42 protein-coding genes (1 of these 42 running past the window's edge) are annotated in these 57,671 nt (G+C 31.7%); 25 read left to right on the plus strand and 17 right to left on the minus strand.

The window, feature by feature from the left end; genetic code table 11:
• Nucleotides 1–208 precede the first annotated feature (208 nt).
• Nucleotides 209–1,474, plus strand: coding sequence for a hypothetical protein (locus ACVC08_RS13350; RefSeq protein ID WP_452602388.1), 1,266 nt, complete (start codon nt 209–211; stop codon nt 1,472–1,474).
• 572 nt (nt 1,475–2,046) lie between these two features.
• On the plus strand, nt 2,047–2,238 hold the full coding sequence (locus ACVC08_RS13355; RefSeq protein WP_452602389.1) for a hypothetical protein: 192 nt from the start codon (nt 2,047–2,049) through the stop codon (nt 2,236–2,238).
• A 61-nt stretch (nt 2,239–2,299) separates the two neighbouring features.
• On the opposite strand, the gene ACVC08_RS13360 is transcribed toward ACVC08_RS13355, so the two are convergent.
• Entirely contained in the window at nt 2,300–6,106 is a 3,807-nt protein-coding gene (locus ACVC08_RS13360; protein WP_452602390.1) for a LamG-like jellyroll fold domain-containing protein, read from the minus strand.
• Between the two features lie 324 nt (nt 6,107–6,430).
• Here ACVC08_RS13360 and ACVC08_RS13365 point away from each other — a divergent pair, with 324 nt between their 5' ends.
• The 4 genes from ACVC08_RS13365 (at nt 6,431) to ACVC08_RS13380 (ending at nt 12,027) form a co-directional block, all read left to right on the plus strand.
• The gene (locus ACVC08_RS13365) at nt 6,431–8,107 is read left to right on the plus strand and encodes a M1 family metallopeptidase (RefSeq protein WP_452602391.1); all 1,677 of its coding nucleotides are present in this window, start codon (nt 6,431–6,433) and stop codon (nt 8,105–8,107) included.
• Nucleotides 8,108–8,112: 5 nt separating this feature from the next.
• Entirely contained in the window at nt 8,113–8,685 is a 573-nt protein-coding gene (locus ACVC08_RS13370; RefSeq protein WP_452597253.1) for a YdeI/OmpD-associated family protein, read from the plus strand.
• A gap of 83 nt (nt 8,686–8,768) precedes the next feature.
• On the plus strand, nt 8,769–10,790 hold the full coding sequence (locus ACVC08_RS13375; RefSeq protein ID WP_452602392.1) for a response regulator: 2,022 nt from the start codon (nt 8,769–8,771) through the stop codon (nt 10,788–10,790).
• A 22-nt stretch (nt 10,791–10,812) separates the two neighbouring features.
• A complete protein-coding gene (locus tag ACVC08_RS13380; RefSeq protein WP_452602393.1) occupies nt 10,813–12,027 on the plus strand; it encodes a bifunctional alpha/beta hydrolase/OsmC family protein in 1,215 nt (404 codons plus the stop codon).
• Nucleotides 12,028–12,185: 158 nt separating this feature from the next.
• Here the strand turns inward: ACVC08_RS13380 and ACVC08_RS13385 are convergent, their stop codons facing one another.
• From ACVC08_RS13385 to ACVC08_RS13395, 3 genes are all read right to left on the minus strand, one after another.
• Nucleotides 12,186–15,014 carry a leucine-rich repeat protein gene (locus ACVC08_RS13385; RefSeq protein ID WP_452602394.1) on the minus strand — a complete coding sequence of 943 codons (2,829 nt, stop codon included), beginning with the start codon at nt 15,012–15,014 and terminating at the stop codon, nt 12,186–12,188.
• Between the two features lie 415 nt (nt 15,015–15,429).
• Nucleotides 15,430–16,896 carry a magnesium chelatase gene (locus ACVC08_RS13390; protein WP_452602395.1) on the minus strand — a complete coding sequence of 489 codons (1,467 nt, stop codon included), beginning with the start codon at nt 16,894–16,896 and terminating at the stop codon, nt 15,430–15,432.
• 83 nt (nt 16,897–16,979) lie between these two features.
• Nucleotides 16,980–18,107 carry a vWA domain-containing protein gene (locus ACVC08_RS13395; protein WP_452599043.1) on the minus strand — a complete coding sequence of 376 codons (1,128 nt, stop codon included), beginning with the start codon at nt 18,105–18,107 and terminating at the stop codon, nt 16,980–16,982.
• Between the two features lie 113 nt (nt 18,108–18,220).
• On the opposite strand from ACVC08_RS13395, the gene ACVC08_RS13400 reads away from it, so the two are divergent.
• From ACVC08_RS13400 to ACVC08_RS13425, 6 genes are all read left to right on the plus strand, one after another.
• The gene (locus ACVC08_RS13400) at nt 18,221–21,433 is read left to right on the plus strand and encodes a WD40/YVTN/BNR-like repeat-containing protein (protein ID WP_452602396.1); all 3,213 of its coding nucleotides are present in this window, start codon (nt 18,221–18,223) and stop codon (nt 21,431–21,433) included.
• Nucleotides 21,434–21,445: 12 nt separating this feature from the next.
• Entirely contained in the window at nt 21,446–21,931 is a 486-nt protein-coding gene (locus ACVC08_RS13405) for a YdeI/OmpD-associated family protein (RefSeq protein WP_452602397.1), read from the plus strand.
• A 68-nt stretch (nt 21,932–21,999) separates the two neighbouring features.
• Nucleotides 22,000–22,617, plus strand: a complete 618-nt coding sequence (locus tag ACVC08_RS13410) for a YceI family protein (protein WP_452602398.1) — start codon at nt 22,000–22,002, stop codon at nt 22,615–22,617.
• A 1-nt stretch (nt 22,618) separates the two neighbouring features.
• Entirely contained in the window at nt 22,619–23,218 is a 600-nt protein-coding gene (locus tag ACVC08_RS13415; protein WP_452602399.1) for a superoxide dismutase family protein, read from the plus strand.
• A 61-nt stretch (nt 23,219–23,279) separates the two neighbouring features.
• Nucleotides 23,280–23,810 carry an RNA polymerase sigma factor gene (locus ACVC08_RS13420; RefSeq protein ID WP_452602543.1) on the plus strand — a complete coding sequence of 177 codons (531 nt, stop codon included), beginning with the start codon at nt 23,280–23,282 and terminating at the stop codon, nt 23,808–23,810.
• 4 nt (nt 23,811–23,814) lie between these two features.
• Nucleotides 23,815–24,627, plus strand: a complete 813-nt coding sequence (locus ACVC08_RS13425) for an anti-sigma factor (RefSeq protein ID WP_452602400.1) — start codon at nt 23,815–23,817, stop codon at nt 24,625–24,627.
• A gap of 113 nt (nt 24,628–24,740) precedes the next feature.
• Here ACVC08_RS13425 and ACVC08_RS13430 read toward each other — a convergent pair whose 3' ends face one another.
• Entirely contained in the window at nt 24,741–25,850 is a 1,110-nt protein-coding gene (locus ACVC08_RS13430) for a histidine decarboxylase (RefSeq protein WP_452602401.1), read from the minus strand.
• Nucleotides 25,851–25,999: 149 nt separating this feature from the next.
• Between ACVC08_RS13430 and ACVC08_RS13435 the strand changes: the two genes are divergently transcribed.
• Nucleotides 26,000–26,464 carry an Lrp/AsnC family transcriptional regulator gene (locus ACVC08_RS13435; RefSeq protein ID WP_452596805.1) on the plus strand — a complete coding sequence of 155 codons (465 nt, stop codon included), beginning with the start codon at nt 26,000–26,002 and terminating at the stop codon, nt 26,462–26,464.
• A gap of 259 nt (nt 26,465–26,723) precedes the next feature.
• Here the strand turns inward: ACVC08_RS13435 and ACVC08_RS13440 are convergent, their stop codons facing one another.
• From ACVC08_RS13440 to ACVC08_RS13455, 4 genes are all read right to left on the minus strand, one after another.
• Entirely contained in the window at nt 26,724–28,973 is a 2,250-nt protein-coding gene (locus tag ACVC08_RS13440; protein ID WP_452602402.1) for a TonB-dependent receptor, read from the minus strand.
• Nucleotides 28,974–28,976: 3 nt separating this feature from the next.
• Nucleotides 28,977–30,260 carry a tetratricopeptide repeat protein gene (locus ACVC08_RS13445; protein WP_452602403.1) on the minus strand — a complete coding sequence of 428 codons (1,284 nt, stop codon included), beginning with the start codon at nt 30,258–30,260 and terminating at the stop codon, nt 28,977–28,979.
• An 82-nt stretch (nt 30,261–30,342) separates the two neighbouring features.
• Entirely contained in the window at nt 30,343–30,909 is a 567-nt protein-coding gene (locus ACVC08_RS13450; protein ID WP_452596497.1) for a DUF4331 family protein, read from the minus strand.
• A 27-nt stretch (nt 30,910–30,936) separates the two neighbouring features.
• The gene (locus tag ACVC08_RS13455; protein ID WP_452602404.1) at nt 30,937–31,584 is read right to left on the minus strand and encodes a DUF4331 family protein; all 648 of its coding nucleotides are present in this window, start codon (nt 31,582–31,584) and stop codon (nt 30,937–30,939) included.
• Between the two features lie 149 nt (nt 31,585–31,733).
• Here ACVC08_RS13455 and ACVC08_RS13460 point away from each other — a divergent pair, with 149 nt between their 5' ends.
• A complete protein-coding gene (locus ACVC08_RS13460) occupies nt 31,734–32,900 on the plus strand; it encodes an LETM1-related biofilm-associated protein (RefSeq protein ID WP_452602405.1) in 1,167 nt (388 codons plus the stop codon).
• A gap of 458 nt (nt 32,901–33,358) precedes the next feature.
• Here the strand turns inward: ACVC08_RS13460 and ACVC08_RS13465 are convergent, their stop codons facing one another.
• Complete coding sequence (locus tag ACVC08_RS13465; protein ID WP_452602406.1) at nt 33,359–34,423, minus strand: hypothetical protein; 1,065 nt, start codon at nt 34,421–34,423, stop codon at nt 33,359–33,361.
• Between the two features lie 300 nt (nt 34,424–34,723).
• Between ACVC08_RS13465 and ACVC08_RS13470 the strand changes: the two genes are divergently transcribed.
• Nucleotides 34,724–35,860 (plus strand): virginiamycin B lyase family protein, encoded by a 1,137-nt coding sequence (locus ACVC08_RS13470; RefSeq protein WP_452598335.1) that lies wholly within the window; start codon nt 34,724–34,726, stop codon nt 35,858–35,860.
• Between the two features lie 53 nt (nt 35,861–35,913).
• Here ACVC08_RS13470 and ACVC08_RS13475 read toward each other — a convergent pair whose 3' ends face one another.
• The 6 genes from ACVC08_RS13475 to ACVC08_RS13500 form a co-directional block, all read right to left on the minus strand.
• On the minus strand, nt 35,914–36,669 hold the full coding sequence (locus ACVC08_RS13475; protein WP_452602407.1) for a LytR/AlgR family response regulator transcription factor: 756 nt from the start codon (nt 36,667–36,669) through the stop codon (nt 35,914–35,916).
• 97 nt (nt 36,670–36,766) lie between these two features.
• Nucleotides 36,767–37,111, minus strand: coding sequence for a 2TM domain-containing protein (locus ACVC08_RS13480; protein WP_452598337.1), 345 nt, complete (start codon nt 37,109–37,111; stop codon nt 36,767–36,769).
• Between the two features lie 12 nt (nt 37,112–37,123).
• A complete protein-coding gene (locus ACVC08_RS13485; protein WP_452602408.1) occupies nt 37,124–38,470 on the minus strand; it encodes a 2TM domain-containing protein in 1,347 nt (448 codons plus the stop codon).
• Complete coding sequence (locus tag ACVC08_RS13490; protein WP_452602409.1) at nt 38,471–39,100, minus strand: tetratricopeptide repeat protein; 630 nt, start codon at nt 39,098–39,100, stop codon at nt 38,471–38,473.
• Nucleotides 39,101–39,215: 115 nt separating this feature from the next.
• A complete protein-coding gene (locus ACVC08_RS13495; RefSeq protein ID WP_452602410.1) occupies nt 39,216–40,307 on the minus strand; it encodes a sensor histidine kinase in 1,092 nt (363 codons plus the stop codon).
• Complete coding sequence (locus tag ACVC08_RS13500) at nt 40,307–41,077, minus strand: LytR/AlgR family response regulator transcription factor (RefSeq protein WP_452602411.1); 771 nt, start codon at nt 41,075–41,077, stop codon at nt 40,307–40,309. Before ACVC08_RS13500 ends, ACVC08_RS13495 begins: the two co-directional genes overlap by 1 nt.
• Before the next feature lie 186 nt (nt 41,078–41,263).
• Between ACVC08_RS13500 and ACVC08_RS13505 the strand changes: the two genes are divergently transcribed.
• The 10 genes from ACVC08_RS13505 to ACVC08_RS13550 all read left to right on the plus strand — a co-directional run bounded on the left by ACVC08_RS13505 (nt 41,264) and on the right by ACVC08_RS13550 (nt 56,218).
• Nucleotides 41,264–43,021, plus strand: coding sequence for an FG-GAP-like repeat-containing protein (locus ACVC08_RS13505; protein WP_452602412.1), 1,758 nt, complete (start codon nt 41,264–41,266; stop codon nt 43,019–43,021).
• Between the two features lie 95 nt (nt 43,022–43,116).
• Complete coding sequence (locus ACVC08_RS13510) at nt 43,117–43,755, plus strand: gamma-glutamylcyclotransferase family protein (protein WP_452602413.1); 639 nt, start codon at nt 43,117–43,119, stop codon at nt 43,753–43,755.
• 206 nt (nt 43,756–43,961) lie between these two features.
• Nucleotides 43,962–45,419 (plus strand): DUF3375 family protein, encoded by a 1,458-nt coding sequence (locus ACVC08_RS13515; RefSeq protein WP_452602414.1) that lies wholly within the window; start codon nt 43,962–43,964, stop codon nt 45,417–45,419.
• Entirely contained in the window at nt 45,416–46,000 is a 585-nt protein-coding gene (locus ACVC08_RS13520) for a DUF4194 domain-containing protein (RefSeq protein WP_452602415.1), read from the plus strand. The genes ACVC08_RS13515 and ACVC08_RS13520 overlap by 4 nt, the downstream gene beginning before the upstream one ends.
• A gap of 37 nt (nt 46,001–46,037) precedes the next feature.
• Nucleotides 46,038–49,364 carry an ATP-binding protein gene (locus tag ACVC08_RS13525; RefSeq protein WP_452602416.1) on the plus strand — a complete coding sequence of 1,109 codons (3,327 nt, stop codon included), beginning with the start codon at nt 46,038–46,040 and terminating at the stop codon, nt 49,362–49,364.
• Nucleotides 49,361–50,521 (plus strand): Wadjet anti-phage system protein JetD domain-containing protein, encoded by a 1,161-nt coding sequence (locus ACVC08_RS13530; RefSeq protein WP_452602417.1) that lies wholly within the window; start codon nt 49,361–49,363, stop codon nt 50,519–50,521. The genes ACVC08_RS13525 and ACVC08_RS13530 overlap by 4 nt, the downstream gene beginning before the upstream one ends.
• A gap of 435 nt (nt 50,522–50,956) precedes the next feature.
• Nucleotides 50,957–51,412: a DUF4440 domain-containing protein gene (locus ACVC08_RS13535; protein ID WP_452602418.1), complete on the plus strand. Its 456-nt coding sequence runs from the start codon at nt 50,957–50,959 to the stop codon at nt 51,410–51,412.
• Between the two features lie 4 nt (nt 51,413–51,416).
• Nucleotides 51,417–51,818, plus strand: coding sequence for a hypothetical protein (locus ACVC08_RS13540; RefSeq protein WP_452602419.1), 402 nt, complete (start codon nt 51,417–51,419; stop codon nt 51,816–51,818).
• A gap of 102 nt (nt 51,819–51,920) precedes the next feature.
• Nucleotides 51,921–55,091, plus strand: coding sequence for a LodA/GoxA family CTQ-dependent oxidase (locus tag ACVC08_RS13545; protein WP_452602420.1), 3,171 nt, complete (start codon nt 51,921–51,923; stop codon nt 55,089–55,091).
• Nucleotides 55,091–56,218, plus strand: a complete 1,128-nt coding sequence (locus tag ACVC08_RS13550; protein ID WP_452602421.1) for an NAD(P)/FAD-dependent oxidoreductase — start codon at nt 55,091–55,093, stop codon at nt 56,216–56,218. The genes ACVC08_RS13545 and ACVC08_RS13550 overlap by 1 nt, the downstream gene beginning before the upstream one ends.
• Here ACVC08_RS13550 and ACVC08_RS13555 read toward each other — a convergent pair whose 3' ends face one another.
• Nucleotides 56,219–57,671 carry the 3' portion of a TonB-dependent receptor gene (locus ACVC08_RS13555; protein ID WP_452602422.1) on the minus strand. Its footprint extends 722 nt past the window's final position, so 1,453 of the gene's 2,175 nt are visible here — the last part of the coding sequence; its start codon lies off the right edge, out of view; the stop codon is at nt 56,219–56,221.

A 57,671-nucleotide genomic window follows, 5' to 3' on the forward strand; every position in this document is an offset into this window, starting at 1 on the left:
AATGACCTTGCTCTACTTCTTCAACTATTTGAAGTTTAAAAGAGAGCGAGTAATCTTTTTGGGTGCGCTTGGTGTACCCATTGTTTTCTGATGTTTTCATTACACTAAGATTTTAGTGTATCGCTATTTTAGGACGGGACATAGGTATAGTTTTTGTTACTATCGCAAAGAAACACCCTCATAATCAATCAAAAAACAATAAATCAGTATGAAAATTTTAAAATTACTTATAACGTTGTGTATATGCACAAGTTTATATGCACAAAATAGCTCTAAAACAGAGTATTATAGACATTTAAGATACAATCATGTCTCACCGTATGTAGAATTAGCAGGAATTTACCCTATAGATCAAGCAACTGCACAATTGACCTCTCACTATATCTTTAAGTATGATGACTCTAACAGAGTTATTGAAATATTAAACAAGCATTACCATACAGAAAAACAGCATCCTTTAGCATCATTAGGGGTTTATAAAGTAGTAATAACCTACTCAAAAAATAAAGAGATAAGAACATTTTATGATAAAAATGGAAAATACATCACTAATAATAGAGCAGTCTTTAAAGAGGTATATAGCTATAACAAAAATGGGTTAAAATCTAAACTCCAATTTTATAATCTAGACAATGAACCTATGCTGTCTAATTGGGGAATTTATGAATACCAATGGAAAAAACACAAGAAGTTAATTATTGAAAAACGTTTTAATTTAAAACAAGAAACGGTTGCACTTTCTCCGTATTTTCAATTTGGTACCACAGGTATATTATTAACAAAAAAAAGGCTCCCAAAAGCTCACTATAATTTAGATGAAAATTTAAATATTATTAATAACGATAAAGGAACAGCCTCGTATCAAGATGTATATGATGAGTTAGGGAATCATACCATCTATAGTTATCATGATGCAGAAAACAACCTTGTTTTAAACCAATGGGGGTTTGCCTATGGAGAGAAAAAATATGATGCTATTGGAAACCAAATTGGGTTAGAACAATTTGATACTACTAATAAAAAAATACGTGAAAGACCAATATACTCAAATACAAAAGCAGAGTTAGCATCTATAGCTACACAAAAAGATTCTATAGCTATTAAGAAAAAAGCTTTAGGTTATTTAATTGCTTTACAGGACTTAAAGCCCGAATTAATGAATAGCGTCATTAACGATAGTTTAAATAAAGTTACCATTGGCTACGACAGGCAATTAAAAAAAGAGTATGCTAGAGCAACTATAAAAGATCAAATGATTGATTTTGCTACATCATGGAACAAATCAAATACTAAATTTCCATTTACCCCTAATAATAAAATAGAAATATTAGATATTTATAATCGCATAGCTAACGTAAAGTTGGTTTCTGATAATTGGGTAGAATACCTACACTTAATAAAATTAGATGGTGAATGGACAGTTATCAATATTATCTGGCAACATAAAGACATAAACCGTTACCCCAAAGAGTAAGAGACACAAAAAGTCGTTTCATATTACTAAAAAACAATTATTTGGTAAACCAGAAACTTAGAACCCGATACCATATTACATTAGTAACGATAAAAATAGTAGAGGCAATAGTTAGAATATAGTAGTACGGTTTAACTACATATCTATTAAAAAAAGGAATAGTTTTACAAGACATCAAGTAATATTAAAGCAAAACAACTGAAGTTTATACTTCTACCGTTATAAAAAAGTTTAAAAACTTAAAAGATTTATTAGATTAGTTTCTCATATAAGAAATATATAGTTGTTATATATTTCTTTAGGTGTGTGCAAGTGTTAAAAACAAAAAACCGATTACAATATGCCTCTTAAACATTTAATACTGAAAGCTAAATTGAATCCAAAAAAACTCTTTTTAATTGATGGATTTGGAACAATTTTATCTGCCTTTTTATTAGGAGTAATACTTGTTAAATTTGAAATTATATTTGGAATTCCTATTTCGGTGTTATATATCCTTGCTATAATACCGATATTCTTCGCTGCCTATGATTTCTATTGTTATCGAAAAAGAAATCGCAATACTGAATTTAATGTACTGTTTTACATCATTAGGATTGATATTTTATCACTTTAATACAATTAAGGTTTTAGGTTGGACATATATTTTAGTAGAAATTGTAATAGTATTCTCTCTTGCAATAATTGAATTTAGAGTAGGAGAAAAAATAATGAAAGACAGTACACAACAAGAACTGGAGCAAAAAACAAATAAAAATTATTAATGCATTACTAGTACTCTCCTACTTAAAAATTTCTGCAGGTTTTTTTAATATTAAGTAATAGCTATTCAATCAAAACTTTCTTGGATAACTTTCCTTTTCCCGTTTTTAACTCTAAAACATAATTACCAGTTGCTATAGCTTTTGTTTTAAGTTCTATATAATGTTCTATTTTAATATTATTAAACGTTACCACAGACTGCCCTAGCGTGTTATATAATGTTACACATTCTATATCCTCCAATTTAGGATTTCCAATAACTATAGACGCATTAGTATTAGCAAAATAAAATTCAATATTACTACTATCTACTTCATCTACACTTAAAATATTGTCGGTTGAGAAGCGTAACTCAAAACGGTCTAAGTACTCCCCTGCTTCTAAATGTATAGAAAAGGGATTGGTTTTAATATCATGATAGAGTTCTGTTAAAGTATCATAAACATAAACTTCAAAGTTATTAGGGACATTGATAAGCTCGTCTATTTTAAAAGTATTTACACCACTGGAACTTGTATGTATGCCTAAAGGTAGTATTGTAGTAGAAGCTTCAATAGTATCAATACCTTGTATTACATACCTTTTATCGTTCATTATCCAATACATATCGTCTATTTGTACTTCAGTTTGCTCACCATCGTAACCATAATCAAACCCTAAACTAGCATTAGGAGCTACTGTTACTAGCAACTGTCTGTTTATTGCATTTACAGATTGAAATCCTAAACGAATTTTTAATCTTTCGTCTATAGCTTCAGTAATATTAGAGGTATTTGCTCCATTCTTTATAAATACAGAATTAGCGCCTTCTTTTTCAAATACACGTTGTCCGTTATTAAAAATTATATCTCCAGTAATTTCTCCACTAACAAAAAACCCTTGAGAAACAGGAATATAACGTCCTGGCAACTTTGTTGGCACACCTCCATTACCTAGTGTACTTGTTCCAAGAGTAGCAGTAGGCACTGCTCCAGATAAATTATACGTAGCATACCCACCTTGGTAGTTTGTAGTAATATGAGAACCGCCTCCCCAATGTTCCCAAAAATATAATGTTCCAGAAGTTGCTCCGGCACTTTCTATAATTGGTGCATTATCCAAAATAAACTGGTGTGCATCTATTGCAGATGCATAAGGATTACCAACTAAGTATACATTTCCTGCAGTAATAGGTAAAGTAATGGTACCGTTATTAGGCTTCCCTTGAAATGTATAGTTTTGTTCTAATGTAACATTTCCATTAGTATTATTAACCCCTTTCATAGAAAACCCTTCGCCTGCTAATAATGTTCCTGTGCTTTTTATATGTTGCCAATTATAATAATTTGTAGCATCATTACTATATTTCCAAATCCAATAATCTGCTATACTAATTGGGGTTCCTAATGCTCCATCGTAACCAGTAGTAAGAAAATTAATAGCTGTTGGATTTGCTGGATTGGTTCCATCTTTTAATACCTCTGGCACAGTATAACTATTATTATTAGTTGTTGTATTATTTGCTCCTACTGGAGATGCCCAATAATTATAAGTATATAAATCTTGGGTTCCCTGTTGGTCTCGTTCTAAAATCCCAATACTGTTTACATCTAGGTCACTATTTACAGTTTGAATAAATTGCGATTCGCCTTGTAAATCTATTTTACCATCTAACTTAACATAATTAGTATTCTTTAGTAATTGATCATTTTGTACTTCTATTTCTGCTCCAGAGTTTACTAATAAGCCTAGTAAAGTACGACTATTTACAGTTGTTAGTTTTGCATTATTAACAACTTGAACAATAGCCCAATCTTTATTTGTTGCATTTGCAATATCCCAAACTGTTCCGTTTTCCCACACACTAACATCAGACCAATTTCCTGATGTAGATGCTACATAAGGCATTGGCGCATTTTGTTCTTCTACAGTAGTTATATTGTTAAGTATTCCATCTCGACCAAAGGAAGATTGATCTATTACTCTACCCAATTCTATTGGATCCATTTTATAATACAACTTTAAACTTGATGAAGGCACGCCTATTATATCTTTAGGAATGACTAAACCACGTATTCCAGAACCATTAACTTCTATTTCTTGATAAACTTGTTCTTGTAATTGCGCATTAGACAGTGCCATATCATACACTCTAGTGTCGTCTATAAATGCATTAATATATTCTGTTCCTAAAATAGATCTACCTATTTCATAATCGCCTGAAGCAGCTATTAAACTTCCTGAGGCAGCTACATTTGCCTCCTCTTCCCCATTAATAAATAGTTTTAATTTTGTTCCATTATATATTATAGCAACATGAGTCCAAATATCTTTAGCAATAACCGTAGATGTTGTTGCTGTAAAAGTTCCGTTTACAGTAACCACCGATCCGCTAAACCTTCTATTGGCATCTAACCATAGCTTCACATTATTCTGCTCCATAATAGTAGAAACACTATTAAATGAAGGGTTTAATCTTAACCATGCCATTTGACTTGTTGAATTGGTCCCTCCTATAAAAGAGGATAAATTTATATAATCATCAACCCCATCAAAATCTATTGTTTCTGGGGTTTCACAACAGCCTCCTGTTCCTGTATAAGCATTTATTCTTAGGGCCGCATCTCCTTTTAGTGGTTCTTCAAAAATAGCCTCATTAGAGAAATGTTGCTTTACAGTTCGTAATAAAGACAACCAGTCGTATCTGTAACTTATAGTAGTAGGCGTTGAAGAAGGTGCTTGACCTTTTAAAATATTAAATGCAGCTTGTAATGTAGTCATTATCTCTTGTCTTACAACTAAATCACTCATTTCAAAATGCTTTAGTAACCCTCCTTTTCCTTGTGCATTTACAGTTCCTCCTTCTCCTAAGAAAAAACGCTCTATTGTTGGCCAATCAATTTGATAATCCCAAAGCGGAATAGATAAATCTGTATTAGCATCTTCAGCTCTTTGTACAATAGCCTCAGCAACTTCTGTAATATGTATTCTGTAGGAACTATTTCCTTCTGGTAAGAGGTCTCTTGCATTTGGATCGTCTCTAGTTGTCGCAAAATTATATTTATTCATTGTAACAGCAACGGGGTCTGTTGCAAACATTCCTAAGTTATAGGCTACAGCTAATGCCCCAAGCCCGTAGTAAGGATCCGCAGGTGCTTCTATTATTTTAGACCAACATAAATCTTCTGCATAACTATAAAAATTATAAATACTAAAAAAATTAATAAGGCTTAACATATAAGCATTTACAACAGGAGATTCATCTAACATCGTTGGGTCTATCCCTATATAATCATCCATTAAATTTAATGGATCAATACCAGACGTAGTGCCATCCAGAGCTGCTTCTAACTGAGTTTGATATTCAGGAAAAAAACTTGGATATGATATCGCTCTATCTAAACCTGTATATAACTCTACTTCAAATGGTCCATAAGCACCTTCCAAATTTGTATTGAATGGCGGGCCAGCAAAAGGAGTTCCTGAAAAGGTTTCTTTAGCTCCAAACCCCATCATAAACTGCATATCTACATTCATATATTCTTGCCCCATTGCCATGGTCATCCAATACATATAATTACTAGCATTACTTACAATTTCTGTATTTGTTAAATTAACAGTAATTGGTAAATTGTTATAAGGAAACATTATTTGTGTTTCTCCAAGCCAAGTATCTAAAAATCCACCTGAATGTAAACCTCCTCTTGTTCCTAAACCATCTTCGTATCTATGATTTACATCATAAAACTCTGGTGTAAGAATTAAATTAGAAAGTTCTGTTAGTGTAATTGAAGTTTCGTCTTCTGGTTTTTCAGAAATGTTACAATTAGATTGTGAGTAGGTAAATGATATAAAGAATATACCAATGATACAAAACGAAAGTTTAATCATTATTTTGAGGGAATTAAGGGGTTTAATTAAGTGACTAAAATAGTAAAAAAACAATTAGTTTTATAACCAGATTAGAATTCTTCGATAAACGGATCTCTATTTTATTTTACTAAAATTCAAAAGTTTAACAAGCTTAATTAGAAAAATAAGGGAATACAAGAGTTTATAAATACAATAAATAAGTTCAAAAAAACATGTTAAAAAATATTACTCTTCTATAAAATTAAATATTAGTAACTTATCTTCGGGGCAGTTATTTTATTTATATAGATAATAATACCTTTAAAAAAGACAACATAAGTTATAGAATAAAGCTTTAAAAACATGCAAGTACTTCAAAAAATGAAACCTATAAACAAAAAAGAAATTATATTATATCATCTATTATTTTTGGTCTCTTTTTCTTTATTTTCACAAGGGTTGCTTTCCGATAAAAATAACTTTACAAAGCAAGATACACTACGTGGATCTATAACTCCAGAACGAGAATGGTGGGACTTAGGATATTATCATTTAGATATTTCTGTAGACCCAGATAATAAATTTATTAAAGGAAAAAATACTATTAAATATACCGTATTAGAATCGAAATCAATTATGCAAATCGATCTACAAGAACCTTTAAAGATTACTAAAGCACTTCAAAATAATAAAGAATTAAATGTTCGTAAAGAAGGAAATGCCCATTTTATTACACTTATAGACCATCAAATTAAAGGCAATATTAATAGTATAGACGTATATTATGAAGGGCACCCAAAAGAAGCAGTTCGCGCACCGTGGGATGGAGGGATCTCATGGAAAAAAGACAAAAATGGTAATCATTTTATTGCATCGTCTTGTCAAGGTTTAGGCGCTAGTGTATGGTGGCCAAATAAAGACCATATGTATGATGAGGTTGACAGTATGGATATTAGTGTAAACGTACCTAGCAAACTAATGAATATATCCAACGGTAGACTTAAAAAAATTGAACCGAAAACGAATAACACAACAACATACCATTGGACTGTAAAAAACCCAATAAACAATTACGGTGTAAATATAAACATTGGAGACTACGTAAATTTTTCTGAAGTATACAAAGGAGAAAAAGGAGATTTAGATTTAAATTATTATGTACTTAAATATAATCTAGAAAAAGCTAAAAAACACTTTACAGATGCTCCAAAAATGATGAAAGCCTTTGAACATTGGTTTGGCCCTTATCCTTTTTATGAAGATAGCTTTAAATTAGTAGAAGTACCATATTTAGGAATGGAGCACCAAAGCTCTGTAACATACGGAAACAAATACCTTAAAGGTTACTTAGGTAGTGATTTATCTGGAACAGGATGGGGCTTAAAATTCGACTTTATAATTATACATGAAGCTGGGCACGAGTGGTTTGCTAATAACATTACTAATATAGATATTGCAGATATGTGGATTCATGAAAGCTTTACAGCTTATTCCGAAAACCTGTTTTTAGATTATTATTACGGTAAAAAAGCTTCAGCAGAATATGTTATTGGAACACGCAGAAGCATCCAAAACGATCGCCCAATAATTGGTACATACAATGTTAACTCTGAAGGTTCTGGAGACATGTACTATAAAGGTGCTAATATGTTACACACCATAAGACAACTAGTAAATAATGATAAAAAATGGAGAACTATACTAAGAGGGCTCAATAAAGAATTTTATCATAAAACTGTAACTACAGAACAAATAGAAAACTATATGTCAAATAAATCTGGAATAAAATTGAAACCTATTTTCGACCAGTACCTTAGAGATATTAGAATTCCGGTTTTAGAATACAGCATAAAAAAAAGAAAGTTAGAGTATAAATGGACCAATGTTGTAGATAAATTTAAAATGCCTATACAAATTACTATAGATGGAAAACAACGTTGGATAAAACCAACAAAAAAATATAAAACATTAAAATTACCTTCTAAAGATTCAAAAATTGAAGTAGATAAAGACTTTTATGTAAAAGTAAAAAAAGGATAAAAGTTATGGAAGTACCCGAACTTTATTTTAAAACCAATGTAGAATGGAGAGAATGGCTGCATAATAATCATGCTATATCTAATGGAGTATATCTTATTTTTTATAAAGTTGAAAACCCAGAACCCTCCATGCGTTGGGAAGACGCCGTAAAAGTTGCACTTTGTTACGGTTGGATAGACTCTACTGTTAAAAGTTTAGGCAACGGAAAACGCAGACAATATTTTTGTAAAAGAAACCCTAAAAGTGTTTGGAGTGCATTAAACAAACGCTATATAAAAGAGTTAACAAAAGCTAAACTAATGCAAAAAAGCGGTTTAGCAATAATAGAAATTGGCAAAACAAATGGTTCATGGACAGCCTTAGATGAGGTTGAGAAAGGAGTTATTCCACCAGAATTACAACATGCTTTTGATAAAAATCCAGTAGCATACACTAATTATAAAAACTTCGCTCCATCGTATCGTAAACATTATTTATACTGGTTAAATCAAGCAAAAAGAGAGGAAACCAGACAAAAAAGAATAGTAGAAATCATAGAATTTTGTGAAGCAAACATTAAATCCAGAAGTACTAGATAATTGATTTTCATACACATATAAATAAATAATTCTCATTTTTTTAGCAAAAAAGAAGTAAATTAGATATCTAATTTGCTAAAAACATGAAAAAAACGTTACGTTTATTATTTCTTATTCTTGTTTTTCTTCCCTTATTTACATGCCAAAAAGAATCCTGCTTAACAAAAAACCAAAAAGAATACTTATCGCAAAACCCCAATTTGGTTATAGCGCTTTTTATTTACTACCCGCCCTATCAATTTGTAAATGATGATGGCCATGTAGATGGCATTCTTGTTGATTACTTGCGAACACTTGAAGAAAAAATTGAATATAAATTTAAAAAGAAGGTCTTTACTAATTGGCAAACTCTAATGAGTGAAGCAGAACAAGGGAATATTGATTTAATACTAGAAATTCAAAATACGCCAGAGCGCCAAAATTATTTAACGTTTACGAAACCTATATTTTTTAATGACCATGTTATAGTCTCAAAAAAAGGGAGTGGTTTTAAAAATTTAAACGATTTAAAAGGAAAAAAAATAGCTGTAGGAGACGAACACTCTATAGAAGAATACTTAAGAAATAAATACCCAGAGCTAGTTTTAGTTCCTTTGGTTGATGAAAAAGCAAGTTTAAAAGCGCTATCTTCTGGAAATGTTGATGGATTTATTGGACTTAAATCTGTAGTGAATTATACTATTAAAAAAGAAAATCTAACAAATATTGAAATTAACTCCTCTATAAATTTCAAGTACAAATTAAGTATGGGCATCAATAAAAAGAAACCCACACTAGCAAAAATTATAAAGAAAGGAAGTAATGCTATAAGCATAAACGAAAAAAATGAAATATTAGATAAATGGCTTTTTAATATTGTAAAACCAATACATAAAAAACCTATTTTCTGGAAGATATTATTAAGCGCTTTACTCTCTATTTTATTAGCTCTTTTTCTTTTTAATCGATACTTAAAAAGTATAGTAAAGAAAAAAACAAGAGAATTAAGAGTCGCTAAGTTAAAAGCAGAAAAAAGAAGCAACTTAAAAACCTTGTTTTTACAAAATATTTCTCACGAAGTAAGAACACCGTTAAACAGTATAATTGGTTTTAGTAATCTTTTAAAAGAAGGTAAAGTTACTAAAACCGATTATATAGAGACTATAACCCAAGAGAGTAATAAACTTACTAACATATTAAATAATATAATTGAAATATCTGAATTAACAACAGATAAAAAAAAACCAATACTTCATGCCTTTTCACTACATAAAGCATTAAATATTATATCAGAAATATATGACTCTAAAGCAAAGCACAAAGGCTTAAATTTTCAATTTAATAACAACCTTGCTGTAGATGAAGACTATATTATATCTAACAAGTCTAGAGTTGTTAAAGCCATAAGTAACGTATTAGACAATGCCGTAAAATTTACTAACACTGGGCATATTACATTTACAGTTAGCGTTAAAAATAATACCATACATATCATTATCACAGATACTGGCATTGGAATAAAACCAGAATTATCTAAAATTGTTTTTCGTGAATTTTATCAAGAAGAAAAAGAGTTGTCTAAAAAATATGATGGATTAGGAATAGGACTTTCTATAGCTAATGAAAATATAAAATCTCTTGGAGGCAATATTAGTTTAGTTTCTACAGAAAAAAAAGGAGCTACATTTATAATTACATTACCATTTAAACCAACTATAATACCAGAAAGAGAAATAATAAAACCAATTAATAGTACTTTAAAAATTCTCATTGCTGAAGATATGAGACTAAATTATTTAGTTCTTGAAAAAACATTAGACCAAATTATCCCAGATAATAAAGAAATTATCTGGACTAAAAATGGAAAAGAAGCCGTAGAAAAAGTAAAAAAATCAAGGTTCGACATCGTTTTAATGGATATAAAAATGCCTATTTTAGATGGATACGAAGCAACAAAACAAATCAAGCAAATAAAACCTACCCTTCCAGTAATTGCACAAACCGCTTACGCTCATGAAGAAGATTATAATAAAGCTATTACTATTGGGTTTGATGGCTATTTAACAAAGCCCATAAGTTTAAAAGCCTTAAAAAGAGCACTTCAAGACTTTTTTGTAATTCCTTAATTTGTTTACGACCAATATAAACATGAACATAAAAAAAGTAACATTTTTAAATAGTGAAGGCTTACAACTTACTGGCAGATTAGAACTACCTGTAAACCAACACCCACACAATTTTGTAATATTTGCACATTGTTTTACGTGCAACAAAAACTTATCGGCAGTAAAAAATATTAGTCGAGCACTAACCGCTAATGGTTTTGGTGTATTGCGATTTGATTTTACTGGACTAGGAGAAAGCGACGGCCATTTTGAAGACACTAATTTCTCGGGTAATGTTGATGATTTACTACAAGCTTCAAATTTCTTAAAAGAAAATTATAAAGCACCTTCCCTACTTATTGGGCACTCTTTAGGAGGTGCCGCTGTTATTTTTGCAGGTTCTAAAATAGAATCCGTTAAGGCCATTGCTACTATTGGAGCGCCATCGAACCCAAAACATGTTCAACATTTATTACACAATAGTATTGAAGATATTAAAGCTACAGGTAAAGCTTCTGTAAATATTGGAGGTCGTAATTTTACCATTAAAAAACAGTTTCTAGACGATATTGAAGCACAATCACTTCCCAAAGTTGCTAAAAACTTACGCAAAGCTTTATTAGTAATGCATTCCCCGCAAGACACTACAGTAGGTATTAAAAATGCAGAGGAAATATATATCGCTGCACATCATCCAAAAAGTTTTGTATCTATAGATGGAGCCGATCATTTATTAATGAATGCTAATGATTCTGTCTATGTAGGTAATGTAATAGCCAATTGGGCACAACGCTATGTAAATAAGCCAAAAACAGAGTCATTAAAAACTCAACATCAAGTTATAGCTAGTTTAAATACCGAAGATGGGTTTACCACACAAATAAAAGTTGGGAACCATTACTTAACTGCGGACGAGCCTACAAGTTATGGTGGTAACGATTTTGGTCCTTCTCCATACGAGTTGGTTTCTGCCGGTTTATCTGCTTGTACAGCAATGACTATACAAATGTATGTAAAGCATAAAGGTTGGGATTTACAAAATGTAGAAGTCCACACGAGTTATGGAAAACATCACGCCGTAGATTGCGAAGATTGCGATAATACCTCAGCTAGAATAGACACTTTTAATCGTGAAATACAATTAACTGGTAATTTAGACGACAAACAAATAACACGTATTCTTCAAATAGCAGATAAATGTCCAGTACATAAAACATTACATAACGAGATACAGGTAGTTACTAAATTAGTTAAGTAAGCAATGTTTCTTAAACTATATTTATAAGGATTTAACTTTTAACGTCACTTCGAGTGATTTCGAGGTACGAGAAATTGTATCGAGAAGCTTTACAACTCGAATAATTCTAGATACAAAATTCCTAAAAAGAAATTTCACTCGAACTGACGATAGAACTATTAAATACTATTATCATCTACTGTACCATCAACAATACGCTCAAATATTTTTAAAACATCTTTCGGTAATTTTGCTGAAGCATAAAACTCATCGCCACGTGGCTCTAAATCTTTATCTATAACTATGCGAATACATTCTTGTATAATATACCACGCCATATCTTGATTTTTGAAATCTAAAACGGGTTTGGCTGTATAGGGTAAAGCTGTAAAGTCACCTAAATTATTTTCTTCTGTAGTCCATTTACAATAATTGAGAATAATAGGAATTATTTTAAAATTAGAATCTGTTTTCTTTCTCTCGAAAGCTTTTGCCACTTCGTAATCTAAAATATAGTCTGTTTTCATAAAATTAGGACTCACTATAAAACATACAATATCCGCGCTATCAAAATGCTCTTGTATTTCGGTGTCCCATTCTGTTCCAGCTTCTAAAGCACTACAATACCAATGCGATACTTTCCCATCTCGTTGTAAAGCCGATAAATGATTTATAAATGTATTGACGTGTTTTAAATCGTCTTTAGAATACGAGATAAAAATCTTTTTCATTTGTTTAATATTGGTATTGTTCGTAAAATTCTTGTACAATGTAACGTGTTGCGCTTTGGGTTTAGACTCGTCAATTTCGCCATCCACTAACGGATAAGTAATAACGCTTGTTTTAGAATCTTCTAAAGTTTCTAAGGTTTTATGGTGTACAAAGTAATTTTCGTCTACAGACAGATACATATCGTCTGGACTATTGTAGTCGTTATTTTCTAAAATTATTTTTTTAGAGGAAACCTTTTCTTTAAATACTTTTGCTCCCAATCCGTCATCGTGATAGTCTCGCTTCGACTCCATGTAATCATAATCCCCAGGTCTATCTATTGTAGCTTCTTCTTTAGGCGAATACTCTATTTCTATAACCTCATCTTCATTATTGTACAGTTTTAAAATAATACCAAACAATTCTTCTTCTAAAGCCGCGGGTTTGTTTTGTTGTATAAATACGGATATTTGTAAGGTGTTAAAATCTAACTTTATAAACACTTTTGCATCATTATAGGTGAATATTAGTTGGTCTCTCCAGAAAGCCTTGTGATAAGGATTGTCACCAAACTTGCAGGTTAATTGATTTATAATTCCAAAAGGAATAAAGTATTTAAACTTGAGCGTGAAATTGGGTTTTAAAAAACCGAATTTTAATAACTCATAACGTTTATCCTCTTTGGATAATGCTAAATAATTAGGAATAATATACTGCTTATCGTGCTTGTCGTAAAACACAACTTTTTCTTTTATTAACAGGCGTTCTATATTTTTTAAATCACAGATTGTTTCCCATTCTTCAATCGTTAGAATCCCTTTATTTTCTGTAATTAACTCATGTGATAATATAGTATTATGGATATGCTCCACTGTTTCAGAAGGGTTTAACCAAGCGACATCTTTTAATTCTTTATCTTCTTTGTAGTATAAAATCATACCCTTTAAGGCCAATTGCTGTAAATCTTCTCTTAAAAAAGAGAGTTTTTGGTCTTTACTTAGTTTTGTTCTTTTGTATTGATTTATAATAACATCAAGAGGTGTACTTGTATGGGGCTTGTTATCTAAGATATAAGTTAAAAAGGTTTTATACCAAACAGGTTTGTCTTCTGGTTTTTGTTTTTGTTCTATAGCATCTATAACACTTTCTTTTAAATAATTTAAACTCGCTGTGTTTACTTTTGTTTTTAAAGCAACATCTTTGTGTAGCGACACATAAAACTCATTGGTAACTTGTTGTATTTCTTTTTTATTTTCCCAAGTTATTTTATTGTCTTTGTCAGCGTGTGTTTGTATTAAAAAAGTAGGTTCTTCACTCGCTCCGGTATGGTACTTTCTCTCTTTTTTAAACGCATAGTGTAATTGTGCTAACCAATAGCCTTTTTTAAAATCGCGAGTATATATGTTATTACTGTCTTTTCGAATATCATTGTTATCTGTAGCTGCATTCCATAATAATAAGTTAACAGTATCTAAAGAAAAGAAAGCTTGGTAAAGCCCATGGTAATAATCTTGGCCTCCAAAATCATAAATGATAGCCTGTGGTAATTTGTCTTTTTCAGTTTCTCTAGGATAGTCTTCTATTTTTAAAATAGGTGTACTCTTACTTATATTTTTAATGTTTCCTGATTGTAGATACTCTAAAAAAGTAGATTTTCCTGCAGCATGGTTTCCTAGAAGCATCACTTTAGCAGGTAACGTAATCTTTGTTATATTTTCCTCTAGCTCTTTTAATTTGGATAGAATGAGTTGTAAATGATTTTCTACATTCTTAAGTTTTAAATCTGAACCTTCAACAAAAGGGTTATTATTAATACTTAAGTAGTCTATTTTTTCTAATTTAGTTATTACTTTTAGTTCTTCAATATGTTCAATTTTATTACCACTTAAATATAAACTTTGAAGACTTTTAAGCCCTTCTAATGATTCTAGATTTGATATTTGATTACCAATTAAATATAAACTTTGAAGACTTTTAAGCCCTTCTAATGATTCTAGATTTGATATTTGATTACCACTTAAATATAAACTTTGAAGACTTTTAAGCCCTTCTAATGATTCTAGATTTGATATTTGATTACCACTTAAATCTAAACTTTGAAGACTTTTAAGCCCTTCTAATGATTCTAGATTTGATCTTTGATTATAACTTAAATTTAAAGCTACAATGTTAGTCGCTTCATCTAAACTATAACTATTTCTTTTCTTCCAGAAATCTTCTTCATTGAACTCTACTTCTTCCAAAGTAATATCATAAATCTTTTCTAACTCTAAAATTTCTGTAGGTTTTTTAGTCATGAAGTCAATGGTTTTGTTAATAGCTATAGTAGTAATTTACTACGGGCTTAAATTAGTTAATTTATTACAGGTTTGCAATAAATAAAGGGATTAGAAATATGGTGTTAGGCTTTGTAAAGTCGCATCATTAAGCTTTAATCTCGAGCTTTTAAACAGGTTGCAAAGTCCCACACACCCTATCAATAGTGAAGCCGCCTGAGTAAGTACTTCAAAAATCAGAAATCAAAATTCGTTAATCGTTAATCTTAAAACAGATTGCTACAGCTACGTTCTTTCAAGGACGGTATATCTATTTTACGTAAAACTTACTCTTGTTTTCAACGACATTATAGATTCCTGTTTTCACAGGAATTTAAAAAGGCTAAAAACGAAACACGTTTTTAGCCTTTTTTAATGTAAAATTATATGCTATAGTTTATAAACCACTTATAAAACTTCCATAAGGATCTTTAAACTGTGTACCTTCAGTATAACGGTATTTACTTAGTAGTTTAAATTGTACTAAGCCCCACAATACAAACTCTTTAACAAAGTAGCTTTCTTCTTTTAATAGTTTGGGTTGGTATGCTCCTAATAAATCGTCTAGCGGTGTTATGGCATCTAAAAGTGCTTTGTATTCTTTGTCTCTTAAATCGTCTAACAACTCGAAACCTTCACTATTATTAAAAAACCAAGACACGATATCGTCATAAGGACTTTCATCACCTTGCTTTTGCAGTTTTTCAATTTTAGGAAAGAATTCTGGAAACAGACTTTGTACTGCCTCCCCTATTAAATTGTGTGCTACTTTGGCTGCGCCTTCTTGTTCGCCTTCGTAAACTAATTCTACTTTTCCTGTTATAGAAGGTATAATCCCTACAAAATCGCTAAGTCGTACCATCGTTTTATTGTCTCCTGCTTTTAAGGCACGGCGCTCGGCGGTACTTAATAGGTTTTGATAGGCCGTTATACTTAATCGTGCACTCACTCCACTTTTAGCGTCTATGTACTCGCTTTCTCTCGCTTCAAATACAATTTGTTCTAATAGGTCTTTAGCTAATTCTGGTATAACTACGGCTTCTTCTTGGCGTGTGTCTAATTTCGCTTCTTGTGCTGTAATTATTTTAGCGGTTTCTATGTCTTGCGGATAGTGCGTTAATATCTGTGAGCCAATTCTATCTTTTAATGGTGTTACAATGCTTCCACGATTGGTATAATCTTCTGGATTTGCTGTAAATACAAATTGCATATCTAAAGGTAAACGTAGTTTAAAGCCTCGTATTTGTATATCGCCTTCTTGTAAAATATTAAATAAGGCTACTTGTATTCTGGCTTGTAAATCTGGTAATTCGTTTATTACAAAAATACAACGGTTTGCACGCGGAATCATACCGTAATGTATTACACGGTCGTCTGCGTAGCTTAGTTTTAAATTGGCCGCTTTTATTGGGTCTACATCTCCTATAATATCGGCTACTGTTACATCTGGAGTTGCTAGTTTTTCGGCAAAACGCTCACTTCTATGTAACCATGTTATTGGGGTATCGTCTCCTTTTTCTTTGATGAGTTCTATAGCATAACGCGAAATAGGGTTTAAAGGGTCGTCATTAATTTCGGAGCCTTCTACCACGGGAATGTACTCGTCTAATAAATTTAACATTAAACGTGCTAATCGCGTTTTTGCTTGTCCGCGTAAGCCTAAAAGGTTTATATTATGTCTGGATAGTATGGCACGTTCTAATTCTGGTATTACAGTATTTTCATAACCATGTACGCCAGTAAATGTGGTTTCTTTTTGTTTTATTTTATCTATTAAATTATCTCTTAATTCATCTTTTATCGATTTACTTTGGTATCCTTGCTTTTTTAAATCGCCTAATGTTTTTAGTGTTTCTATATTCATTTTATAGCTTTTGGCTATTTGCTTTTGGCTATTAGCAGATCTTCCTAGACATGGCTAATAACTAAAGGCTAATAGCTAATTAATTATCCTCTAATTCGTTTTTTTCTATTGGTTTCGTAATCTTCAAAAATCATTTCTCCCAGCCCTTTTAAGCCTGTGTAAAAAGCTTTGCCTTGGTTTGCTCTTGTAAACTCTTGTACAAACTGCATTAAATAGCGGTCTTGTGCTATCATAAATGTTGTTATTGGTATGTGCAGTTTACGTGCTTGTTGTGCCATAGCGTAACACTTATTGGTTATATGCGGGTTTAATCCATTACTGTCTTTATAATACGTACCATCTGGTAAACGCAAACAACTTGGTTTTCCATCTGTAATCATAAAAATTTGTTTGTTGGTATTTCGTTTACGTCGTAGTAAGTCCATTGCTAATTGTAAACCTGCTACGGTATTGGTATGATAAGGCCCAACGTTTAAATACGGTAAGTCTTTAATTTTAATCGCCCAAGCATCGTTACCAAATACCAGAATATCTAAGGTATCTTTTGGGTAACGTGTGGTTATTAATTCGGCCAAAGCCATGGCTACTTTTTTAGCGGGTGTAATACGGTCTTCGCCATAGAGAATCATACTATGGCTAATATCTATCATTAAAACCGTACTCATTTGCGATTTATGCATGGTTTCTTCTACCACCAAATCGTCTTCGGTTAAGTTAAAATTATCAATACCATTATTTACCTGTGCATTGCGTAAACTCTCTGTTATAGACACTTTATCTAAAGCGTCACCAAACTGGTAGTTTCTAAAATCGCCTGTATGCTCATCGCCTATTCCTGGCGATTTACTTTTATGCTGTCCTGAACCATTTCGTTTTATGTTTCCGAATATTTGCTCTAATGCAGATTGCCTAATGGCACGTTCCGTTTTGGCAGTAATGCCCATCCCCCCTTTTCCATCTGGTTTTATTTCTTCTCTAATGTAGCCTTTGGCTTTTAAGTCTTCTATAAAGTCTTCAATAGTATATTCTGGTGTTGTTAATTGATATTCCTTATCCAATTCCCGAAGCCAATCTATAGCTTCATCGAAATCTCCAGATGTATGTGTAATTAATTCTTTAAAAATATCGAATAGTTTTTCAAAAGGGGATTGAGAAGGCGCTTCATACGGCTTAAAAACGAATCCTTTTCTTTTCTGTTTGTTGTTTTCCATACTAGTATAAAAATACAATATTTTATGCTAGCATAGCTTTTTTATTAACATCTCTTTAAGATTTATGTTTAATGGTTTTAGTACTTTTATTTTCTAACTAATTTTACCATTTAATGAAGCATTTTTTATCCTCCTTATGTTTACTTTTTGTTTTTACTATATCTGCACAGGATTTCTCTATGGATTTAGTAAAAAATATGAAACCTCGTAATATTGGTCCAGGCGGAATGTCTGGTCGTGTAACTGCTATAGATGCTGTACATAGTAATCCCGACATTATGTATGTAGGTACTGCTTCTGGCGGTTTATGGAAATCGACTTCTGGCGGCATAAAATGGGAGCCTATTTTTGAAAAAGAGGTAACTGCTTCGGTTGGTGCAGTTGCTATACAGCAATCTAACCCAAGTGTTATTTGGGTAGGCACAGGAGAAGGTAACCCACGTAATAGTTTAAATGGCGGTTATGGTATTTATAAATCTTTAGATGGCGGTAAAAACTGGATGGCTATGGGATTAGAAAAAACACGCCATATCCATCGTATTATTGTAGACCCTACAAATCCAGATATTGTTTATGTTGCTGCAATAGGTTCGCCATGGGGAGAACATCCAGAGCGCGGTGTGTTTAAAACTACAGATGGCGGAAAAACATGGAATAAAATTTTATATGCCAATATTAAAACGGGCGCTGCCGACTTGGTTATGGATCCTACCAATCCTAATAAATTAATTGCAACCTTATGGGAACACAAACGTGAACCTTGGTTTTTTAATTCTGGTGGAAAAGGCTCTGGACTACATATTACACACGATGGCGGTGCAACTTGGAAAAAGGTTACAGATAAAGAAGGTTTACCTAAAGGCGATTTAGGACGTATTGGTGTAGCAATTGCTAGAAATAAACCAAATATTGTTTATGCGCTTGTTGAAGCTAAAAAGAATGCGCTTTACAAAAGTGAAGATGGTGGTGTTAAATGGAAAAAAATTAACGCTAAAAGCGATATTGGTAACAGACCTTTTTACTATTCTGAAATTTATGTAGATCCGCAAAACGAAAACCGCGTGTATTCGGTTTTTACCTATGTAAATGTTAGTGAAGATGGCGGAAAGAATTTTAAACAACTCATGCCTGCTTATGGTGTAAGCAATGGCATACATCCAGATCATCATGCTTGGTGGATACACCCAGAAAATGGTAATTTTATGATAGATGGTAACGATGGTGGCTTAAACATTACAAAAGATGGTGGTAAAAACTGGCGTTTTGTTGGTAATTTACCTGTAGCACAATTTTATCATATAAATGTAGATAATGAGATCCCATATAACGTTTATGGTGGTATGCAAGACAATGGGTCTTGGAGAGGCCCAGCTTATGTTTGGCGTGCTCAAGGCATTAGAAACTCGTATTGGCAAGAAATTTCTTTTGGAGATGGGTTTGATGTTATTGCAGACAGAGACGATTCTAGATATGGTTGGACTATGAGCCAACAAGGCTACGTAAGTCGTTACGATTGGCAAACTGGAAACAACTATAATGTACAACCAACACATCCCGATCCAGACATTTTGTTACGTTTTAATTGGAATGCAGCCATTAACCTAGATCCTTTTAACAATAGTACCGTATATTTTGGGAGTCAGTTTGTACATAAATCGACAGACAAAGGTGATACTTGGGACATTATTTCGCCAGATTTAACAACTAATGACCCTGAAAAACAAAAACAACGCGATAGTGGCGGATTAACCATTGATGCTACTGGTGCAGAAAACCATTGTACTATTTTAGTTATTGAACCTTCGCCTGTAGAACAAAACATGCTTTGGGTAGGTACAGATGATGGTCGTGTGCATGTTACTCAAAATGGAGGAAGTACTTGGACAGATGTTTCTAAAAACATTAAGGAATTGCCTAAAGGTAGTTGGATAGTTCAAATAAAAGCTTCTAATAAAAATAAAGGTGAAGCGCTATTAGTCGCTAACGATTACCGCCGTTTTAATTTTACGCCCTATGCTTTTAGAACAACTAACTACGGAAAAACATGGCAACGTATCGTAGATGAAAACGATGTAAAAAGTTATGCTTTATGTATTATTGAAGATATTGAAGAACCAAACCTTTTATTTTTAGGAACAGATGATGGTTTATACATCTCTACAAACGCTGGTGAACAATGGACAAAATGGACTGAAGGTTTCCCAACTGTTTCTGTAAAGGATTTAGTAATTCAGCCAAGAGAACACGATTTAGTTATTGGTACGTTTGGTCGTGCTGCTTGGGTATTAGATGATATTCGTCCGTTACGAGCTATTGCCAAAAACAAGCAAATACTAAATAAAAACATAGAGTTATTTACTCCTCCTACAGCTTACAAAGCCGCTTATGCGCAACCTACAGGAAGTCGTTTTGGTGGTGATGCTATGTATCATGGAGATAATCGTGGTGGCGGTGCTAGATTAGCGTATTATTTAAAAGTAAAAAAATCAGGTAAAGCAGATGCTAACAAAGACAAAAAGAAAACCGAAGCTAAAAAAGATTCTACAGAAGCAGATAAAAACGTTATAAAATGGGATTCTATTACTATGATGGTTTACGATAACGATCGTTTAATTCGTACATTAAAACGTAAGGCTCCTAAAGAAACAGGTATACATAAATGGACTTGGTATATGCGTGAAAAAGGTGTACAACGTGCCTCTAAAAGTATTAGAAAAAGTACTAGAGAACCAGGAGGTGTTTCTGTAAAACCTGGAACGTATCGTGTGGTTATGCACTACGGAAATCAAACAACAGAGTCTAGAATTACTGTAAAAGATGACCCAAGACTAGACGTGTCTTCTGCCAACACTAGTGCTGTATACACCACATTAAAAGACATGGAAAACATGCAGGAAATTGCTGCAGATGCCATGAAGCAATTAGTAGAAAGCAAAACGACAGCTTCAACATTTCAGAAACGTTTAAAAACATTAGACTCTAAAAAATATAAAGCAGAAATTAAAGCATCTAAGGATATTGTAGCGAAAATAGACACTATAATGGCCTTGTATTTTGGTAAAGTAGATAAACGTCAAGGCATTACCAGAAGTCCATTACCAACCGTTAGCTCTAGAATAAGTAAAGCCAGAAGTTATGTAGGTTCAAGACAGCATGGTATTACTAAAACAGAAACGACGTTGATACAGCAAGCAAAAGAAAGTTTAAACGATTTTCTAGATGAAGTGAATACTTTTTTAAATGACGATTGGAAACCGTATCGTACCACTATTGAAGCATTAAAAACTTCAGAATTTAAAGAGACTAAAACTTTTAGTTTAGATTAAACACTATTCCTTATGCAAAGCGAATTGTTTAATATAACATTAACTGATAAATATAGTGTCGTTATACCTAACCGTATAGCGACATTATTTTTAGAAGCCAACCAAAAACGCGTTAAAGTAAAAGCCTCTCATAAAGACCATAACTTAAATTTCTATGCAGCTTTAAAAAAAGAAAAAACAGGACTTTGCCGCATTTATTTTAGTAATGCCAAACAGAAAGAATTACAATTGGAGATTGGCGACACCTTTTCTATGCAACTATTTGAAGACACTTCTAAGTATGGTGTAGACATGCCCGAAGCTTTAGAAGCTGTTTTATTAAGCGATTATGAAGCCTTTTCTATTTTTGAAGGCTTTACCGCAGGAAAACAACGTAGTATTATTTATGCTATTAAACGCTATAAAAATATACAAACTCAGGTAGATAAATCTCTTATAATGACCGAAAATTTAAAACGTGGCATTCATGATTTAAAACTAATTTTAAAGGCGAATTAGCAGTAGTTTCTTGCAAAAGGGTAAATATCTACTTAACTTCGAACTCAATAAACCAAAAACAAAAAATCATGAAAAAAATAACCTTATTTATATTAGTACTCTCCCTAGTTTTTACTGTGAGTTGTAAAGAAGAAACTAAAAAAGAACCAGAAACAGAAGTTAAAGCAGCAGAGAATTTTGTTGTAAAAGCAGAAGCTACTTCTGTAAAATGGACGGCTTATAAAACAACTGCAAAAAAAGGTGTTGGAGGAGAATTTAAGACTTTAAGATTCGATAATAAATCTGGAGAAACAGCTCAAGACGCTTTAAATAATCTAAGTTTTTCTATACCAATTAGTAGCTTATTTACTAAAGATGAAGGAAGAGATGCTAAGATTAAAGAATCTTTCTTTGGAGCCATGTTAGACACCGATTTAATTTCTGGAACTATTAAGTATAAAGACAATAAATGTGTAGCATCTTTAACAATGAATGGTGTTACAAACGATTTACCTTTAGAAGTTGAAATTACAGATGAAAGGCGTGTTAGCATGAAAGGAACCATGTTATTAAAAGATTGGAACGCTTTAGGAGCATTAGAAGCTTTAAACAAGGTTTGTTTCGATTTACACAAAGGAGAAGATGGTGTAAGCAAAACTTGGGATGATGTTGCTATAGAAGTTAATACTTATTTAAGGAAAAACTAAAATGAAAAAAATAACTTTATTATTTACCATTGCTTTAACTTTTGGGCTTATAAGTTGTAAACAAGAGCCCAAAACGTCTGTAATAGATACAGTAGAGTCTACCAAAGAAAACGTTAAAACAGAAACGGAAGTAAAAGCAGACCTTAAAATAGTTAGTATTAGCGTTCCAATGTTACCTAAAAGCGATAGTAAAGTTTCTGGAAAGGTTATTTTTTCTCAACATGACGATACCGTAAGTATGGTTGCAAATTTTACAGGTTTAACTACTGGCATGCATGCTATACATTTACATGAAAAAGCAGATTGTTCTTCGGCAGATGGTAAATCTACAGGAGGTCACTGGAACCCTACAGCAGAACAGCATGGTAAATGGGGAGATGCGACAGGATACCATAAAGGAGACATTGGTAATTTTACAGCTAAAGTAGATGGTACTGGTGCCGCAAAGTTTTCTACAAACGAGTGGTGTATTGGCTGTGGAGACCCCAAAAAAGACATTTTAGGCAAAGCCGTTATTGTACACCAAGGAACAGACGATTTTAAATCGCAACCAAGCGGTGCCGCTGGTAGCAGAGTTAGCTGTGGTGGAGTTATTAAATAATGACCGTATTATATAGTCGCTATCTATTTATAACCATTTATTTTAAACTATTACTATTTTGATTCCATTAGACACACTTATTACCAAATTTAAACAAAAGGACGAAAGTGCTTTTAAAACATTATACGATATGTATAGTGAGAGTATGCATGGCGTAATTTATAATATTGTTAGAGATCATGATATTGCCGAAGAGCTAATGCAAGATGTCTTCATTAAAGCTTGGCATAAATCGGATTCTTACGATTCTAAAAAAGGCCGTTTCTTTACATGGATACTTAATATTGCTAGAAATGCAGCCATTGATAAAACACGATCTAAAAGTTTTAAGAATGCTTCAAAAAACCTTGATGCACAATTTTTCGTAGATATCTTACCAACGCAAGATAGCTTAGATAATAAAACCGATGCTATAGGCATTTCAAAATACGTAAGTAAGCTTGCTGAAAAATGTATTAAGGTTATCGAGTTGCTTTACTTTAAAGGATATACACAAAAGGAAGCTTCCGAAACGTTGGAGATGCCAATTGGCACGATTAAAACACGAAATAGAAACTGTATTAACGACCTAAGACAAATGGTCTTACAATAAAACAATGGATAGTAAAACATACATAGAATCTGGAATCTTAGAGCTTTATGTTGCTGGATCACTTTCTGAAGAAGAAAATGAAGCCGTTTACAAAATGATGCAGCAATATCCTGAAGTTACAGAAGAAGTTATAGCTATTGAAGCGGCTATAATAAAACTAACTGCTGGTGTAGCACCTAACACTTCTAGCACTGTTATTTATAATTCTGTAAAAGATAAATTAGAACTTTTAAATAGCGATACAAAAGACACTAAAGTAATACCAATGACGTCTAAAAAGACCAATTGGTTTGCTTATACTGGTTGGGCTGCCTCAATTATTTTAGGAGGAAGCTTACTTTGGATGGTTAACCAAAATAACACCTTAGAATCTCAAATACAAACAGCCGAAATTGATAAAGACTTCTTAGAAATACAAATAGAAAACAGTAAATTGGATTTAGCGGATACTAAAAAGTTGCTAAATGTACTTAGAGATAAAGACGTTATCTCTGTACCTCTTGCAGGTCAAGCCGTATACCCTGAAGCCTATGCTAAAGCGTATTGGAATAAAAAAGACCAAACCGTTTATTTCGATTTACAGGGGTTACCAGAACCTCCTGAGGGTAAAGTATACCAAGTTTGGTCGTTAACTTTAAACCCTTTAACACCAACGAGTTTGGGTACTATAGATAATTTTAAAACGGATGATAATAAAATTTTCAATCTAGAAAACACTAACGAGTCGCAAGCCTTTGGTATTACCTTAGAGCCAGCTGGTGGTAGTGAAAGCCCTACTCTAGAGCAATTATATACTTTGGGTGCTATTGATTCTTAGAAACAATCTAATAGGTATAATATTAAAAAGACAGACTGTTTGGTCTGTCTTTTTTGTTATGCATTGGCGTGATTATAATTGTTATTAATCTTTGAGTATTATAGAATAGATAATTAAGCAAAGGCTTCTACTATTGAAATTTCTTGCTTGTAATCTGCCACAAAAGCATCTATTTGTTCTTTTTTAATGCCTGGCACACATATAATATGCGCTATATCCCCTTCACTTGCTAATTGATACTTTTTACAAAGCTTAGCAGATGGTTTTGGCAAAACTACAGTTAATGCATCGTTATTTCTCCAAGCCTTAACTCCTATTGCGTTTAGCTGTATCTCTGTATAGGCAGCAAGTCTTTGTGAGCTATGTACTCTTTTTTGTAGCCCTTCTATGCCATGTTTTTGTATAAACGACCATAAAAACAAGGGCGTGAGCCCATTTCTTGAACCTGTTATAGTTGTATCTAATGTGCCCACGTACGATACAGAATTTACAATACGGTTACGGTGTTTTCGTTGTGTAAGCACCACACCACATGGAATTGGTCCGCCAATAAACTTGTGCCCAGAAATAGAAATACTATCTATATCTTCGGCAAAATCAAATTTAGGTTTTGGGTTAGCAAAGGGTGCCACCGTGCCCAAAAATGCTGCATCGCAATGAATATAATAATCTTTAATAGCGTATTTATTAATAATGCTTTTAACCTCATCAATATTATCTACCGCTTCTGTCATTGTAGTACCAATATTTAAAAAGAAAATAGCGGGTTTATCACGGTGTAAAGTAATTAGTGAATTTAAATCGTTATAGTCCATTTCTCCATTGTCTTGGCTTCTTACAACTATACTTTTTAAGTTAAGTAAATGCAAGTTTTTCTTTACACTGTAATGTGTAGATTCGCTATAATAAACTATAGGGTTATTAAAACTCTCTCTTGCAAGATAAAGCCCATAAAGATTCCCCTCTGTTCCACCATTTGTTACATACCCCCAAACATCCTTTATAGATGATGAAAGCATTTCTGCAAAAAAAGAAATCACCTTTTGCTCTACATCCTTTGTATCTATTGCTAATGTTGAAGGAGATTCTGGATCTCCCACATTATTTATACATATATTTAAAAAGGGAGCAAAGGCTTTTAAATCAAAATCCTTGGCTAAAGGATAACCAAGAAAGTTATCTGCATTTTCGCTAATACGACTGTATATTTCTTCTATTTTCATTTTAAGTTATTTTATGCTACAAATTTACACTTACATAAAATAATAATCTATTTAAAATATTAATATGGTAAATTATACTACTATATCAACATAAATTAGTTTAATAAAACTTTATAAAGTAAATTTATGGTTTCAAAAAGAAAAAATATATGGTAGAGTTAGATAAAATAGATAAGGAAATTATTAATTTACTACAGGAAGATGGTAAAATGACTATTAAACAACTAGCTAGTAGCGTTAATTTATCCATAACACCAACTTACGAACGTTTAAAAAAAATTGAGAGTACAGGAATTATTAATAAGTATGTCGCTTTAGTAAATCCTAAAATGGTTGAAAAGAACCTCATTGTTTATTGTCAAGTTACCTTAATTAAGCATCAAGAAAAATATTTTGAGCGTTTTGAGGCTTATACTAAAACCATTGATGAAATTATTGAAGTTTCCTACATTGCTGGTAATTATGACATATTGCTAAAAGTTATACTTAAAGATATGAGCGAATATCAAGTTTTTGTTATGAATAAATTATCTAACTTAGATATTGTAAGTAACATACAAAGTTCTTTTATTATTAAGCAGTTTAAAAATGAAACAAAAATTACCTTAAAGTAATTTTAAGCTAGGGTATTACAAAAAAGAAAGCCCCTATTCAACTAAACCATTTAAGTTAAACAAGTGACTTTCGGGAGTTACCAACAAATAAACAAACTAAAAAACTCTATTTAAATCAATAAAGTAAAAACTAATAATGTTGGTTATCTTTTTTTTCTATTAAACTTTTTCCTCTTTATTTAGATTTTTGCATTTAGACTTTATTAAGTTTATTAACCTTGTTTGAGGCAGCAAAAAGGGCAAAGAGGATAACAGCAAATTAAAATGTATACGTGATATTTGCTTTTGCGTTAAATGGTGTTCCTGGTGTAAAGTGAATTTCTTCTACAGGAGCTGTTTCGTTTTGTAAACGTGATTCCGTTAAAAACTGCGTTTCATTCCACTCCGTATTAAATATATTTTCTATAGCTATACCAATACTTAAATTTTTATTTAATTTATAATTAAAATTAAAATCGGTAACAAAATAGCCTTCTGCCGTTACAGAGTAATCTTCGTTTGCTGCTCTATCGTCTAAAAAACGGTAACGTAAACCTCCTGAAAACCCTTTATAGCCTTGTAACGCTAATCCTCCAACTAGGGTAAAACTTGGCGCTAATGGTATATAATCTTCACCATCGTTATCTTCTACACTTCTGGCTTTAGTTAGTGTGGCGTCGGTATCAAAATACAAGTGCTTACTTAACTGGTAACGTAAGCCTAAATCTAATCCTAAACGTTCTGTTTTTCCGCTAGGTTCTACTATTCCGGCATCGCCTACATACACAAATTCTTGTTCTAAGAATAAATACCAAGCGGTTGCGTTTAGTGCTAGTTTTGGTAAGGGTTTCCAAACACTTCCTAAATCTACGCCATAAGCTTTTGGTAAAATGTCTTCGCCTTGTTGTGCTACCACTACTCTAGCATCGTTAGAGTGAAAGCCTATTCCTGTTTTAAAGAACCATTGTAAATTATCGTTTTGGTTATATTGTACTTGTAATTTTGGTAAAATGGCTGTTTTACGTTCTGATTGTGTTTGGTATATATCTGATAAGGCATCGTTATATAAAAACTTAAAATATTCTAAACGTACTCCTGGTGTTACAGTAAGTTTTCCAAAATCGAATTCAGCATCATAATACGCAAAGGCATTAGTTTGGTTAACGTCTCCTAATTGTATAAAGTCTAAAGTGGTATTGCGGTTTAATGTTTTAGATAATTCAACATCCTCAATATTATCATATCTTAATCCTGCTCCAGCTGTTGTTTCAACTTTTGTTTCTCCAAGAGTATATTGTGTACTTAGAGCTGTATTAAATCCGTAAGTGTTTCTAACTTCTTTTTGTTTGATTTGGTCTCCGTTAGTTGGGTCATCTAAAAAGAACGTAAAGTTAGAGTATAGTTCAAAATCGTAATACGTGTAAAAGGCATTTCCTTTAAATGTAGTATTGTCATTAACAGTAGTATTATATTCTGCATTTATTAGCGAACGGCTAGTGTTTCCACCTTCGGTATCGTCTATGGCTCCAAAACGGTCTATTAATCCACTTTCTACAGCTCTATTTGGTATTTGTCCTGAGGCGTCCCAACGACTTTTAAAATGAGAAGCTGTTAAGGACAAGCGATCTTTATCGCTAAAGTAGGTTGTGTATTTACCTATTAAATTTACTCTATTAAAATTTTGGGAGGTATTAAAAGGGCCATCTGTTTCTATGTATTCCATACCAAAATAGGCACTTTCACTTTTCTTTTGGTCTAATAAATTAAACAGTCCTAAGGTTCTAATGGTATTAAATTGCCCATAGGATAGTTTTATTGTGTTATTATCTAATCTGTTTTTAGTTTTAAAATCAATGTAACCTGCTGTTGTAAAATCTTTTGCATTAGCGTAATACGGTCCTTTTCCAAAATTAATATTATTAATGGTTTCTGGTATTACAAAGTGTAAATCGCTATAACCTTGCCCGTGCGCGTGCGATACGTTATTTACTGGTATACCATCTACGTTTATAGACACGTCTGTACCATGGTCTATATCGAAGCCTCGTAAAAAAATCTGCTCGGCTTTACCGCCTCCTGCATGTTGTCCAATAATTAACCCAGGTACTTTTCGTAATATTTCCTGAGATGAGTTTATAGGGTTGGTTTCTAAATCTAACTTTGCAAAAGTGTTTAGTACGTTTACTTCTTCTGCTATAACAATTTCATCTAGCTTAAAGATATTATTTTCTAATGCTATTTGTATTCCATTTTTTAAATCATCTGCTCTTAAAACTAGAGTTTGTTTTTTAAACCCCAATTGTCCTATAGTTATAGTATCTCCAACCGTATTATTATCTAATACAAAATAGCCATTCTCTGATGTATGTGCATGACTCTTACTATTTAGGTTATATAGATAGGCCGCCCCTAATGGTTGTGTGTATGTATCATAAACATACCCTTTTAATTGTTGTGCATTAGTAGTTTTAAAACTTAGAAGGCAACTAAAAAGCAGTACTATTCCTACTATTTTCTGTAATCTCTTCATGTTTTATAGTTGTTGTATTTTTGTTTCCATTACTGGTCCTAGTTCGTATGTAGCTTCTATTAATTCTGCTTTTAAGCTATTTACTGCTTCTGGTTTATTGTTGGCTTTGTATATTTCTGCTATATGATATAATACTTCTGGTTCGAAAGTTTTTCCTTTTACATGTTTTTCTACAATGCTTAAAGCCGCTTTGTTGTTTCCGTTATTGTAATACGCCCAAGCTAATAAATCGTAAGATTGTGCTGTTGGTCGGTTTTTAATTTCTTCTTTAGCTATGGCTATTGCCTCTGCTTTTTCTGTATTTGTTTCTACCATTAATTTAGCATTATATGCATTGTACATAACACCATAAGCTCTATTTTGTACTGCTTCTTTATATTGTTTTATGTACTTATTCTTTGCGTTTTCATCGTTTAAGTATTCTGATAATTCTGCTTTTAACAAGTAATAATCTGGTGCATTGTATGTTTCTGTTATGGTATTTAAAATGCGTAGTGCTTCTTCTGGATTACGCTCATAAGAGTATACAATCCACGCAATTCCTTTTTTAGCGTAAGCATCATTAGGGTTTAGTGTTAAAGCTTTAAGGTAGTAGTTATACGATTTTTCTATTTGCCCATCATGACCATAAAAATCGGCAATGTTTGTATAGCTCCATTGCATTAATTCTCTGTTTTTTGAAGATTCTGCTTTTGCTAAAGCCTTTTCCATGTATTTTATTGCTCCGTTTAGGTTTCCTACATGATCATTCCATTTTGCTGTTCGTATTAAAAAATCGAAGCTGTTATAATCGGTTACTTTTTCTAAATACTGTTTAGCTTTTGTATCGTTTCCTAATTCTAAATGCACGTCAAATAACATTTTTTGTGTACTCTTTAAATCTTCGGCTAGGATTTCGGCTTGTTCTAAAAGCGACAAGGCTTCTTTAAAACGGTGCTGAGAGATGTAATTTCTTGCTAAACGCCTTAAATGACTAGACTTTTTATAGTTAGTTTTTTCATTTAACGTTATTAAATATGTTTCGGCTTTAATTAAATGTTCTATGGTTCCTGTAGCGTTAAATAGTTGTGATTCTGCGGCAGCTAATTTAGATAAATAAGGGTATTGTTCTGGTGTCTTTTCTAATTTATTTGTCCAAAATTGATGCTCTGCTTTTGCTTTTTCAAAATTACTTTTTTCTGCCGATAAAAATTCAGCATAATCTAATGTATTTGTTATTGTTTTAGTGTTTTCTGTTTTGCAACTAAAAAGTAATATAAGGGCTAAAAGTGAATATATGGTTTTCATGGTTTGTTGTTTGTTTGTTTTATTATTTACTTTTAATTAAAAAGCTAGAGTGTCTTTGGGTAAACACCCTAGCGTTTTTATCTTACCAAGGCGATGCTAGGTAAGGAAAGGTATTTAGAAATGGCTTATCATTTGCACTTACATTATCATCTGATAATCCTGGGTTTTCGGACATTGTTAATCCTGTTTCTCCTCCAAAGATTAATATCAGTTCTACAGTAATAACATCGTCTGCCAATGCTCGTCCTGTTAATAGATTTGTTCCATCGTAAAAAGATGTTGTACCATCTAATGATAGGTTTAAAACATCTGTTGCTAATAATCCTGTAAAGGTTGCTGCATCTTGTCCTAAGGCATTTTGATCTCCTGGATTAGCATAAGCTGGGCTTAAAGCTGTTAAGTTTGTTTGAAACATGCTTTGAAACGCTGCATTTTGTTCTGAAGGTATTGTTGTGTTAAATGTATTTTTAGAGCTTGCAGATACAAATACTGTATTTACTGCTGGTCTACCCATTTGGTCATTTTGTGTATAGGTTCCTGAAAAGTCTGGACCGCTTGGTGTTGGAGTGCTTCCATCATCATCGTTAGAGCAGTTAAAAGACAGGGCTGATGCTAAAATGGTTAGCATTACTATTTTTATAGTTTTCATAATTTTATGTTTAAATGTTGATTATTATTATTTAGACTTAGATTCTACCCAAGTATTTACAGTTCCGCTTCCTCCTACTAATGCTTTTGGCACTTCTATTACAATAGACATTACGTTAGTTCCTGCAAACGTATCTGTTCCTGGAGAGTTAAAACTTGTAGCGGTACCTCCAATAATTTCTCCATAACGTGCAAAATCCATAAAAAATGGGTCGTCTCTTGGTCCTGCAAAGGCTTTAATTCCTCCATTTGTTGTAATTTCTGGGCTCGCCCCGTAAGCAGTAATGTCTACTACAGTTTGCGTTGCCGACGTTTGTATTGTACTATTTAATCCTGTTTGAGATGGTGCTACTGGACCAAAAAAGTACATTTTACCGTCTCTAGGTATAGCTTGTATTACTAAATCTTCTACATTATCGCCTGTGGTGTCTATATTAAACTCTACTAGTACGTTTTCATCAAACATAGCACTGCCTGTTGTTGTTGGGCTTAATAAGCCTTGAACGTTTGCGACAAAAACAACATTATCTGTGTCTTGTGCTTGAAATGCGTAGAAATCTGTAATATCGCTACTTCCTCCTGATACTGCTGGTGCATCAATGTGATCTGCTGCTACCATAAAGAAACCTGCGATACCTAGTACTGCTGTTCCTAATAAAATTTTAATTTTCTTCATAATGTTTTGAGATTTTGTTTATTAATTTTTGGTTCTCAGTTCTACCTACGCAATAAAACAGAAGTCGGTTTTGTTAAAATTATGTTAACACAAAAAAATCGCATATGTTATTGTAAAAAAGTTAACTTTGTTTTACTAAAAATAAAACCGTGAACGCATCTGCAAGTGGCTGGATAAAAAAGCTTCTTAAAACCCTGGACTCTCTTACACTTTCTACTACAGTATTAGAGCTGTATAGTGGGCTAAGGTATTCTGGATATATTTATGGTAGTAACACTTGTATTGTAAATAATTATATAGAAAAATCTGACTTTACTCCTGAAGAGATTTGCAAAATAAATCATGTTATAGCGTTATACATTTGTTACAAAGAAAAAAATACTTCGAGGGATTTTGTAGAAGATGTTATTTCATTTTACACAAAAATAAATGCTTATAAATCTTCTTTTTTATCAGATATATTAGGGGCAAAACAAGACATTTCGCTCTTAGAAAAGATAATACACAAACGCATACAAATAGATGATAATTTAATAGATAAGAGTTTTAACTACTTTATTACTAATGCACTTTTATTTATAGATATTCTGGCCTTTAGAACTTATTTAAATACAGGAATTATTTCTGAAAAAGATATTCAACAAAAGGAATCTGTAATAGAAACTGTTGTATTAAACACTTTAAATGCTAAAGTTGAAAAAACAAAGTACGATACTAGTTTAATAAACTTTTTTGAACAATCTCTTAGATACCAAAAGCAAGATAAATTAAATTATACAGAGGCTATTTCTCTTTTAAAATCTAAACTGGACTCTTATTACATTATAGATCTAGCTTGCATGTCTACATGGAGTGATAAAACAATAGACGACAACGAACGTTATTTTTTATTACAGTTAGGTAATGATTTAAACTTGACCAAACACCACATAAATGATGCTATTGAAGCCATAAAAACTTTTTTTAAGGAACATGAAAAAGACATTGTTTTATTGGGTTCTAAAAATATTGTAAAAACTTTTTACGACAATTCTAGCAAAATGGTTAGCAAGCTTATTTCTAGAAATAGTAAACGTTTATTACGTGAGTTACAGCAAAGTAAAGAGTTAATGTTTTTAATTACACAGTCTACCATTAGAGATTTAACACCTGAAGAGCAAAAACAGGTACAAGAACAATTACTTGATATTTTTAAATCTATTCCTAGTTTGGCTATTTTTATATTACCAGGTGGTGCTTTGCTATTGCCATTAGTTATTAAATTTATTCCTAAACTATTACCCTCTGGTTTTGATGATAATAGAATTGAGGATTAGTTTTTTCTGTTTTATTACGAACTTACTTACAAAAAACAACTAAATTATATTTTTTTAATTTACTGTAAACTATAGTAATAGCTCTTTCACTCAATAAAAAGGCGAGTTTACTCAATATAGATTTTAAAATATATAGATAATAAATACTTTAACATAGCCATTACCCACTAAATAAGTTGGCGTTCATTTAAAAAAATGAGGTTATTTGATTGTAGTTTTCATCATTTTCAAATTGTTCATAACAGTTTGAGTACATTTAAAAGTTACCCTTGATAACTTTTGATTTAAGTTTTAAGTCATTTCTGAAATATTGATCAGAAAGAAATCTATTATTCAGATAACCTCATCTTTTAACTTAGTAATAAAATTATAACTTAAATATTACTAGAAATTATCCATAAAATATATTACTAGTATTATAGACGCTTCTTATTTATAGATACAGAATATACCTATAGTTAAAATGGGGTTATTTGATATGTAGCCGAAGAATTAAAATTAATTGTTAAATCTATAAATATTGTACTAAAGGCATTAGATATATTTATATCTGTTCCATTATGCTCAAGAGAACCGTCAGCTAAATTATCGCCATAAAAAACAGAACCTACTCTGAAAGAATTAGCAACTGAATTCCAAGTATTTGTTGTTAACAAAAAAACATTAGGAGTACCACTATAAATCATTGTTTGATTACTATTAAAACTAACATTTATAGAATCGATATTAAAATATAATACAAAAGTAGAAGGTCCTGTTTGTTGTTCTGAGACTGTTACTCTATAAAACCCATCATTAGGTATTGTTATAGCACTTCCTCCTTCAGTTATTTCGCCACTTAATCCGTTACCGCCATAAACAATATTTTCATTTTGAGCTGCTAAAAACTTTATTTCTGTTCCAGCGGTAAAGTATTTCATTCCAATAAATTGATTATCGTAAGGAGGTATATCGTATCCAAATTGTAATGCACTAGTGGCATCCCAGTTATTAAAGCTGCCATATAAATATAAGCTTGTAGGAATATTTGCAGATTGATTTGATGTTGGTAACGACAATTCTCCATCGTCATTAACTGTTACTTCATACTCTGTTCCATTAGGAGAAGTTAGCACTATGGATGTACTTATTTCAGCTTTCTTAGCTTGTAAGGCATAAGGGACGCTAAGTAATTCGTTAGTACCTATTACATTATAATTAGTACCATTAGAGAGATCTACTCCTACTTGAAGAAAATATGGTCCTGTTTCCCAATTGATATTTGAAAAGTCATCTGATGTTGTTCCTGTACCTATTTTTGCATTAACTAGTCCTTCGTTACTAGTAGTTAAACTTTGCGTTTCTGAATAAACTACCGTACCAGAAATTGTACCTTGTAATAGATTAAACTGAAATCCCACATCTGAATTCGAAATTAGATCTCCCGAGTTATCTCTTACCACTGCTTGATAATTTAAAGATTCTGGAGTTTGAGAAAAAAGACTATTGACGACTAATAATAAAATGTAGAGACACTTTTTCATTGATTGATTGATTTTTATCAAATATAATTGTTAAGCTCCAAAACTCAATAATCTACTTTAATAATTTGTAGTTTTTCCAAATTAAAAATAGCGATCTCCCTTTAATTGCAGATATTCACTACTTATTAAACTCTATTATAGACTACAAATTGTTTATAATTACTACTTGTAACCCGTTCCCTCATTCAAAAGCTAATCTCCCTAAATGAAACTACCTGTTCACTCATTTATGATTTAATTAACATTTACAAACACTTAACTTACTACTAGTCAATTTATTAATCAACAAAAAAACGTATTATGAAAAAGATTATTTTATTATTGGTGTTTCTTACTTGTTATGTAGGAAATACACAAACAGTTTCTACATTTTTTAGTGATGCAAATGCTATAATAGATGATGCCATGGTATTTGATTCTCAGGGCAACTTATATGGTTCCAATTTTGCTGGAGATTCGGTTTACAAAATTGCTCCAGATGGTACTTATTCAACATTTGTTTCTGGGCTAGCAAATCCTAATGGATTAGCATTTGATTCTCAAGATCATCTTTATGTTGTTGAATACTCTGGGCAAAACATTCATAAGTATGCTCTAGATGGTACTTTATTACAGACTTTTAATATAACAGATGGGTTTCCTTCAAATATTATAAAAGCACATAATAGTGATGCCATGATTTTTACTAATGTTAGCGACCAAAGTATTAATAAACTAGAGCCAAATGGTACTATTACTAAACTGTTTACAGGAGCGCCATTGAATACTCCTGTAGGTTTAACTTACGATAACCAAGGGAGATTATATGTTGGTAACTATATTGGTAGAGAAATTTACAGACTAAAAAATAATGGTACTGTAAAGTACATTGCTACCATTCCAGATTCTGGCACCAACTTTCCTTATCTAGCATTTATTACTTATGCCAATAACTTATTGTGGGCAACTAATTACGGAGAACAAAAAATTTATACGGTGAGGCCAAATAAATTAGATGATGTGGCTATATTTTCTGGAAGTACTATTGGCACAATGGATGGGGATTATACAGAAGCAACTTATACTTATCCTGCTGGTATTATTTATAATGCAGATGAAGATGCGCTATACGTAAATCAATATTTTAATGGGAGTATTAGAAAAATTTCTGATATCTCAGATTACGAAAGGCCTAAATTAAAGTTCAAACTTTTTCCTAACCCTACACATTTTGTTACTTTTATAAAAGGAAAATTGCCAGCTCCAGGAGATTATAATATTTCAATTTTTGACTTTTCGGGACAATTAGTCTACGAAAGTAATAACACTGCTTATGGTACTATTATTTTTAAAAGTATCCAAATTAGCGATTTCAATACAACAAACACAAGTGGTACTTATGTTGTAAAAGTAAGTACAGGTACTTTTAGCATGTCTAAATTATTAGTCGTCAATTAATCATTTTACATTAAAACTTGAAGGTGTTTGAAATCTATTTTTAAGCACCTTTTTTATTCTAACCACTGTTTAAAATCTTTTACGCGTTCTCTTGCCACAATAATATCTTGCTCATTGTAAGTGTTTAACTTTATTTGCAAACGCGAATTTGTGTAACTCACCATATCTTTAATGGCTTGGATATTAACAAAAAACTTACGATTAATTCTAAAAAAAGCTTGCGGCTCCAATTCTTCTTCTAACTGATCTAAGGTATTATCCAACAAATAGTTTCGGCCTTCTTTTGTATATAAATAAGTGCCTTTGTTTTCGCTGTAAAAACATTCAATATCGTCTATATTTATTAACTTTAAATGTTGTCCTACTTTTACCGAAAATCGCTTTTTATATTCACGTTCTATAGGATTAATAAGCAACTTTTTTATATCATTAAAATCTAAAGTTACGCTTTGCTTTTGTGGTAATCTTGTTTTAAATTTAGAAACTGCGGCTTCTAAATCATCATCGTCTATAGGTTTTAATAAATAATCTATACTATTTAACTTAAAGGCTTGTAATGCGTACTCATCGTAGGCCGTAGTAAATATAATAGCCGATTTAACCTCTACTGCATCAAAGATTTCAAAAGACAAGCCATCACTTAACTGAATGTCTAGAAAAATTAAATCGGGATGCTCATTATTTTGAAACCAAGCTATAGATTCCTCTACAGAATGTAATAATGTTTCTGCTTCCATATCTAAAGCTTGTAACATTCTCTGCAAGCGTCTTGCTGATGGTTTTTCGTCTTCTATTATTATTACTCTCATTATATGTTTTTGAATCTTCTTTATTTAATTTAAGTTCTAGAATACTTGAATTATAAGTATTATTACTGTTATAGTGTCCTTTTTTTTGATAAAATTATTATTCCCAGCGTTTTCTTTCTTTCTCCATATACTCTGCTATTTTACGTTCTTCCCATTCTTTCTTAAATAGAAAATTCTTTCCAAAAACGCCCAAAGCATGAAATGCCAACCCTATACCCCAAAAAAAGGCTGTAGAGAAAGTACCAAAACTCCAAAAATCTTCTCCAGAATGTCTTGCTATCATAATGATGATAAAAGCATTTACAATAATGTAAGATGCTAAATGCCAATAAAACCCCATTATTTTTTCTACTTTCTTTTTTGCTCTTAAATACGCTTCTTCTCTCTCAAAATGGCCATGAGATTCTTTCTCTTTATATTGTTCTATATTATAATTCTTCATAATACTAGGTTTTTAATTCCAACGGTTATTTTTTTCTTCTTCCATAAATTTCTCAATTTTACGTCGCTCCCAATCACGCCCTAAAATACCATCGTTTACAAACACTTTATAGGCGTGAAAAGATAAGCCTATTCCCCAACCTATTGCAGAGAACCAAAACCACTTAAACTCCCAATAGGTTCTGTAATTAATAAATATTAAAAAAGGAATCACTAGGCAATATGAAATAACATTGTAATAAAATCCTTTTAATTCTTCTACATGTTTACGTGCTCTTACATATGTATCATCAAATTCTTTTTCTATTTTTTGTTTCATCACTGTTATTTGTTTAGTAAGCATAGGGATAGCCACTTTAAAGGTGTCTTTAGTCTCGTATATACTTACTTGTTTGTTTGTTAATAATTGATAGCGTTGTTTAATATTACTAAGTCCTACTCCGCTACTTTTTTTAAGGACTTGTTTTGCTTGCAAATTATTTTCTACTATTAGCATGCCTTTATCTTCATATATTTTTATACGCAACGGCTTGCTAGAGGTAACGATATTATGCTTAACAGCATTTTCTAATAGTAATTGTAAGGATAATGGTACTACTTTAGTTTCTGGATTTACAGATTGCTCTGGAATATCAAAAACAATACTATCTTCAAATCTCATTTTTAATAAAGACATGTATGTTTTTGCAAATTTTAATTCTTCGTCTACTGTTACTAAATCCTTATTTTTCTGTTCTAATACGTAACGATATACTTTAGATAAACTTGTGGTAAACTTTTGTGCATTTTCTGGATGCTCTTCAATTAAACTAGTTAATACATTAAGGCTATTAAATAGAAAATGCGGATCTAATTGATTTTTTAAAGCATCGAACTTTGCACTTGCTGTACCTGCTATTACTTTTTGTTCTTTTACTTTATTTTCTTGTCTAGATTTATAGTAATAAAATATATAAAAGGCAGCCGTTACTGTTATCGATATGGTTAACGAAAACCAGTAGTGCAACATTTTTTCGTTAGCTACAAACTCTACTGTTGGTGTTCCATAAATAATAACTTTTATAAAATAGCGCATTATAAAAATGGCCACTACAGAAATAATAACAGAAAATAATGCTGCTAGCAATAAATATTTAATTTCAAAGAGCCTGCTTTTATAGTGCCGTAATAAATATGTTAATACATATGCATTAGCCATATACAACACAATAGCATACATTTGGTTGTAAACAAAGTCTAAATAAAAATCTTCATTAATTTCTATATTAACACCATTAATATACATGATGAGTCCTCTAATTAAGAACACAATCACACCAATGGTAAATGCTTTGCCCAGGTCTTTAAAAAATTGTAACATTTAGTTTGCTTTACATGTTTTTAGTACTTCTTCTGCTCGTTCTTTTCCCCAATTTGGATGGAATGACGTTTCTGGTTTAAAGTTAGCGAAAAGTTCTACAGCTTTTTCTATGTCTTTACAAAATGGTGCAGTGTCTTTGCCAAAATATTTTGCTGCCCCCATATCCCACTCGGCTTTATTAAGAACTACTCTAGGGTTTTTAGGGTCTATTTTATAAGCTGTAGCATACAAGTTTGCTATTTTACCAGATAATAACATTCCATAAGTAGCGCCATCGCTAGCAACATAAACAGTATGTAATAATGCTTGTAAAACCATTATTTCTGGGTTATCTTTAGATATTGATGTTGCTTCATCTAAAAAGGCTTGTGCTCGTTTTAACTGTGCTTCCAGTTTTTCTTTGTCTTTTAAAATAGTAAAACCATCTAAAATAAGCACTTCTGCTGCATAATACGGGGGCAACCAATTGTCTTGTTCTGCACTCGAAATACGTTCAAACAGGTTAACTGCTTCGTCTGTTTTTTGTGCCTCCCATAAATCGAATGCCTTTTGCATTCCTTTTTCGTAATTAGTTTGTGCTGGTAAGTATGATGCAATCATAAATACAATAAAAAAAGCTAATCTATACATAATATTATATTTGTTTTAGTTACACTGCAAATATCTACCAGAATAGCCTCCTTTAAAAAAGTGCATTACCGAATTGTCATTTTTTATAGCTGAATTGTAATTCGTGAATACGTTGTTAGGTTACAGGGAATGTAATCATAGATAACACTTTCCCATCATTTCTATTTTCTAGCTTAAAATTAAAGTTATTTCCAAATAAGGTTTTTAAGCGTTCGTGGGTTGTTTTTAAACCTGTTCCCTTTTCTAGTAGTTTATTAAAATTGTCTTCTAAAGGGATACCATTATTTACTATTTCTATGGTAAGGTTATTTTCTGTTTTGTATATGGATAGCTTGATTTCTAATTCTGTAATATTATAACCATAACCATGTTTTATTGCATTTTCTATTATAGGCTGCATTAATAAACTAGGTACTAAATAATTTTCTACGCCTTGTTCTATGGTTTTAGTAAACGTTAAATGATCTGAAAACCGCACAGATATAATATCCATATATTTATCTAAAAACTCTAACGATTTTTTTAAAGGAATCATGTGGGTTTCATTATAAGCAATAAATTCTCTAAACAAATCTCCAAAATCTGCAATAAGGTTTTGAGAGCGTTCTATATCTACCTCCATTAACGACGATATACTATTAAGCGTATTAAACATGAAATGCGGGTGTAATTGCGATTTTAGCATATTCAATTTTGTTGTCGCTAATTGCGTTTCTAATTGCGATTTTTGAAGCTCAATATTTTTTATTTTATTCGTATAAAAGTATACTGTAATAATACCTATTAAAGAAAAGTACACCAAAAAATTTAAGTGTACTACACTCATAAAATGATTTAAAGACAGGTTAACTAGAATAGACTGTAGTGGCGATCCATTAATTAAAACAACAATTAATCCTGAGATAAAAAATATAAAATAGCCCATAAAAAAAGAGAAAAACAAATGCACTAATATAATACGTGTCCAGCTTAATTGTTTTTCGAACATTCGTTTTATAAGACGACTCATTAATATCATAAAAGCTATAACAATAAGCCAGTCTAATATTATATCGTAGGTAAATAAGCCAAACCAACTTATGGTTTTATAGTATAAGCCTGTAGATTTTAAATACACCTTTCGTATTAACCCTATTAATACGGTAAACGTGTAAAAAAGGGCTATATATTTTAATAATCTAGGGTCTATTATATATTTAAGTTTCATTATCCTCCAATAATTTCTAAAAAGTCCTTTTTATAACTCTGGCTTACTCTAAATCGTTTACCATCTTTCATTTTCACATCTATTTCACCATAATCTGACTGTATTATTTTATCCAAAAAATTTAAATTAATTACGGTAGAGCGGTGAATACGAATAAAACTAGGATTTTTTATATCTAATAAAACATGACCTAAAGACTGTCTTAAAACATGCGTTTTTTCTATTGTTTGTATATCTATATAACTTCCTGAAGCTTCTATATATTTTATTTGTTCGGTTTCTACAAATGAAATGGTTTTACCCGTTTTTACAGGCAACTTATTTTTAAAATAGTCTTGTTTGTTAGGAGTATTACTCACTTGTTTTAATAAGCTGTTTAACGTGTTATTAAAATCGATATTTTTTCCTTGTTTTCGTTGTTTAACAATCCTATTTACGCAAGACACAAAACGTTCTTTTTTAAAAGGCTTTAATAAATAGTCAAAAGCCAATACATCAAAAGCTTTTACTGCGTAATGATTAAAAGCTGTAACAAATACTACAAAAGGTGGTTTTACTGTTAATTCATGTAAAACATCAAAACCAGAAATGTCTTTCATCTGGATATCTAAAAAAATAAGCTCTGGTTTTAGCTTACGAATCATCTCTATAGCCATCTTACCCGTTTTAGCTTCACCTAGCACATTTAATTCTACAATATCTTTAGTTAAATTTAATATACGCTGCCTTGCTAGTGGCTCATCGTCTATAATTAAACAGGTTATTTCCATATATAACTTTTGGTTAAAATTACTAAAAATAAATAAGCATCTGCTTAGTTTTATATACCATCAAACCATTATAAAAGAGATTCACATCACGTATTTAGTTATTCATAACAACATCACAGGAGCTTGCCTCATTATTAAGTTTTACGGCGCAACTAGAAAGTAACTTTGGTAAAAACTTTTTTTTATATGAAAACAACTTTACTTTTTAGTTTACTAAGCATAGGTTATAGTTTTACTGTAGCCTCACAATCTTTTGAAGCCACTAACATTACCGACCTTACTACAACAGCTTCGGGCTCAAGAAGCGCTAATTTTGTGGATGTTAATGGAGATGGATGGGATGATATTTTTATCTCTAACGGACCATCAGGCGGGCAAAACAATATGTTATATCTTAATAATGGAGACAACACATTTACTACGGTTGTTGACGACGATATTGTTATGGATGGTAGTAGTTCTGACGGTACCAGTTTTGCCGATGTAGATAACGATGGTGACTTAGATGCTTTTGTTGTTACATGGGCTTCAGGAACCGCTGGAAAAAACTTCTTTTACAGAAATAACGGCAATGGTACATTTACTAATGAGCCCGACACACCACTTACTAACCTATATACTTTTTCTGAAATGGCAACATGGGTAGATATTAATAACGACCAATTTCTGGATCTTTATTTTACAAATAGTCTTGGAGCTGCTGCAAATCGGTATTTTGAAAATCAAACCGATGGTACTTTTAGCGCAGTTACCAACCTACCTATTACCAGTGAAGTTCTAGGTACACGCTCTGTAGACTGGATAGATTATGATAACGATGGCGATTGCGACCTTTTTTTAACCAATGAAAACAACACTAAAAACTCGTTGTTTAGAAACGATGGCCCTAATAACTTTACACAAATAATAGATTTAGCTATAGTACAGGATATGAAGAGTTCTGGAGGTAGCTCTTGGGGAGATATAGATAATGATGGTGATTTCGATTTATTTGTTGCTAACTGGCAAAACCAAAATAACCAATTATTTATTAATAATGGAGGTACGTTTACTGAACAAACCTCATCTGTTATTGCTACAGGCGGAGGTCATTCGTTCGGTTCTTCGTTTGCAGATATAGATAATGATGGCGATTTAGATCTTTTTGTATGCAATGCCTTTTTAGCAAGTCAGACTAATAATTTTGTATATATAAATGATGGCACAGGTAATTTTACTCAAGATACATCTAGCGTTTTAGCAACACAAAACGGTTGGACTTTTGGTTGTGCTTTTGGAGATTATAATAACGATGGTTGGCTAGACTTAGTTTTGGCAAACACACTAAATGAAAGTCAAAACAATAGCTTATTTAAAAACACAGGAACTGGTAATAATTGGGTTAAATTTAATTGTACAGGAACAAATTCTAACACCTCGGCTGTAGGTACAAAAATAAGACTTAAAGCAACTATAAATGGTAATACAATATGGCAAACTAGAAAAATCACTGCATCCTCAGGTTATAATAGTCAAAATAGTTATGCTGTGCATTTTGGTTTAGGCAATGCTACTATTATAGATGAATTAGAGATTACTTGGCCAATAGGTACAGTAGAAACGTTTAACAACATTTCTATTAACACCATTCATACACTTATTGAAGGTACTGGGCTTAGCGTACCAGAGTTTAACAATAACACACATTTTAGCCTATTTCCTAATCCTGCACAGGATACCATTAATTTAAAATTAGCACCTATGGTTAACGATAACTACACCAATATATCTCTAAAAATAGTAGATAGTAGAGGCAGACACGTTGCGCTTTATAAGCATTTAAATTTTGAGCTAAATACAACATTACCTATTAGTATAGCTAAACTAACACCAGGCTTGTATTTTTATAGCATATCTACCGCCAAAAATCGTACTCTAACTTCCGGTAAAATTATTAAGTTATAACACTAAACATTTAACTGCAAAACAGGTAAAAACACGTGTTTCTTATCCTTCTTATTTATTTACTTTTAATGCAATAAAAATAAAGTACAATAATTATGAAACATTATATTTTTGGTTACGGCTCTTTAATAGAAACAGAATCTAGATTACGAGCTGCACCAATGGCTAAAGTAGCATTTCCTGCTATTGCTCACGGATTTCAACGTGGTTGGTATGCGCAAATGCCAGAAACATTAGCCAGTATTTCGCCAACTTATTTAGGTTGTTTCCCTGACAAAGCTACACACGTTAACGGTGTTATTTACGAAGTTACCGAAGCAGAATTAAAAGCAACAGACGAAAGAGAAATGGGATACATTAGGAAAAAAGTAGAACATTGCGAAGAGTACTATCAAGTTACAGAACCAGAAGATACGGTTTGGATTTATGTTAACGATTTCCCTAATGTTGTCCCTCCACCAAGTGTTTACCCTTCAAAAACATTTCCTATAGTGCAATCGTATGTAGATATTTGTATTAATGGTTGTTTAGAAATAGAAAATAGTTTCCCTAAAGCTAAGGAAGACTTTTTTACTATAGATTTTATACGCTCTACTATTGGCTGGAGCGAGTTTTGGGCTAACGACCGTATTTACCCAAGACGTCCCTTCATGTATCGTAAAAATGCTTTTACAATAGATGCTATTTTAAAAGAACATTTACCTGATTATTATAGCAAAATTTATATTGAATAATGAAGTGTTTCCTTAACATAACTGATAAAAAAATACGTAGTTCTACGTATTTTTTTTGTTTGGTATTTACTGTAATTTGTTGGCCCGTAAAATTCCCCTAGCTGCTTTACGGAAAACCTCAAGGAAGCTGTTTGTTTTTTGGGGTTATTTGATATTAAAATGAACTATATTAATATAAATAAATTGCTCTTTTTTATTTACAAACTATGACAGAAAGAACAAAAATATCTTCTATTTTAAATGACTCTCCAAGTGTTGAACTTTTACGATTGAGAAATAGGGAATTAATCTTTGATTTTTTTTTGACAACTTTTAATAAAGATAGAAGTAATATCTCTTTTGAAAATATTTTATTATTACTAACTGATTTTATGTCACATCATAACGTAAGTTTAGAAGAAAAAGAAATTAATACAATAGACACTTTTGAGATTAAAGCAAAAAATAGAATTAGAGAATGGACAAACAAAGGTTTTCTTACCAACTACAAAAATGAAAATGGTGATATATTTTATGAGCTATCACCACATACAAACAAAACAATTAATTGGGTTTATAGCCTTGAAAAAAAAGAATTTGTAGGTGCAGAATCAAAATTCAAAGATATTTTTAATAAACTTAAAGAGTTGGTAGAATTTACAAATGAGGACATTGAAAAACGAATAGAAATACTTGAAAATAAAAAATTAAGTATTGAACAAGAAATACAACAACTTAAAATCGGTGAAAATATAAAGATATTTGAGGAACATGAAATAATCCCAAGGTTTCAACAACTTACGTTCACTGCAAAAGAACTTCTCTCCGACTTTAAAGAAGTTGAAGATAATTTCAAAAATATAACTAAAGACATTTATCAAAAACACACGGATGAAAACTTAACTAAAAGTGATATTTTAACATTCACATTTGATGCTCTTGATGACTTAAAAGAAAGCTATCAAGGAAAAAGTTTTTATGCCTTTTGGAGGTTCTTAATGGATAGAAACCTTCAAGAAGAATGGAATATTTTAACTGAAGAACTTTATCAAACATTATCAGAGAAAAACATCCAAATAAATGACACTTTTTTAAAAGGCATGAAGAATTATCTTCACATTTCTGGAAATAAAGTATATCAAGCCAATGATAAAATGGCTGAGAAATTAAGCCGGATAATTAGAGAAAATGATAATTCCGAAAAAAAACTATCGAAAAAAGTTATTCAAGAAATTAAAAACTATTTAACAGAAATTAGTAAAAATAAAACAAGACCTGATTTATCAATTGAAGTTGAAGTAATTAATAAAATAGACATCCCTTTTGATAAGCGTTTAACTTTTAAACCAAAAGAAGAAGTAATTTATAATAAAAAGCCGAAACTCGCGGAAAACGATATTTCTCAATCAAATCAATTGTCTAAAATCTTTAAAGAAAATATTATAGATAAAAACCTTTTAAAGAATCGAATAAAAGAAATGCTAAAATCAAAATCTCAGACAACACTTAATGAGGTTATAGAACATAATGGAGGCATAAAAAAAGGGCTCCCTGAACTATTTGGTTATTTTGGAATAGTAAAAGATTTTACGCATAGTTTTAATCCAGAAAAAGAACAAAAAATAATATTTGACAAAACCAATAATAAGTCCATTAAAGTCCCTGAAATAATTTTAATCAAATGAACTCATTACAAGAAAATATAAAGCCATACTCAAAAGCAATAGTTAAATTATTGAAAAGAACAATTAATAAAAGTGATTTTGTCTGGAATGACATATTAAATTATCAAAACGAAATTCAAGAATATATTAGTAAAATTGGATTAGAATTAATTGTAAAAGAAAATGATGGGTTTGCATTCCTTAAACAATTTGAAATTGATAATGAGAACAATACAATAGGAATTGCTTCAAGAAGACAAGTAGGTTTTGAAACAAGCATTGTATTGGTTATTCTAAGACAAATAATAGAAGAGTTTGAAAGTGACCCAACAGACTTTACTGTTACAGAAAAATACATAACAGAATCAGAATTGAAAGAACAAATTGCATTCTATCTTCCTGAAAAATTCAATAAGGTTAAGTTTATAGATGACTTAAAAAAATACATTGAAAATGTTGAAAAGTTAGGTTACCTAAAAGAAAGTGGAACTAGCGGAAATGAAAAAAAATACAAAATTCATAAAATAATCAAAGAAAAAGTCACGCTTGACATTTTAAATGAATTTAAAGAAAACTTAAAACAATATGTGGAGTCTATTTAGTACAAGTTCATATACATCAGGATTTAGGCTTCAATATATGGAAATCTATAATTGGGGAACATTTGACAATCAAATATTTAAAATTGAACCCAAAGGGAATAATTCATTATTAACTGGTGCAAATGGATCTGGTAAAACGACTTTTATAGATGCATTGCTTACCCTCTTAGTTCCATTAAAAAATGATAGATTTTACAATCAATCTTCTGGAGTTCAAAAGAAAGGAGACCGTAATGAAGAAAGTTATGTCCTTGGACATTACGGAGATATTCAGAAAGAAGGAGATTTAAGTGCTACAACTCAAAAACTGAGAGATAAAACAACCTATTCCGTTCTTTTGGCTTCTTTTTCAAATACAGACGAAAAAATAATAACTCTATTTCAAGTTAGAAGTTTTACAAATGGGGCAATGAAAGTTACATTTGGAATTGCTTACAAAACACTAAATATACAAACTGATTTTAGCAATTTTGATTCAATAGGTAATTTAAAAAGAAGACTCTATAAAATTCATAACGAAACCAATAAAAAATGGATTGAATATTTTGATGGCCCAAGCAAATATGCTGAAAGATTACGTGAACGATTCGGTATGTCTAAAAATGCTTTAAGTCTTTTCAATCAAGTTGTAGGTATTAAGGTTTTGGGGGATTTAGACGAATTTATTAAGACCAATATGCTTGAAAAGCGTGATGCTGAAAATGAATACAATCAATTAAAAGATAGCTTTATAACATTGATAAATGCCAAAAATGACATTGATAAAGCAAAAGAACAAATAAAACAACTTGAACCGATAAATTCAATTGCTAATCAGCTTGAAGAACTTGATAATAAGTTAGATAAAATAAAAAAAGACAGAGAAGATTCCGTTTATTGGTTTGCACAAAAAGGATTAGAATTAGCAGATACAGAAAGTAAAAAACTAGAAAGTTTAATACAAGAAATTGATGCAAAGCTTAAAACCCTAAAAGAAAATAAAACTGATTTAGAAATAAAGAAAACAAAGCTATCAGTTCAGATAGAAAAAAACGAAGTTACTAGGCAAATTAATGATTTAAAAATTGAGATTGGAAGATTATCAAAATCAAGAGATAATAGAAAATTAAAATTAGACCATTACAATAAGTTAATTGTAAAGCTAGAATTTAAATCTAGTTCTAACGAAAAAGAATTTATTGAAACTAGAAATTTAGCTCAAGAAAAAAAGAAAAATAGTTCTCTTGAAATCGAGAAAGAAAGAGAGGTTTTAAGACTTGCTAAAAACAAAAGTGATGAAATAAAAATAAATATTGAAGATGGTATTGAAACTATAAAATCATTACAGAGTAACAATAATAACATAACTGGAAATCCAGCAAGAATTAGAGAAGAAATACTTAAAAATGTTGGAGCAACCAAAGACGAAATACCCTTTATTGGGGAGCTAATAAAAGTAGATGATTTAGAATGGGAATCTTCTATTGAAAAAGTATTACATAATTTTGCTTTGAGGTTAATAGTTCCTGAAAAGTATTATCAACCAGTAAATAAATACGTAAATAGGACTAACTTAAAAGGAAGAATTATTTATGAACGTTACAAAGAATTCACTTCTTTAAAATCTTTACAAAATTACCCAAACGATAAAAATCTTTTAATCAATAAAATTAGTTTTAGGCCCAATAGTAAATATGTTGATTGGGTTGAGCATAATATAATTAATCAGTTTAACTATATCTGTGCAAATAATCTTTCTGAATTTAACACTTTAGATAAAGCCATTACAAAAGAAGGTTTAATAAAAAGAAAAGGAAGACACGAGAAAGATGATCGAAAAAAAATCACAGATAGAAACAACTATGTATTAGGTTGGGATAATAAAGACAAAATAAACTGGTGGAAAATTGAAATTAAAAAATTACATGAAGAAGAAAAGAAACAGAAGAATTTAGTTAGAGGTATAGAAAAACAAATCAAGTATATAGAGTTATTAAAAGATAATTTATCTCATTTATTCAACAGTTTTACAAAATTTGATGAAATTGATTGGAAAACTTATGCTAAAAAAATTCAAGAAAAAGAAGAACAAAAAAAAATACTTGAAAACACAAATGATGAGGCTAAAGCACTTCAAGAACAATTAGAAAAAGTTCAAAGTAACTTAAATAAAAATGAAGAGGAAATTGACTCTAAAAAAGATTTAAGAAGAATTGAAAATGGTAAATGGGAATCTGCCAAATTATTAATAACCTCTCATTCTGCTTTCTTAAATCAATTCTCAGAAAACAAACCTGACTTGATTGATTTCGAACAAGACAACGAGATACTAAATGAAATAAATTACAGCAATTTCTCATCTACTCAAAAGACCTTTCAAGACAATATAGAAACACTAAATAAAGATTTAAAAGACAAAAAAAATGACTTAACTATAAAAGTAAGTTCTAAAATAAACGCCTTCAAAAACCCTCCGGAAAATATTTTAATCAAATATAAATCCTGGCGTTCTGATGTACATCAACTTCCTACTTCATTAGAATTTATAAGTGAATATCAAAAGAAGTATAATGATTTAATTGAAGAGGGTTTACCAAGTTTTGAGGAAAAATTTAATAACTATTTACAAGCTACAATTGAGGATAAAGTAGCAAACTTTAAATTCTTTTTTGACAAATGGTCTGATGATATTAAAGAAAACATAGGTTCATTAAATGACTCACTTGAAGGCATAGATTTTAGTAGTTACCCCACTACAACATTTATTCAACTTAAAGCAAACACAAAAAGAGAGGATAACATTATAGAATTCAAGCGATTATTACACGATTCAATTCCAAACTTTAAAGAGTTTGAAAACTCTATAGATGCGCAAAAGAATCATTTTAATAATAATATTGAACCTTTTATTCGTCTACTTGAAAATGAAAAATGGCGTGAAAAAATTATGGATGTTCGCTCTTGGTTTGAGTACAACGCAGAAGAAATCAGCAGAGAAACTAATCAAAGAACAAAAACTTACACAGGGATGGGGCAACTTTCTGGAGGAGAAAAAGCACAATTAACATATACAATACTAGGTTCTGCAATAGCTTATCAATTTGGATTAACTAAAGAAGGAATGCAAACTAATTCTTTCCGTTTTATTGCAATAGATGAAGCCTTTAAAGCCCAAGACGAAGAAAAAGCAAAATACCTTATTAATTTATGCAAACAACTTCACCTACAGTTATTAGTCGTAACACCAAGTGACAATATTCATATTGTCGAAAACGACATTTCATTTGTTCATTACGTAGAAAGAAGAAATGACAAAATTTCTTGGCTTTATGATATGACGATTGAACAATTTCTTGAGGAAAAATCAAAATATATTACCGAATGATAAGTCCTAACGAAATAAAATTAAAAGCTAAAAGAAAATACAAAAGTTATCTTCAAGCGATAATAAACCAAAAAGATATTTTTCCTTTTCCTATTATTGGTAATAAAAAGCCCAGTAAATCAATTCCTGAATTCAAAAAAGAACTAAATGAGCTTATTAGTTTTTCTAAAGAAAAAAAAGGCTATGGTTATAGTATTAACTACTTAGAAAGGAAAACAAAAAATCTGGGGACTCAAAGTTTTCCTTCAAGTATATATTTTGAAACTAAACAAGATTTTGAAAAATACCTTAAAGTAGAAAAAGAAGTTCAACAATTTATAACCGATTATAATGATATAAGTGACACCTTTCCCGAAATCAACCAATGGTTAAAAAAATATCCAAACAAAGTAATTGCTAATTCGGATAATTGGACCGATATTTTGAAAGTATGTAAATACTTTAAATCCAATCCAAAACCGAATTTATATATCAGAGAATTACCAATATCTGTTCATACCAAGTTTATTGAATCAAATGCATCTATTTTAAGAGAATTACTTGATATTATAATTGAGCCTTTTACAGTAAAAGACCAAACTAAATTTGAAAAACGTTTCAACTTAAAATATAGTCAACCTCTAATAAGATTCAAAGTTCTCGATTCTAAACTAAGTGAGACTTATTTTTTTGGAATAAATGATATTTCAATTCCAATCAATCAATTTAACGCTTTGAATTTAAATTTTGAAAAGATAATTATTGTAGAGAATAAAACAAATTTACACACCATTGCATTAACACTTCCTGAAATGAAAAAAACAATTACAATTTTTGGTAGTGGCTTTAAGGTTGAGAACTTAAAAAACGCTGAATGGTTGAGTGCATTAGAAATTTTGTACTGGGGAGATTTGGATGTTCAAGGTTTTGAAATCTTATCACAAATGCGAAAATATTTCAAACAAACTAGAAGTTTTCTAATGGATGAGGCTACATTTAATAAGTTCTTCGAGAATGATAATGGAACTTTATCTAATGTAAACAGTCAACTAAACCTGACTAAAGCAGAAATGAATCTTTACGAAAAGATTAAGAAAAATAATTGGAGATTAGAACAAGAGAAAATCCCTCTAGAATATGTTAAAGTGCAATTGAATAAAGTATTTGATAAATATTAAAGCTATTTAATAGTGAACTAAATTTATTTTTTTTAGACAAAGATAGTTTACAACTATTCCCCAGCACATCTACCCAAGAATTTTTACAATAATACCCCAAGTCATTAACAATTTAAATGTATAGATTTGCCAACTCGTAATTATACAAAGTCTCCTAATCCATGTAGCAAAACAAAACACCACTAACCGAAGCGCAACTTAAATTCCTTAACACCCATAAAGGCAAAAAGAACAAACAACTATTAAAAGAGATTTTATATGTTAATACACAACAATTAGAAGAATTAGAACACATACGTTCTAACACATCTAAATTGGTATGGTGGTTGGTTGGCAATTCCAGCAATCTGTATCTTTTTAATAGCTATACTTGGAGGCTTTAGCTCCTTATTTTAATATTTATTATATTTAATCCATTCATCAATACAATACAAAATGAAACGCATCACTCTACTCCTACTAACGCTTAGTTTTTCTATAATTGCATCAGCACAAAATACCACAGACGAAGACCAAGTAAAAGCATTAATAACTGGATCTTTTAATGACGTTTGGGCAGGTTTAGATGCTAGCAAAATAAAAGACTACCATACAGACAATTTTATACTATTAGAACATGGAGAAGTTTGGAACAACCAAATGATTGCCGATTATACAAAACGTGCAAAAACACAACCCCCATTACAAACACGCCACAACCGTTTTGAATTTATAAGTGTAAAAATAGAAGGCAACATGGCTTGGTTAGCCTACCATAATTTTGCGCATTGGACACTAGAAGGCAAAGAAACAGGAAAAATGCAGTGGTTAGAAAGTGCTACCGCTATAAAAACAAAAGACGGTTGGCGATTAGAGCTGTTACATTCTACAAGAGTAAACAACAAACACTAAAACAATGCGACACTATATTATAATACTATGCTGCGCTATAAGCGCTTTAAGTTTTGCGCAACACGACGAAAAACAATCTACAATAGATTTTGTTGAAATAATAGACAACAATACCGAAGAAGCACTGTTTTACTATCAAAATAACTGGCAACTATTACGTGAAAAAGCAAAGAAAAAAGGATACATTCATTCCTACCAAATGCTACAAACAGAAAGTACACCAGAAGCACCATATCACTTAATTTTAATTACTACCTACGCTAATAAAACACAATATGAAGCTAGAGAAGAGCATTTTAATGAGATAATAGCCTCTAGCGGCGGACTTAAACTGTTAAACGATAAAAAAACTACTGATTTTAGAAAAGTAGTTGGAGGGAAAGATAATGTAAAACATTTACACTAATCTCAGAACTAAAAATAATTAAAAAATACGTATTTATACGTATTTTTTTTGGTTGTAGAAATCCCTAATTTTAAAATCTAATCAAACCAATACTTATACTTTATGAAAAGCCTCTACAACGATAAACAACGAGAAGATGGTAAAAAAGACCGAAGTCTTACCTCAAAAGATGCCAAGTATTACAACACCACATGCAGTTGCGATGATCCTATAGATTGTTTAGAACACATGTTTTGTACCATGACGCAAGAACGACGCGTTGTTATGGAAGGACAATGCCCAGCAAGGCGTCCTGTGTTTTTAAGGACACACGGCATTATAGAAGGAGAAATAAACATTCTAGAAAACGATAAAATTTGTAATAGCTACAAACACGGTATTTTTAAAAACCCATCTAAACATCCTGTATATGTACGCTATTCATCAGATCTAGCAGATGGAAGACCAGATTGGAAAAGTACCATTGGTATAGGTATAAAAATATTTAACATAGACAGTACAGAACCTGCCGAAAAAGGAAAGAAAGCAAAAAAATCGGATACTGCCGATTTACTACTACAAAACGTCCCTAACTTTTTTGTAGATACCGCTAGCGATATGTGTAATTTTACTAAAGCTAGTTTTGAAGGTTGGGGTAACGAATGGATACAAGACAATGCCCCAAACACCAATCAATTACTAGACGACATGGCAAAACCTATTCGCTCTGTCTTTGACACCTCTTTATGGAGTGTAGTCCCCTTTAAGTTAGGAGATGGTTATTGTAAGTATATTTTAAGACCAGGTACCTCAACTTTTTTTGAAGAGCCAGATATTAACGACCCCGATTTTTTAGCAAAAGATTTAGCAGGACGTATGGCAAAAGGCCCTGCTACTTTAGACATCTATATCCAAAAACGCCCAACAACAAAAGATGGATTTAGCCAAACCTATATAGATGAGCATTTTCCTTTAGATAAAGCGACTGTTGTATGGGATGAAAAAGAAGCCGTTCCAGTAAAAGTGGCAACTATAAAAATGAAAAAGCAAAACATTACTAAACAAGAGCAAGAAATATATGGAGATTGGTTAGCTTTTAATATTGGTAGAACTGCAGAAGAAAACAAACCTGCTAAAGAAAGTAGCGTAGCACAAGCTCGTGTACGCGTTTACCAAACCAGCGCAAACTACAGACGTAAAATGAACCAACAGTCAGTAGAAGAACCAACCGCGCCAGGAAAACCAGAAATAAAAAACCCAAAATGTCCGTTTAGCGGAGTTAACCCACAACCAGAAGAAGAACAACCAAAAGCCTTAACCCAAGAACAAATAGATGCCATTACGCATGTACGCATTCATCCAGGAATAGGTATTGCTCGTGTAGGTAATAGTACAAAAGACTACTATATAGGGCCAGAAGTGTCTAACCCTGAGCCAACAAAATTTGGATCAACACGAGATAAAACAGGAGCCATAAAACGCCAAGCTGCGCGCTTTAGAGTCTATGGCTATGATAAAAACGGAAATGTCGTTGCAGAAGTGCAACAATCGGAAAACACACAAGTAGAATGGTCTGTGCATGTTGCTAATAAAAAATCGGCTTGGTACGAGTTTAATGCGGCAATGGATATTCCTGCAACAGTAAGCTTAACTGTTCCATTAAGAAACCCAGATGTTAAAGGTAGTGACAGAGCAGCTTTAGCAATAGATCCTGGAGAAAAGAAAATAATGGGGCTAAACATGAACGATTCTAGCTATAATTTAAACGGAAACTTTCAAGGCACTCCTGTTATGTTAGGACAATTACGTACCGACTCTGTAGGACGATTACTATTTATGCCTGGCTTTGGAGTTTCTGCAAGCCCACAAAACAAACCCGTATTTAATCCGCTAAAACCAAGCACATTTAATAACCCTGCAGGATGGTACGATGACATTGCTGATGGTCCTGTACGAGCAAAAGTAACAGTAGGCGATAAAGATTTTGATGCAGATGCCGCTTGGGTAGCGTCTGCCCCACCAAACTATGCACCAGATATTGTGGGTTGGAGAAACATGAACGATTTAATGCAAAACGTATATATGGCGTCTGGTATGTTAGCACTACCAACTCGCGTGTCGTTTAAAAAGCATGTAAAACCTATTTTAACACGTTTAAGTGAATTACAATGGGTAAACAAAGGCTTTTTATCTATGTTTGGAGCTGGGGCGCCTATGAATTTTAATGATAAAGACTTGCTAAAAAAGCTATCTACAGCGCCAGTAAGTATGAAATATCCAGATCCAAATGGAGAGTTGCGTAGAACTATATACAATAGTTTTAGAGCTAAGGATGTAAAATCTGTTGAAGAAGGCGCTTGGCCTTGGATTTACGGAGATGCATTTGGTTATACCAATCCAGATCCAACAGTAGCACCATCGGCAGATACCTATTTACAATTACCAGCATTTTACGATTATGTGCTATCGGCATGGGTAAAAGGGGATTTTATTAGTGATTACGACCCAACGGAAAGTACTCATCAAACTTTCGACAAAGTAAATTTACAACAGCAACCCAATACACTTGATGAGGCCAATATGCATTTCTGTATAGCCGATGCTTTTCATCCAGGAGCAGAATTAACATGGCCAATGCGTAATGCTTCCATGTATCGCGCGCCTTACCGTATTAGAATGCGTGCAGCTGGAAAAGACGACCCTACTTACGGTTCTACACTAACTACAGAAGAAGTAGCAGCTATGAATGGCCCATTATACGATCAAGGCCCTGGAGATTTAACTCGCTGGATGGCGGTACCATGGCAAGGAGATACTGCATTTTGCCGTTCGGGGTACGATATGGAATACGATCCCTATTTACCAACATTTTGGCCAGCAAGAGTACCTAATCAAGTACTAACACGTATTGACTACCGTACACTTATGGATACTTCTAAAACCAATGAAGAACGTATTGCTGCATTTCAAAACCGACCAAGTTGGTTACGTCAATTACCTGGATCAAATCCCGTTGCAGAACAAATGCAATATATGATTGATCATTTTGGTGAAATGGGAATTGTAGAAGCCATGCCATCTCCAAACAAAGACAAAGGATTTGAATGGATGCCAGATACATTATATGTAGAAAACTTAACGCCTGTTAAAGGTGCCGAATTAGATGAGGCGCATAAATTATTCCTTGAGAATTATGGTGCTATGAGCGATACAGATCGTGCATTAACTGAAGCGGGATGGTTTAGCGAAGAACAACGAAACGAATTCGAAACCATTAAACGTAGAGGAAATTAATGAACATACCACATTACGATGTTGTTATTGCTGGAGCCGGCCCTGCGGGTTGCGCTGCAGCAATACGATTACGTCAACTTAATATTACTGTATGCTTAGTAGATGATGCTAAGGATACAGTATTAAAAGTTGGGGAATCCTTACCAGGAGCCGCTATACGGTTACTAAATCGTTTAGGCATAACAGACATCAACCAAATATTATCAAAAACCGATTATTCTATTTGCATAGCTAATGTATCGGCATGGGGTATGGATAATTGGACCTATAATGATGCTATTAAAAACCCCGAAAATGGCGGATGGCATATTTTACGACATAAGTTTGATGCCGCACTGCGAGAATTAGCATTAAAAAATGGCGTCGTTTTTTATAAAGCCAAAATAGGAAAAATAATAGCCAACGAAACAAGGCAAACACCAAAAAAAGCTAACTATACGCTTGCTTTTAAAACACAAGAGCAGCACTTGCCTAGTGCTATTTCTGCACAATGGATTATGGATGCTACTGGTAGAGTTGGTAGTTTAATTAAACAATTACAAATAGAACGTTTAAATTTTGAGGAACAATTATCTGCTATTGTATGGTTAAAATCCAGTGACAAAAATCCTGATAGTACTACCCGAATAAAATCTGTTGAAAATGGCTGGTGGTACAGTGCTAAATTACCAGATAACACAAGAGTAATTGCTTTTTATGGGCTAGCCAATACTGTTTCTAAAATGGTAAAAACACCTTCCCTATTTATAGAAGACGCTAACGCAAGTCGTCTCTTAGAAGATTCCATTACCGAAAATGATATAGCAGAAGGCGTTACCGCTCGTAATGCTGCGACTTCTTTTGCCAAAGAAGTTATTGGAGACTCGTGGATTGCCATTGGAGATTCGGCTTTATCCTTAGACCCCATTTCTTCTCAAGGTATGTTTTTTGCTTTATATAGTGGTATTAGAGGTGCCGAAACTATTGCATCTGTAATGGAAGACCAAAACGATGTAAGTAATATTCGTAATGCTTATAAACAGAAAATAGAATCTGTGTTTGTAGCGAATCAAAACTCTAGAAAACATTTTTATACTTCAGAGTTGCGCTATACTAAACACCCCTATTGGCAACAGTATTTAAAATAACTACAACTTATACATTACACCAAAGTACATAGTAAATGGCTGTAAGTAATCGAAAGTAAAAGTACTATAATCTTCACTATACAATCGAGATCTTTGGTTTTCAGAATCCAAAATATTGTTTATAGAAAAATAACTAATAAGTGTATTATCTTTTACTTTAAACACTTTATTAAGCGTTACATTTATACTATTGTAAGCATTAAGAGATTCGCTATTAACACCATTAGAATATGTAGGACTAAAAGCATTTGCATTAGTATTAAATGTACTAGTTTCTATGGGTGTAAATCGTGTTCCTGAGCGCCCAATATAACTTAATGCAACATTTACATATTTAGGATTGGTATACGATAGTGTCCCTTTTACAAAATAATTTAAATCATCTGCAGCATTTACAAACGTATTATTAACTCTAATATCTTTATCTATTATGGTATTAGACACTGCAACTGTAAAAGCGTCGTTAATAAAGTATTGGGCAGCAAATTCTAATCCAAATATTTTTGTTTTATCGAAAGCAATGAACTCACTAGTTACTAAATCACCGCCTTCATCTTTATAATACACTGCGGCATTTATGGTATAGTCTTTCTTTGTAAACTCATAATCTAATGCGACTTGATAACTCTTTAATAAGTTGTAATTTGTATTAAAAAATACTGGTAATGAATAATTGTAATATTTACCAGAACTTAGTAAAAATGAATGCTTACTATTAGCATTGTATCGTAGGTTAAACTGATAGCTTACATTAGTGCTTTGGTTAGTTGTTGGAATATTAATTCTACCTCCAATAGAGCCCGTTAATTTACCTGATAGTTTTTGAGTATCGTATAGGTATAATTCCGTAACATGATTTGAAATGTTATCTCCAATACTTAACGATGGTGCTGTAGGGGCTTGTGCAAAGAAAAATTCGGGTATTGTACTTGTAAAATTATAGGTATTGTATGTTGATGTTGCACCTATTTGCAATGTGTTTCCGTCGAAAATTTTGTTTTTATAATTAACGGCAGCATAGAATTGTTGTTCTTTTACATCTGAATTTATATTACCAAAATTAAACTTTCGTTTAGCTAAATCTATACCTCCGTTTATAGTTAAATAACCTTTATCATATTTTTTTTTGAAGTTCAAAACATTAAAATAACGGGTATTAGATGTTTCTTGTGTTCCTAAATAAGTAAAACTCTGTTGCTCTGCACTGTACGATTCATCAATAATATAATTAAAGACGTTAAATGACGTATCTTCACCTATTTTATGATAGTAATTAACACCAACATCTTTATTTCTAAAGTAATTAATGGCTTCAAAACCTGAAGCATTTAAACCTGTAAACAGTTTAGAAAATTGCCAATTCCCGTAGAGTTGTATAAAATTATCTTCTGTTGTTTTTTGAGATAAGAAGAATCCTAGATTAGCTAATCCTGCAGACAAGCTTAATTGATTT

This window comes from Pontimicrobium sp. MEBiC06410 (assembly GCF_053601615.1).

Bases quoted from the DNA above. Each gene is read 5' to 3' on its own strand.
- ACVC08_RS13350 (WP_452602388.1), top strand. From the start codon at position 209: ATGAAAATTTTAAAATTACTTATAACGTTGTGTATATGCACAAGTTTA.
- ACVC08_RS13355 (WP_452602389.1), top strand. From the start codon at position 2,047: ATGTACTGTTTTACATCATTAGGATTGATATTTTATCACTTTAATACA.
- ACVC08_RS13360 (WP_452602390.1), bottom strand. From the start codon at position 6,106: ATGATTAAACTTTCGTTTTGTATCATTGGTATATTCTTTATATCATTT.
- ACVC08_RS13365 (WP_452602391.1), top strand. From the start codon at position 6,431: ATGCAAGTACTTCAAAAAATGAAACCTATAAACAAAAAAGAAATTATA.
- ACVC08_RS13370 (WP_452597253.1), top strand. From the start codon at position 8,113: ATGGAAGTACCCGAACTTTATTTTAAAACCAATGTAGAATGGAGAGAA.
- ACVC08_RS13375 (WP_452602392.1), top strand. From the start codon at position 8,769: ATGAAAAAAACGTTACGTTTATTATTTCTTATTCTTGTTTTTCTTCCC.
- ACVC08_RS13380 (WP_452602393.1), top strand. From the start codon at position 10,813: ATGAACATAAAAAAAGTAACATTTTTAAATAGTGAAGGCTTACAACTT.
- ACVC08_RS13385 (WP_452602394.1), bottom strand. From the start codon at position 15,014: ATGACTAAAAAACCTACAGAAATTTTAGAGTTAGAAAAGATTTATGAT.
- ACVC08_RS13390 (WP_452602395.1), bottom strand. From the start codon at position 16,896: ATGAATATAGAAACACTAAAAACATTAGGCGATTTAAAAAAGCAAGGA.
- ACVC08_RS13395 (WP_452599043.1), bottom strand. From the start codon at position 18,107: ATGGAAAACAACAAACAGAAAAGAAAAGGATTCGTTTTTAAGCCGTAT.
- ACVC08_RS13400 (WP_452602396.1), top strand. From the start codon at position 18,221: ATGAAGCATTTTTTATCCTCCTTATGTTTACTTTTTGTTTTTACTATA.
- ACVC08_RS13405 (WP_452602397.1), top strand. From the start codon at position 21,446: ATGCAAAGCGAATTGTTTAATATAACATTAACTGATAAATATAGTGTC.
- ACVC08_RS13410 (WP_452602398.1), top strand. From the start codon at position 22,000: ATGAAAAAAATAACCTTATTTATATTAGTACTCTCCCTAGTTTTTACT.
- ACVC08_RS13415 (WP_452602399.1), top strand. From the start codon at position 22,619: ATGAAAAAAATAACTTTATTATTTACCATTGCTTTAACTTTTGGGCTT.
- ACVC08_RS13425 (WP_452602400.1), top strand. From the start codon at position 23,815: ATGGATAGTAAAACATACATAGAATCTGGAATCTTAGAGCTTTATGTT.
- ACVC08_RS13430 (WP_452602401.1), bottom strand. From the start codon at position 25,850: ATGAAAATAGAAGAAATATACAGTCGTATTAGCGAAAATGCAGATAAC.
- ACVC08_RS13435 (WP_452596805.1), top strand. From the start codon at position 26,000: ATGGTAGAGTTAGATAAAATAGATAAGGAAATTATTAATTTACTACAG.
- ACVC08_RS13440 (WP_452602402.1), bottom strand. From the start codon at position 28,973: ATGAAGAGATTACAGAAAATAGTAGGAATAGTACTGCTTTTTAGTTGC.
- ACVC08_RS13445 (WP_452602403.1), bottom strand. From the start codon at position 30,260: ATGAAAACCATATATTCACTTTTAGCCCTTATATTACTTTTTAGTTGC.
- ACVC08_RS13450 (WP_452596497.1), bottom strand. From the start codon at position 30,909: ATGAAAACTATAAAAATAGTAATGCTAACCATTTTAGCATCAGCCCTG.
- ACVC08_RS13455 (WP_452602404.1), bottom strand. From the start codon at position 31,584: ATGAAGAAAATTAAAATTTTATTAGGAACAGCAGTACTAGGTATCGCA.
- ACVC08_RS13465 (WP_452602406.1), bottom strand. From the start codon at position 34,423: ATGAAAAAGTGTCTCTACATTTTATTATTAGTCGTCAATAGTCTTTTT.
- ACVC08_RS13470 (WP_452598335.1), top strand. From the start codon at position 34,724: ATGAAAAAGATTATTTTATTATTGGTGTTTCTTACTTGTTATGTAGGA.
- ACVC08_RS13475 (WP_452602407.1), bottom strand. From the start codon at position 36,669: ATGAGAGTAATAATAATAGAAGACGAAAAACCATCAGCAAGACGCTTG.
- ACVC08_RS13480 (WP_452598337.1), bottom strand. From the start codon at position 37,111: ATGAAGAATTATAATATAGAACAATATAAAGAGAAAGAATCTCATGGC.
- ACVC08_RS13485 (WP_452602408.1), bottom strand. From the start codon at position 38,470: ATGTTACAATTTTTTAAAGACCTGGGCAAAGCATTTACCATTGGTGTG.
- ACVC08_RS13490 (WP_452602409.1), bottom strand. From the start codon at position 39,100: ATGTATAGATTAGCTTTTTTTATTGTATTTATGATTGCATCATACTTA.
- ACVC08_RS13495 (WP_452602410.1), bottom strand. From the start codon at position 40,307: ATGAAACTTAAATATATAATAGACCCTAGATTATTAAAATATATAGCC.
- ACVC08_RS13500 (WP_452602411.1), bottom strand. From the start codon at position 41,077: ATGGAAATAACCTGTTTAATTATAGACGATGAGCCACTAGCAAGGCAG.
- ACVC08_RS13505 (WP_452602412.1), top strand. From the start codon at position 41,264: ATGAAAACAACTTTACTTTTTAGTTTACTAAGCATAGGTTATAGTTTT.
- ACVC08_RS13510 (WP_452602413.1), top strand. From the start codon at position 43,117: ATGAAACATTATATTTTTGGTTACGGCTCTTTAATAGAAACAGAATCT.
- ACVC08_RS13515 (WP_452602414.1), top strand. From the start codon at position 43,962: ATGACAGAAAGAACAAAAATATCTTCTATTTTAAATGACTCTCCAAGT.
- ACVC08_RS13520 (WP_452602415.1), top strand. From the start codon at position 45,416: ATGAACTCATTACAAGAAAATATAAAGCCATACTCAAAAGCAATAGTT.
- ACVC08_RS13525 (WP_452602416.1), top strand. From the start codon at position 46,038: ATGGAAATCTATAATTGGGGAACATTTGACAATCAAATATTTAAAATT.
- ACVC08_RS13530 (WP_452602417.1), top strand. From the start codon at position 49,361: ATGATAAGTCCTAACGAAATAAAATTAAAAGCTAAAAGAAAATACAAA.
- ACVC08_RS13535 (WP_452602418.1), top strand. From the start codon at position 50,957: ATGAAACGCATCACTCTACTCCTACTAACGCTTAGTTTTTCTATAATT.
- ACVC08_RS13540 (WP_452602419.1), top strand. From the start codon at position 51,417: ATGCGACACTATATTATAATACTATGCTGCGCTATAAGCGCTTTAAGT.
- ACVC08_RS13545 (WP_452602420.1), top strand. From the start codon at position 51,921: ATGAAAAGCCTCTACAACGATAAACAACGAGAAGATGGTAAAAAAGAC.
- ACVC08_RS13550 (WP_452602421.1), top strand. From the start codon at position 55,091: ATGAACATACCACATTACGATGTTGTTATTGCTGGAGCCGGCCCTGCG.